Below are 57,671 nucleotides of genomic sequence, written 5' to 3'. Positions count from 1 at the left end.
AGGAAGTGGACCGGGTTAAACGTTCGGAAAGTGGTGTAATTACGAACCCTTTCTCCTTGACGGCTGATCATCTTGTCTCTGATGCGGAGACAGTTATGGGTAAATTCCGGATCTCCGGCGTACCGATTGTGGATGAGGACAATAAGCTGATTGGTATTTTGACGAACCGTGACTTGCGTTTCGTACATGATTACAGCATCAAGATCAGTGAGGTTATGACTCATGAGAATTTGGTGACTGCACCTGTTGGTACGACCCTCCAAGAGGCAGAGGTTATTCTGCAGAAACACAAAATTGAGAAGCTGCCATTAGTGGATGAGAATAATATTCTCAAAGGCCTTATTACAATTAAAGATATCGAGAAAGCGATCCAATTCCCGAACGCGGCCAAGGATTCCCAAGGCAGACTGCTGGTCGGCGCCGCTGTAGGTATCTCCAAGGATATGTTTGAACGGACTGAGGCATTGGTAAATGCCGGTGCGGACGTCATTGTGCTCGACTCTGCGCATGGTCATCATATTAATATTATTGAAGCCGTAGCTGATATTCGTAAAAAATATCCTGAGTTGACTATTATCGCAGGTAATGTGGCAACGGGGGAAGCTACTCGTGAACTGATTGAGGCAGGCGCTTCGGTCGTTAAGGTTGGTATCGGGCCAGGCTCGATCTGTACGACCCGGGTTATCGCCGGAATCGGTGTACCGCAGATCACAGCAATCTATGACTGTGCTACAGTAGCTCGTGAATATGGCATTCCGATTATCGCTGATGGCGGTATCAAATATTCGGGTGAGATCACCAAGGCCTTGGCTGCAGGTGGGCATGCCGTAATGTTGGGAAGTATGTTTGCAGGTACAGAAGAGAGCCCTGGCGAGTCTGAGATTTACCAAGGACGCCGCTACAAAGTATACAGAGGTATGGGTTCTATGGCTGCGATGAAGCAAGGCAGCAAGGACCGCTACTTCCAGGATGATGACAAGAAGTTGGTTCCAGAGGGTATTGAAGGCCGCGTAGCTTATAAAGGCCCGCTTGCTGATACGATTCATCAGTTGATTGGTGGACTTCGTTCAGGCATGGGTTACTGTGGAGCTAAGAATCTGGACGAGCTTCGTAACGATACAGAATTTGTTCGAATTACAGGCGCGGGACTTCGTGAGAGTCATCCACACGACATCCAAATTACGAAGGAAGCACCTAACTATTCTATTAGTTAATGGAAGAATAAGATTGGAGAAAAGACAGGCCAGGCGGAAATCGCTGGGCCTGTCTTTTTTTGCAGGGTGCCCTGTGATAGAATAGACTAAGCAATAATCGAGAATATGAGGGGAGCTTAAGGAACATTGAAACTCAAAAGAAAACAACGCGCAATTCCGACTTCCAAACAAACTATGAAACCGCATTTTATTCGTAAAAGTGCTGCTTCTATATTGGTTTTGAATATGTTGTGCTTCTCTCTGGTTCCAGCGATGGCGCTGGCTGAGGGTGGACAAACGCAGCAAACGACGCAAAAGGAATCGACAACAACGACGAAATCGACAACTCCTGCTAAGGGAACGGCTATACCATCTGTGGAATCTCTCGACTTGAAGGTAAGCTCGGCCATTCTGATGGATGCGGAGACAGGGCAAATTCTGCTTGATGTAAAGGGAGAAGATCCTCTGCCACCGGCGAGTATGACGAAGATGATGTCTGAATATATCGTAGCGGAATATGTGAAGCAGGGTAAGATCAGCTGGGATGATGTCGTGACCACAGGCAAAAATGCTTCTTTAACTAAGGGATCACGAATTTTTCTAGCTGAAGGGGACCAACATACTGTCAAGGATCTATATGCGGCAATGGCTATCGGCTCAGCCAATGATGCAACGGTTGCCTTGGCAGAATTTGTGGCCGGCTCCGAGCAGGAATTCGTGCAATTAATGAATGATGAAGCTAAGCGTATGGGGATGACTACAGCTCATTTCGCCAATTCAACAGGTCTTGATATAAAGGATATGCCGGAAGAGTTCCGTACTCCAGGTGATCAGGAGACAGTGATGTCGGCGAAGGATGCAGCTATTTTGGCACGATATATTGTGACTGACCATCCGGATTTTAACCAATTTACTTCACTGCAGACTTACAAATTTAGAGAGCGCGATAAGACACCGATCGTCAATTTGAACTGGATGCTTGAAGCAAATAAGGACATCACCAATTTCAAAAAATATGCTTATGAAGGTCTTGACGGCCTGAAGACAGGCCATACGCAAAATGCGGGCAACTGCTTCACGGGAACTGCTGTTCGTGATGGTCATCGTCTGATCAGCGTCGTTATGGGGACCTCCAGTGATTCGGCACGTTTTGTTGAAACACGCAAAGTTCTCGATTACGGCTTTAACAACTTCGAGACCAAACAAGTCGTTGCTCCTAATACGACGGTAACGGGATCTGAGACAGTTACGGTGAAGAAGGCGAAGAACACCGAGGTTCCGCTTGTGAGCAGCCAAGAAGTGGCTTTTGTTATTCCAAAGGGTGCGGACATCAGTAAGGTGGAGTCCAAAGTTACGATGACGCCGGAGAGCGCATCTCTGACGGCCCCGCTTCCAAAGGGAACCAAGGTTGGAACAGTGACTTACACCTTGAAGCCAGATGGTATGAATCAGACCTTGGAGAAGACAGTTGACTTGATTACTTCCCAGGATGCAGAGAAAGCAAACTGGTTCAAGCTTTTCATGCGGGCAATCGGTGATTTCTTCAGCGATTTGTTCAATGGCATTAAGAATTTGTTCTAGAACGAATAAATTCCGAGTGAATGGGTTGTATATTTTAGGCGACTGATGTAAAATATCAAGTTAGATTATTATCGGGAGGCGTGGAATTTATGGAAACTGGAACATCGAAAGTTAAAAGAGGTATGGCTGAGATGCAAAAAGGCGGCGTCATCATGGACGTTATGAACGCCGAGCAAGCAAAGATCGCCGAAGCGGCTGGTGCAACCGCAGTTATGGCTTTGGAGCGGGTTCCTTCCGATATTCGTGCAGCTGGCGGCGTAGCCCGTATGGCTGACCCAACCATCGTTGAAGAAGTTATGAAAGTAGTATCTATTCCAGTTATGGCCAAAGCACGGATCGGTCATTATGTGGAAGCTAAAGTTTTGGAATCGCTTGGGGTAGACTATCTGGATGAGAGTGAAGTTCTGACTCCGGCAGATGAGGTCTTCCATATTGATAAACGTGATTTTACAGTTCCGTTCGTATGTGGTGCGAAGGATCTGGGTGAAGCACTTCGCCGTATTAGCGAAGGCGCATCGATGATTCGTACGAAGGGTGAACCAGGAACAGGCAACATTGTTGAAGCGGTTCGTCATATGCGTCTGATCAATAGCCAAATTCGCAAAGTACAGAACATGTCGAAGGATGAATTGTATGCTGAAGCCAAGAACCTTGGCGTAGCCTATGATCTGCTGCTTGAAGTACATGAAGCTGGCAAGCTTCCAGTTGTAAACTTCGCCGCTGGTGGAGTGGCTACTCCTGCAGATGCTGCCCTGATGATGCATTTGGGTGCTGACGGTGTATTCGTTGGCTCCGGTATTTTCAAATCAGATAGCCCTGAGAAGTTCGCTCGTGCGATAGTAGAAGCGACTACCCATTATACAGATTATAAGTTGATTGCTGAAGTATCCAAGAATCTGGGTACGCCAATGAAAGGTATTGAAATCTCGAAATTGTCCGCCGCTGAGCGTATGTCCGATCGCGGTTGGTAAGATGACTCTAGGCGCGATTCATGTTTCATGAATCGCGTCTAAAGTCGATAGCTTGGATAGAGAAAGAAGGTTTGGCCATGAAGGTAGGAGTATTGGCATTGCAGGGTGCTGTAGCAGAGCATATCCGCAGCATAGAGCTAGCAGGAGCAGAAGGCGTTGCTGTGAAGCATACTGAGCAGCTTGAAGAGCTGGATGGATTGATTATTCCGGGCGGCGAGAGTACGACGATCGGTAAATTGATGCGGAAATACGAATTTATTGAAGCTATTCGGGCGTTCTCGGAGCAAGGGAAGCCGGTATTTGGCACTTGTGCCGGACTGATCGTAATGGCCAAAGAAATAGAAAGCGGAGAAGAAGCGCATCTCGGGCTGATGGATATCAAGGTCTCCCGTAATGCCTTTGGACGCCAGCGTGAGAGCTTCGAGACGAATCTTGATGTGAAGGGACTTCAGGAGCCGCTCAGAGCTGTGTTTATTCGCGCACCATTAATTACAGCAGTGGGAAATGAAGTTGATATTCTGTCGACCTACAATGATGAGATTGTAGCGGCCCGGCAAGGACATCTACTCGTTTCTTCATTCCATCCGGAGCTTACGGATGATTATTCCCTGCATACTTATTTTACAGAGATGATTAAGACTTACCAAGCGGCCGTACAATAAGTTTGAGTTCATTTGAACAACTTCTATAAAGCTGATAGTGAAGACACCTTGACTCTTACCAAGGGTCAAGGTTGTTTTTTGATTGATTCTTGTCGTTTAAGCGATCCCGGCGTCTATTGTTCAGCTTGTAATCGGCACGGCCTGCTACGGGATGATTCTAGGAGGGACTATCCATGTTAGATGTAAAAATATTAAGAAATGACTACGCTCGTGTCGAACAAGCTCTTCAGAACCGGGGTAAATCATTGGAGATGATCTCGGATTTTTTACCGCTTGATGAGAAACGTCGGGAGTTACTCCAGGAGAGTGAATCGCTGAAGAACCGTCGTAACACAGTATCTGCGGAGGTTGCCCAGCGGAAGAAGAACAAAGAGGATGCGGATGATCTAATCGCAGAGATGCGTGAGGTTGGTGACCGTATCAAGGCTCTGGACGAAGAAGTCCGTGAGCTTGAAGTGAAGATCGATAATTTAACGATGAGTATTCCGAACATACCGCATAGCAGCGTACCGATCGGCGCTTCTGAGGATGATAACGTGGAAGTGCGCCGTATTGGCGAGCCACGTTCGTTCGATTTCGAGCCGAAGGCGCACTGGGATATCGCGACGGACTTGGATATTCTCGATTTCGAAGCAGGTGCCAAAGTAACTGGCTCGCGCTTCACCTTCTATAAAGGCTTGGGAGCCCGCCTGGAGCGCGCTTTGATTAACTTTATGATGGATTTGCACAGCAACGAACATGGCTATGTAGAAATGCTGCCCCCTTATATCGTTAACCGCGACAGCTTGTACGGCACAGGACAGCTTCCGAAGTTTGAAGAGGATGTATTCAAGCTGACGGAGGAAGGCTATTACTTGATTCCGACAGCAGAGGTTCCTGTAACGAACTATCATCGGGAAGAAATTCTGAATACCGAGGATCTGCCTAAGAAATATGTGGCGTATAGTTCTTGCTTCCGTTCTGAGGCTGGCGCGGCTGGACGAGATACGCGCGGCCTGATCCGCCAGCATCAATTCAACAAGGTAGAGATGATCAAGGTTGTCCATCCCGAGTCATCCTATGACGAATTGGAGCAAATGACGGCGAATGCGGAGCGTGTACTGCAGCTTCTGAATCTGCCTTACCGCGTATTGGCCCTGTGTACGGCTGATCTTGGCTTTACAGCGGCTAAGACGTATGATCTTGAGGTATGGCTCCCACAGAGCAATATGTACCGCGAGATTTCCTCCTGCTCGAATGTAGAGGATTTCCAGGCACGTCGAGCAAATATTCGTTTCCGTCCGGAACCGAAGGCGAAGCCGGAATTTGTACACACCTTGAACGGCTCTGGATTGGCTGTAGGGCGTACCGTTGCTGCTATCCTGGAGAATTATCAACAAGAGGATGGCAGTGTGGTCATTCCTGAGGTGCTTCGTCCATATATGGGCGGTGTGGAAAAGATCACCACAAATAAATAACTTGATCATGTGAAAAATTTATAGTATAATCTGATTTGTTACGCGAATTAGATTCATACTTGGAGAGGTACCGAAGCGGTCATAACGGGGCGGTCTTGAAAACCGTTAGGGTGCAAGCCCACATGGGTTCGAATCCCATCCTCTCCGCCAGTTTACTAATAATAAGCCTTGATCAAGGTGATATCATAGAAGCGAACAGAAATGAGGATGAGAAATCCTCATTTTTTTGTTGTATAAAGCGAGTGGTTTCTTCACAAGTTACAGGGGGATATATCAACGGAATTGGAGGGAATCACGATATGACCAAGCCTAAAGGATATACGACCCCAGGAACCCAGACAGACCAGAATAACCGCCCTAGGGATGATAGGGAGCATGATGGCCCAGAGCCGCTGTCGGGCTCTAAGAAGGTCAAGAACCGTAACCATGTGAGTCATCATAATCCACAAGGCTAATGTATGAAATAAGATCGACTTGATGCTTCAGACTTCCGGCGAATTGCCGGATTTTTTTATCTTAAATTGAAATAAACAAGACATGAGACAAAGAAAATGTCATAATATAAGTAGGGCCTTGACCATGCAAGACGATCACAAGTGGGAGAGAAACTCTAAAATTATACTAAAGAAATGAAAGGAAAGTGATGCGTTTGAACTCTGTCAACCTGGATACGATCTCGAAATCCCAAACGATTAGACGGCATAAGCAGAAGTCTGTAGGGAACATCCTGATGAGATCCATCTTTATTGTTGTAGGTGCCATTATTGTCTCAGTAGCGCTGGAGCTATTCCTAGTTCCGAACAAGATTACGGATGGCGGAATCACCGGTATCTCCGTAATGTCCTCTTATTTATCCGAATTACCGCTTGGTATTTTTCTGTTCCTTTTTAACCTTCCATTCCTGATAGTTGGCTATAAGCAAATTGGCAAGACCTTTGCGATTTCTACCTTACTAGGAATCTCGGTCATGTCTCTTGGTACGACATTGCTTCACCCGGTTGACCCCTTTGTCAGCGACACGCTGCTTGCTTTTGTATTCGGTGGGATTCTGCTCGGTTTAGGGACAGGTATCGTCATTCGGTTTGGGGGATCATTGGACGGAACAGAGATTGTAGCTATTCTGATTTCACGCAGGACGCCATTTTCTGTTGGTGAGATTATTATGTTCTTCAACTTCTTCATTTTATTAAGTGCAGGGTTTGTATTCAGTTGGGAACGTGCTTTGTTCTCATTGTTAGCTTATTATATCGCTTATAAATCAATTGATATCGTAGTGGATGGTCTCAATGAATCCAAATCGGTTTGGATCATTAGTGATCAAATCGATGAGATCGGATCTGCTATATTGAGCCGCTTGGGCCGTGGCGTTACTTATTTGTCAGGTGAAGGTGGATTTTCGGGTGATCCGAAACGGGTTATATTTTGTGTAATTACTCGCTTGGAAGAAGCCAAGCTTAAAGAAATCGTAAATCATTACGATGAGAATGCTTTTTTGGCTGTAGGAAATATCCATGACGTAAAAGGCGGGCGCTTCAAGAAAAGAGCTATTCATTAGTGGCTTGAAGACGTCTTACTACGTTGGTTAATAATATGTCTAAAATAGGCTGGCCTGGAATGAATTCGGGCCAGCCTAAATATATGCGCGGGAACTTCCTCTATATGCGTTATTTATGACGCAATTGCTTGAAGAATTGCTTGAGCAGGTCTGCACACTCTTCTTTCAGTACACCTGCAGTTAATTCTGTACGGTGATTGAACCTCGGTTCCTGCAGCAGATTCATAATGGTCCCTCCACAGCCTGCTTTTGGATCTGTAGCTCCGTAGATGACATGCGGCACCCGGCATTGGACAATAGCTCCGGCGCACATTGGGCAGGGCTCCAGCGTTACATATAGACGGCAATGCAACAGTCTCCAAGCATCCAGATTTTCACTAGCCTCACGAATCGCGATCATCTCAGCATGTGCTGTTCCGTCCCGTGAACTTTCTCTTAGATTATATCCTCTTCCTATAATTTCATCCCCACGAACAATAACAGCACCGATAGGGACCTCTCCAATCGCTTCGGCCTTGCGTGCTTCAGCGATCGCTTCACGCATCCAGTAGTCGTGGGGAAATGTCGATGCAGGGGGTTCGTGTGTTAAGGGTAATGACATGACGATTCAACTCCATTCACGGTTGTTCAGATCAAGAAATTCAGTATTTTGTCCAACGAACAAATATTCGTTGTTAACATGTTGTGGATAACACTGTTCATAACTGCTTATTTATCCCCATTATTATACACATATTAGACTTTTGCGTTGTGTATATGTTCATAACTTGTGCATAACTTTTTCGGTTTCGGATGATAAAACGTAGAAAATAGATATTTTTTCTTAATTGTAGATAAAGGAAATAGGAATTTCAACGTCTTTGCAAAATCTTACAATACGGTTATGATGAGGGTAGTATCAAAGCATGATTCGACATTAACCTCAATGTCCTGCAAGAGGTGAGAAGATCATTTGTCCATTAAATTCAAATTATCTATAGTGATGTCTCTTTTTGCTCTGGCCCTATTATCGTTTAACATCGTTCTTAGTTTTCTGTCAACCCGTGACAATCTTCGCAGAGACAGTGAAGCCAATATGATGTTAATCGCTAAGCAAATTGCTCTAGCTGTGGAACAATCCCGTTCCATATATGATTACGTGAAGAGAAATGAAATCGGCCAACAAACTGGGAACAGCTCTTCATTTGGCGGAATGTTAGACATGACAAGTCCAGAGAGAATTGTAAATGAATCTCTTATGTCCAATCATCATCTTTTAGAGATTACGGGTTTCTTCCCCGATGAACTTCGTGATCATCACAGCATCCTATTTGGCACGTATAAGTATAAGAATGATGTTGATATCTTTGAGAACTCTGGAGAAGCAGCCGAGAAGGGGACAAGCCTACTCAAGGATACAATAATTAACGGCAAGCGCGTACTAGAGTGTCTTATCCCCATTCAACCGAACAATCAGCAGCCTTATATGATCCGAATTATCTCCAGTTATGAACCTATTTCAGCAGCGATCACCAAGCAGGTGATTAACGAGATTTCAATCTCCATTATTTTGTTGCAAATCGTCGTATTCTCAAGTTATATTCTTGCCGGAGAACTGATTCGACCGGTTCAAGACATTCTGTATAAGGTGAATCGGTTATCCTCAGGAGATTTCCAGGCGAAGATCGAGGTAAGGCGCCAAGATGAACTCGGCCTGCTGGGACGACAGATTAATAGGATGGCAGATTATATGGGGCACTATACGGAAGAGTTGAAGCTAAAGAATGATGAGAATCAGGTGATCAAAGAACGTCTGGAATCGATTATTAATCAGATGGCTGATGCGATTCATGTAACAGATCTAAGCGATAGGATATTGGAAGTGAATCGGGCATTCGAACAGCTGTATGGCTGGAATAGCGCTGAGATCGTCGGCACCAGGCTCGATTTTGTGCCATATTCTCATCAAGAGGAGAGAGAATCCTGGCTGAAGGAGCTCAGAGAAGGGCGTCCTTACGTCCTAGCTGAGACAACTCGTATTTGCAAGGACGGGAGATTAGTTAATGTAAGCATTAGCGTCTCTCCTATATTCGATGAAGACGGTGAGATCGTATCTCTGATCAGCATCTCAAGGGATATGACGGAGCATAATAAAATGGAGGAACTGCTCAGACGCGCGGAGAAGCTGCGGACGGTTGGGCAGCTGGCGGCTGGTGTAGCGCATGAAATACGCAATCCGCTGACTACGCTCAGAGGATTCCTGCAATTGCAGCAGCGCGCGCGTACCGTCAATGACACACATACGGATATCATGCTCTCTGAACTGGAGCGGATTAATATGATCGTGAGTGAATTTCTAATCCTAGCTAAGCCACAGGCTGTCCAGTTCGAAATCAAGGATGTCAGATATACCGTCGGCGATGTGATATCGCTGCTGGATAGTGAGGCGCATTTACATAATATTGTGTTCGAGCACCATTTCTCTACTTCTCCTCTTCTGGTACACTGTGAAGAGAATCAATTGAAGCAGGTGTTCATTAATGTGTTGAAGAATGCAATGGAGGCGATGCCTGGAGGAGGACGGATCAAGCTCCAGGTCGCTGATCATGACGAGCATCACATTGCTATTCGCTTCATTGATGAAGGAGAAGGGATATCGAAGGAGCGGCTGGATAAGCTTGGCGAACCGTTCTATACGAGCAAGGAGAAGGGGACAGGCCTCGGACTAATGATCAGTCAGCGTATCATAGAAGGCCATAAGGGCATGTTTGAAATCGATAGTGAGCTGGGTAAGGGAACGACCGTGACGATTACCCTACCTCGAATCAAGGAAGCTCAAGAGCCAGTTGCGACCACTACAGGTGAAGAAATAGCATAACGGGGTGACCATACAACGGTGAGAATTAATAAATTTATCAGTGAGACAGGGTATTGCTCTAGACGGGAGGCAGACAAGCTGGTTGAATCCGGCAAGGTAACGATTAACGGTGTAACCGCTCTGCTAGGAAGTCAGGCCGAGCCGGGAGATGATGTGAGGATTGATGGGGCTCCTCTCCAGGAGAAGCCGTCTAAGCACGTCTACATCGCTCTGAATAAGCCTGTCGGGATTACGAGTACGACAGAGCAGCATGTCAAAGGCAATATCGTCGATTTTGTTGGGCATGAAGAACGTATTTTTCCAATCGGACGCTTGGATAAGGATTCGGAAGGATTGATTTTGCTAACCAGCGATGGTGACATTGTTAATAAGATCCTGAGGTCTGAAGGCAAGCATGAGAAGGAATATATCGTTACAGTGAATCGCCCAATTACGCCTTCTTTTCTGAAGGCGATGGGGGAAGGGGTCAGGATCCTAGGCGCAATGACCTTACCCTGCCGGATTACAAGAATCTCTGATCGAACGTTCAGAATAATACTTGTCGAAGGCAAGAATCGCCAGATTCGCCGCATGTGCAGTGCTCTCGGGTATGAAGTACAGAAGCTGCAGCGGATTCGTATTATGAATATCCAGCTTGGATCATTGAAGGTTGGAACGTGGCGAGAATTGAACGAGCAGGAGAAGAGAGAGCTTGGTGGGATGTTGAATTATAAGCTCTAACAAGCTCGGTGCTGATATTAGACTTTATGAACAGCAATGGGTAAGAAAAAAGATGGAGCCAGAGTTCTGGTCTCCATCTTTTTATTTTATTCATGAGCCGTGGTTACACCTAGCTTCTGATCCGGATCGACATACTTGCGAATAATCGATACTTCGACGCGGCGGTTCTGTGCTCTGCCGACTGCTGAGTCGTTTGGAGATACTGGATGATACTCGCCGTATCCAATCGCACTGAATTTCTGTGGATCAAGCTGTGTATTCAGCATCAATATCTTCATGAAATTCAATGCCCGGGCGGAGCTAAGATCCCAGTTTGAAGGGTACTCTTTATTGGATATCGGTATATTGTCGGTATGACCCGAGACAATAACCTCATAGTCCGGGAACTGCTCCAGCATGTCCGAGATGGCCTTGGCCAGCTTCCGGGCATCCGGTTTCACCTCAGCTTCTCCGGAAGGGAACAGCGCTTTGTCGCTGATCGTAATCATTAGCTGGGACTGATTGAGCTTCGTATCAAGATCATTCGTCAGTCCATTCTGCTTAATATAGTTGTCCAATTGCTTCTTAAGCCCTTCCAGATTCTCCTGCTCCCGGCGCTTCAGCTCATTTACGCTGGCTTTTACCTCGTCCGGCTTAGGCTGTACCTTGAAGGATTGCATATCGTTGCTATTGAACGAGTTCTGATCCATAATGCCCGTTCCACCGTTAAGGACACTATTAAAGGCTTCGCTAACTTCTTTGAATTTCTGAGCATCTACCGAGCTCATACCGAACAGCACGATGAACATGGCAAGCAGAAGGGTCATAAGGTCAGAATAAGGAAGCAGCCAGCTCTCGTCAGCATGCTCCTCATGCTCTTGATTTCGTTTATTCCGTTTGCGCACCTTCACCCGCCCCCTTTTCTAGGATTTCAGCGCGTTCGGCAGGGGTTAAGAATACGGCAAGCTTCTGTTGAATTGCGATCGTAGACACCCCGGATTGAATAGATAACAGGCCTTCTACCATCATTAGTCGAATCTCTATTTCTTTTTTTGAGAGACGTTTTAGTTTATTGGCAATTGGATGCCACAATACGTAACCGGTGAAAATACCGAATACGGTTGCGATAAATGCCCCTGAGATCGCATGGGATAGAACTTCGACATTACTCATATCCGATAGGGCCGCGATAAGACCGACAACGGCACCGAGTACACCGAGCGTAGGAGCATACATTCCGGCTTGTGAGAAGATTTGCGCCCCTGCTTTGTGTCTTTCTTCGGTAGCGGCGATGTCCTCTGTCAGGACATCCTGCACGAATTCCTGATCATTGCCGTCAATGATCATCCGCATTCCGTTCCGTAAGAAATCGTCGTTGATTTCTTCTACCTTGGCTTCCAGAGCGAGCAATCCTTCACGGCGGGTAATTGTGGCCCACTCCGCAAACAGAGCAATCAGTTCACCCTTCGTAATAATTTTTGGCTTGACGACCGTCATTTTGAGCAGCTTTGGAAATTTCTTCAGCTCAGATAGCGGGAACGCCATGAACAGAGTCGCTGCGGTACCCACGAAGATAATGACAAAGGCCGCGGGGTTGGAGACCAAGCTTTCGATCGGCGCACCTTTTAGGAACATGCCCCAAATGAGTGCCACGAGTCCAAGAATAAGTCCAATAATCGTTGAGATTTCCATTGCACACCTCGTCCTTGAGATAATTATTCCATAATTCTGCCACCCGCATCCTTGCAGAACGGCATTTCTGATTTTATGGAAATGGCTTATCTTTTTTATCGACAGAATTCCCTTTTTTTTTAAGGGCGATTTTCCGGTATAATGGGACTACGACTCAATATTCGTTAGAGTGAAGGGAGAAGAATGATCGTGGGCGTGAAGCATGGCAGAGATTATGAATATATTTTGGCAGATCTCACGAAGGCGGTAGGCCAGATATCTGATAGCTATAATTTCTTTGAAATGGAGGCTTCTGAATGGGAGGCCCTATCGGAGGAGGAGAAGCTGGAAGTCCAGGAGGCGCTGGCAGAGGACTTGTTCTTTGCGCTAGGTACGGAGTCAGTCATTTCCGTTGGTAGTGCAGTGGTGATCTATGATGCAGACAACCATCGCATTAACTTCCTAATCGGAGAGGATGAACTGGATTTCGTTGCATTGATTTAATTTATATTGTGCGTGTTCAAAAAGTCAAGTTTTCAGCACCGAGAAGGTTGGATGAAGCTAGGGCCTGAGGAGCGGAGCGTACGTAGTTGGTACGTGAGTACCTGAGATGTTTCCGTAGGAAACATGACTTCGTAAGCATCTGCTTAGGCCCGGGTGAATTCAAGATTCGATGCCTTGATAGCTTTATGATTTACTTCGTGATCAAAGGTGAACTTTTTGAGCTACCTCTTATTCCCTTATTTTGTTTATACAGTAAACACTATGGTAATATATTGGATAGCATGATCGTTAAATAGAAGAATATAATGAATTAATATCTCATGTACGAATGGTATGCAAGAATGATATGGGGATATTTGAGAACGAACGGGAGGTAGAATTTAAATGCCGTTTACACCGCAGGAAATAGAAGCGCATTTAGAGAGACTGGAAGGATGGGAGCTAGAAGAAGGACGATGGATCGTTCGCAAGTATACCTTCTCTAATTATATGAAGGGAATCGCTTTTGTCGATGAGGTTGCAGCCATATCAGAAGCGTTCAATCATCACCCTTTTATAACCATTGACCATAAAACAGTGACGCTTCGGCTGACATCATGGGAGGAAGGCGGAATAACGGCCGTTGATATTAAAGAAGCACAGCAGTATAATGAGGCATTTGAGAAAGCACGTTCTGTAGGCTGATGCATCGATAGGCTCTATAGCCTGGCTGAAAGAGGAGTACTATGGATCTTTACAGCCGGCTCGTATAGAACAACGCCCACCAGGAATATCCTTGGCGGGCGTTCTTCGTGTTACGGTTATTTTTGCTCCGCAAGCCAGAGGGCTACGTTCGCAATTTCTTCGTCCTTCAGCCTATCCTGGAAGGTTGGCATTTGTCCTTTGCCTTTCTTGATGATGCCGTAGAGCTGATCCGCTGATAATGTAGCTCCGATTTTCTGCAAATTCGGACCAACTTGACCTTGCAGTTGATCGCCATGGCAACTGATACAGTTTGCCTTGATAATAGCATCGGCCTGATCAGCATTGAGTGTAATTTCAGGCATGGTTGGCTTGGCCTCTTTGGCCACTTCTTCTTTACCAGGTAAGGTAAAAATCAACACGATGGCCATAATGAATGCCACGCCGAGTAATCCGCTCATGATCCATTTCTGCACACGAATCGCCCCTTTTATGTAAGCTATCCATTCCATTATACCGGAACATCGCAGTGGATCATAGCGTTTGTGACAAAAAAAGTAATGATAATTTAGTGTTTTCTTGAAAATATATGCAAATCATCACAGACAACATTAAAGTTCGTTGTGGCCAGGCTCTTCTCCCTTAGGAAATCCGCGAAATACCATACAATAGTAAGGCTTGGAAATGCCGCCGGGCGTCATCTTCTCATATAGGTCCGTAATGACGAAGCCGGATTTCTGGTACGCTCGGATCGCTCTTTTGTTCCAGGTCAGGACCTCGAGATCCACCTCATTACTAGGCTTACGACGCAGCGCTTCCTCCACGATCGCGATGACAAATGATTTACCATAGCCGTGACCACATAAATCAGGTCTCATCCCGACCCCAATACGGGTTACTCCTTTGAGAGGGAAGTATTGGGCAAAGCCAGCGAGCTCGCCGGTCTCATCCAACAGGGAGGCGTATTGTTCGGCCCGTAGTGCAGGATTGCCGAATTCTACATCGAGCGCCTTCATCTGTTCCCAAGGGAGCCAGCTATATACGTCATAGGGAGAATCGTAGCGCCAGGTACAGATATCTGCGCCATGGTCTTCTTCCATAGGTACAATAAGAAATTTCGGAATATACTTTTCCATATTTACGCCTCCTTGCTTATTGCATGATAGGATGCCTAGATTACCTTTTTAAACTCACTCTAACGGGAATTCTATTCCTTGTAAAGGTGTTAGCGCGATTTTAGAATATTTTGCTTACCCAATACGTTGTAGAAGAGCGGAGATAAAAAAATGCAATTGATTCCGGGCTTGGAATCAACTGCATTATATAGTTATAAATGATGATAAATGAATGAATGAAAGTTAAATGGTTGAACGCTGGAGATTAAGCTTGGGCATACTGAGAATAAGTATACTGGCTAAGGATACGCTTGGCGCCGACATAACGCGCTTTGTAGTAGCTATTGCTCAAGCTGTCGATACGAACGCCCTTGGATGAGGAGGAATGTGCGAATTCTCCATTACCAACATAAATTCCTACATGGGATACGCCTTTACCGGTTGTATTGAAGAAGACGAGATCGCCAGGCTTCAACTGGCTCTTGCTTACCGCAGCGCCTTGCTTGAACTGATCTGTCGATACGCGAGGTAGGGTTACGCCCATTTTCTGATATACATATTTGGTGAAGCCTGAGCAGTCAAAGCCGCTACTGGCGCTGATTCCACCGAGTCTGTAAGGTGTACCGTATACCGAGTCAACAACATTAGTTAGTGTGGTGCTCGCAAAAGCATTGCCGCTTTGCATAGTGAAGAAGATGGCCAGGCTTGCTGCGGCTGCGATGATTGTTTTTCTCAAGATGTAAGCTCCTTCCAAGGCCTGCGAGGTTAGCTTGCGGATTCGGTTGAAGGTTCCCTATGGCAGCGTGATAGCGCCAATTCACCCCAAATGGTTCCCCCGTTTCCCGGGTGCTTAGGAATTCGGCTGTTCTTAGTTGATGCACCCCAAAAGTTACGATAGTTACAATAAAGATTACAAACTTGTTACTATTACACTGGTCATTTTACCAAACCCGCCCAGGTTTGACAAGCTTGTCGATAGATTTGATCTGGAAGTCTGTGTTTCTGTCTGAGTTCATAGGCATATAGGGCCAGAAGTGGGGGGAATGCAGGCCTTTAGGCAAATAAAAAACCCGCGGTTGTGGATTCCATTGAATCGCCGCAGGCTTAAAATTCGTTATTATTCTACATCATCGTGATCTGTAACTTCTCCAGTAGCATCTTCGTACTTGTCGGAACTCATAACGCGCTTAGCTCCAACATAACGATCTACATAATATTTCTCGCTCAATTTGCTAATTACAACGCCCTTGGAAGTGGAAGCGTGAGCAAATTTGCCTTCACCTACATAGACACCCACATGGGATATGCCTTTGCCTGAAGTGTTGAAGAACACCAGGTCGCCAGCGATTAGTTCATCCTTGGATACGGATTCGCCCATTTTATATTGCGATCCCGATTGGTGAGGAAGCTTGATACCGATCTTGGAGAATACATACATCGTAAATCCTGAGCAGTCAAACCCAGAAGTCGTTGTACCACCGGATACATACTTCGTTCCGAGCGCTCCATCAATAGCAGAGTCTAATTTGGAATCCGCGAAAGCGCTGCCAGTTCCGATGGAGAAAAGCAATGTAACACCAAGAGCTAATGTAGTTAACTGTTTCTTCAAGAAAAATACTCCTTCCGATTGCCTACGAGGTTAGCTTACGGATTCGGTTGAAGGTTCCCTATGATCCCTCTCTAGCGAGATCAATTCACCCAAAGTGGTTCCCCCGTTCCCCGTGAAGGGAATTCGGCCATGATTTCGTAAATAATTGTTATAATTACACTCGCTATTGCTATTACTTGACTTATTATGACAATAATGATTACAAAACTGTTACTGAATTTCTGCTGTTGTTATTGTAACAAAGAGAAGTATATTTTGGCAATGCCTAATTCACAAGATTCAGAGAGAAAAACAAAGAATAAGGCCTCCGATTCAGGCGGAGGCCTTGTGGTATAAGGGATTGTAATGGTAAAAGAATTTTAACTTTTTTGTGATTTTATTTTCCATAATTGATATTGAGAGGTTACTTCCCAAACTCTGAATAAACTTCGTATGAAAGGATAGCTTTGCTGCAGAATAAGAGCGAGTATTCCGGTCCATATCCACGATACTGAGCCAAAGATTAAGAACAAGATCAGTGCAAAAGCGCCAAGTAAGAGAGAGATGCCTGCTCCAGGAAGCACATATCGAATACCTATTAGAATAGACCCCCATAGCCCCTTTTTGAAAAGATAGCCAAATTGCGCAAATAGCAAGCATTGGTTAATGAGCCAGCAATAGATCATCCAAGCAAGTAGAACGGCCGACATCTTCAAGATCGGGGAGATCTGTATGGTTCCTGAGTGAAGTATGTCTGGCAGAAGTCCCTGGACGAGAGGGACAATCCATAATAGGGGCAGGCTGATTAATATAAGTTCGATAAATAGGAAGAAGAATACCGGCTTCCCAAACTCCTTCATGCCTCGGAACAGCGGAAGTCCGCTCTTTCGCTCCTCCTTGGGAATTAAGCCATACAGGATCCCTGCCTGGAGCAGGGGCGTCACTAGCAGTCGGATGAGAGCCATGCCGAGCAGAATCCCCAGATAGAGACGGATGTCTGAGCTATGCTTGAGCTCGTACTGACCTTCCAGAAGGAATAGAGCCGGGCTGAGCATATTGGGCGGGGGATCTGGGTATCTAACCAAGACCTCCGTAACTACTGAATTGACGAGCCTGTATAAAAATAGTCCCCAGAGCAGCTGATACAGAAACAGGATGATAATAGAGGGAAGCTGGTTTTTTATAAGACTCCATCCACTACGTATATAGATCATACTTTTCCCCCTCAAGTTTTGTTAAGGTAAGGCTTCGTAGAATGAGCTGCGGATAAATTTAATACGGAAGCATATACAGAGTTTTGTAAGGTCAGGTACCTACCATAATAACGAGCCGAGTACGGTCTCCAGCAATTTGACGATCGTTAAAGTAGAGCGGGTACTTACAGGCTCCTGAATCTCCGCTTTCAGGTAGTTGTTAATGTGTTTATTCTCTAGAACGAGCGCATATTCAGGATCGATTTGTACCCAATCCACAGGCTCTTTGTACTGGACCTTAATCTTCAGGGTGTCGTTATCCACATTCCAAGTCTTACGGAGAGTATGCCCGTCCTTGAACGAGAGCAATATGGCTACCTCTGGATAATTGGCGCCCTTACGACTTATATCGATGATTGATTCATAGACCGATCCGCTGCTCGAATTGGAGGGATGAATCTGAATTCGATCGACTGAGAAATCAGCCATTTTGTCGCTATATACGTATTGGTTGAAGTATTCCTTCCACGATCGACCCGTGATCTGCTCAACGGTACGCTGAAAATCTTTCGTTGTCGGATGCTTGAAGCGGTATTTGAGGCTGTAGCTGGACATGATTCGCTTCATCGTCTTGGCACCTACTTGCCTCTCAATATCAAGCAGGATCAGTTTCCCTCTATAATAAGCATTCTGGGCGTATACATCGCTATCTCCATATTTCCATGCATTCTGGGTTAGTGAAGCCGGGGAAGTGATGATCGCTGATTGGACCGGGAGTGGAAGGTTAGTTGTGAATTCCTGCTCCATCAGCTTATCTTCGGCATAGGAGGCGAATCCTTCATCCAACCAGGCTTCTTCGAACTCATTACTTGCAATCATTCCGTAGAAATACTGGTGAGCAATCTCATGGATAACTGTACGCTCCAGCTCATTGTAATCTGGGGAATCACTCTTTGCTCCGAAGGAAGTAACCAGAGTTGGATACTCCATGCCCCCTGCACCGTTCGCTTCTGCGGGCGGGACCACAATCGATAACGTAGAGTATGGGTAGCGTCCGTACCACTTGCTGAAGTTAGCCAAGGCTACCTTGGCGGCATAGAAATAACGTTCCTTTAAATCCTTATGTGCAGGATCAAGATACAACTTAATTCGCACGCCGGGAACCGTGTCGGAAGAGAAAGGCTCTTCTGCATAGACGAAGTCTGGCGAGGCTGCCCAAGCGAAATCATGCACATCGTCGGCATAGTAATGGACGAGCTTCCGTCCGTTCTGGTTGTTAGCTGCCTTGGTCGGGAAGCCGGTGGCGGCGACGGTGTAGTTGTCGGGGACATCGATCTCCACACTGTATATACTGAAATCGGAATAGAATTCTGAATTACCATGGTATTGATGCAGATTCCAACCTTCAGTGGCTCGTCCCCTTGTATCGGCAGGCTCGTACACGCTTATCTTGGGGAACCATTGCCCAGCCATAACAAAATCGCCAGCAGCACCCATGCGGGCAAAGATCTTCGGTAGCTTCACTGTGAAGTTGATCTTTAGGGTAATGCTCTCACCACTTTGGACAGAGACAGGCAGACGAACTCTAACCAGCGTTTTGTCCTTGGTATTGCCGTCATCGGGTTGGACATATTGAATCCGATGAAGCAGGGAGATCCCATCGGTTGTCCGAATTTCGGTCAGCTCCATCGATCCCCAGCCATCCTTCGGCATGGCGTCATTCCGCAGCTTGCCGCCCGATTCCTTCATAAATGTACTGTCTGCTGAGGCAAAGGCATTCGGATATAAATGAAGGTAGAGCTCGTTGACCGATTTCTTGCCAGGATGCGTCCAGGTAACCGTCTCTGAACCTGTCAGCGTATTTTCTTGTTCATCCAGCTTAACGTTGATATGATATTCCGTTACACGGTTGCTGAGCACCTCAGCGGTTGGCTGCTGGATGCTCTCGCTCTGAGGCGCGGAGGATACATGCTCTATCCCAGCTATTTGCCCAGGCTTGTTCTTATCTAAGGTGAAGGCAGCCTGATGAGTCTGGCTCTGTTGGTAGAAATATAGGGCCGTTCCGGCGACGAGGCATAGCGCGACGAAGGAAAGGCCAAAGATCAAAATTCTTCGGGTCATACAATGGATACCTCCCGTTGACAAGCATCTACAGCATGTATATGTTTGCATTTGGAAGATTATTAGCTAAAATTAAATTAAGTTGAGGAAACCGTTTCGACTACAGCTTGATGGCGTTTTTCGCTTTGAAATAAACAGAGTATGAACGAAAAGGGGAAATGGAGGATAACATGGATCAATCACAGAAGACGGGTAAGAAGATTTTCGCCCTGAATATTATTAGTAATGAAGAGAAGAGCAAGCATAAGGGCTTCGGCGCGGGCTCAATTGATCTGAACAGTATGTCGCCGGTAATTATCGATGTGGACGAGACGTATATTGATATCGGGGCCATGCATGCGAAGAGTAAAGTAGAGAAGGGTATCAAATTCTCCATGAATCGTGAGGACGTACCGAATGGACGCCAGGTATGGATCGTCTGGGTAGCGGTTGACCGGACTCCTGAGGGGCAATTTTATGGCGGGATGACAGCCTGTGAGATGCTCATTGATAAGGAAGCACGCCGTGGCTGGAAGATTCTCGCTGATCACGTGAACAAGATGGACTATGCACTGAAGCGTAAAGTAATTCTCGACGGCTTGTCGCCGGAACAGAAGGCCTCGCTTAAGCAATTGCTGGTAGACACAAATGCAGAATGGTGGGAGAATTCTCCGGAAGAGCTGAAGGCGGCGCTGGAAGCATAGGCACGGACAATTCAACATAAATATTAGAAAGCACCCCATGAGTTATGAACAGGCCATGCCCGTTTACTCTCTATGAGGTGCTTTTTTTCTGCATTTATTAGTACGACTTCAGATAGTCCGGCTTTCAGCACCGAAGCTTATGCTTCCGAGGTGCGTTTCTTCGAAACGCTTCTGTTGGATGAAGCTAGGGCCGGACTTTATTCGTCTTTACCTAATAGGACGGTAAGTCCTAGCAAGGTCACGACGATGGTAGCTCCCATATCGGACAAGACAGCGATCCAGAGGGTCAGCCACCCTGGTATCGTAAGCAAGAGAGCAATTAACTTCAAGCTAAGGGAGATGCCGATATTCCACTTGATGATTCGGCTCACCTGTCTGGCGACCTTGATTGCACCTGGCAATTTGCCAAGATGGTCCTGCATCAGTACGATATCTGCGGTCTCGACCGCACTATCGGTTCCTTTGCCCATAGCGATGCCTAGTTGCGAAGCTGCCAGTGCTGGCGCGTCATTGATGCCGTCGCCAACCATCGCGACATTCCAGCGAGTAGCCATTTTCTTCACTTGGTCAACCTTCTGTTCAGGAAGCAACCCGGCATGCCAATCAGTTACACCTGTCTTCATAGCAACCGAACGCGCCGAATAGGAGTGATCACCGGTTAGCATAACGGTGTGTTCGATGCCGTAACGATGGAGCTGGGCGATGACGTTCGGACTTTCTGCTCTGAGTTGGTCGGCGAGCCCGAACAATCCGAGTACCTGGTGTTCGGCGGCCATGATTACAACTGTTAGTCCTTCTTGCTTAAGTTGGTTCAGCTCTGTCTTTACTCGATGGCGGGTCTCTTCGCTAATTGTGATTTGCTCCAGTATTTCTTCACTGCCAGCCCAGTAGCGGGTTCCTTCAACGTCCGCAGCAAGCCCTACACCCGGCAGGGTAATCAGTCCGGAGACGGAAGGAAGCCTCGATTTGTCGATGCCTTGGTTAGTGACCTGACGGACGATAGCTTGCGCGAGCGGATGCAGTGATCCGGCTTCAAGAGCCCCAGCAATAGGGTGGAAGAGCTCGGGTTCGTATACGACCTCACGAATAACGGCAGGACGGCCTTCGGTTAAGGTTCCGGTCTTGTCAAAAGCGATAGCATTGATCTTGCCAAGCTGTTCCAGATGCACGCCGCCTTTGACGAGGACGCCATTGCGGGCACTTCTTGTCATTCCGCTAACGAGGGCAATTGGCGATGAGAGCACAAGCGCACATGGACAACCTACAATCAGAATGGCCAGTCCTTCGTAGACCCATTTCATCCATGGCTGACCTAACAGCAGTGGCGGAATCAGTACGACAAGAGCGGCGATGATCATGATAGCCGGTGTATAGTACTTAGCGAATTTATCAATGAATAATTCAGTCGGCGTCTTCGTATCTTGAGCCTCTTGTACCAGATGCATGATCTTGGCCAAGGAAGAATCCTCATAGGCTTTGCTGATCTTAATCTTCAATAAGCCTTCACTATTCACACTGCCTCCAAATACATTGGAGCCAGGCTTCTTCGTAACAGGGATCGACTCGCCGGTTATGGCCGCTTCATTCACGGCACTATGGCCTTCAGCAACAGTACCATCGGAAGGGATCTTCTCACCAGGGCGAACGAGCACGATGTCGCCAACCTGCAGACTGGCGATCGGTACGATAACTTCCTCTGTTCCACGAATCAGGACTGCTTGCTTCGGTGCTGCATCAAGCAGCGCCTCCATGGATTTCCGTGCTCGGCTCATGCCGTAGCCTTCCAGAATCTCGTTAAGTCCGAATAGGATAGCGACCAGGGTTGCTTCCTTCCATTCGCCGATAATAACGGCCCCTACTAACGCGACAGTCATCAGGGTATCCATATTGAACCGGAAACGAGTCAGGTTGCGCAAACCACGCAGGAAGGTTGGGTATCCACTGAGTACGATGGCGATCAGATACATGCCTACAAGGACACTCTTAGGAAGTACACTTCCTAATACAAAAGTTAGAATATATATAATTGCTGAAATACTGAGGAACCATTTCTCCTGCTTGCCTTCACCGTCACCATGACTATGTCCTTGACTGTGATCATGGCCATGGCTGTGGCCTTCCGCATGGTTATGGCCCTTGGAATGGCTGTGGCCGTGGGGATGAGAATGATCCTTGCCAGGATTCATAGCGACTGTCGAGTCCACAGCGGTGGACGCCTCAGCCTCGGCCCGGCTGGCCTCCGGATGAATGAGTGAGGCGCCGTCGCTCTTCAAGATTTTCTCTACCTTCTGAACATTAATCCCAGGTCGCATGAGCAGGCGTCCACTATTGTACATCAGGGCGGCATCATGCCCGTGCTCCAGCTTGCGGATTTGATCCTGCATCTCACGTGCACAGTTGGCGCAGGATAATCCTTGAACTCGATATTCAACTCTTGTGTCAGAGATGGCTGCTTGCTGACGATCGTCGGATCTACTCATGATCGTTCCTCTCCTTATGGTGTTCCAGGGTCATCGTAATCAGCGCCTGGATATGATGGTCTTTCAAGGAATAGAAGACATGCTTGCCGTCCTTGCGGGACTTCGTAATGTTCATTAGCTTCAATTGCCGCAGGTGATGGGATGCGGTAGCTACGGAGGTTCCAAGGATAACAGAGATGTCATATACACATAACTCTTGATCCTGCAGCAGGTAAGCGATTTTCATTCGATTTGAATCGGATAAGGCTTTGAAAATTTGCGTCATGCCTTCGATATCTTCTTCACATAACGTGTGCCGCAGTACCTCTGCTCTAGAGGGGTCTCCGCACACATGCTCATAAGTCTCTTCGGCTAATTGGTCGCCCATCGTATTTCCTCCATTGGAATCATGATTATAAAATTATATTCAAACATTTATTTGATTGTTTGAGTATAGTATATACCCTTTCTAAGTGATATTCAAACGAACATTTGAATGATTGGGCTTTTTCTTATTTTACTATGCAAAAAATCAAAGCCAGCCGGATTATCCGGCCGGCTTTGATTTTTTGCTGAAGCATGGATATGGTTCTTCTTGTCAATCTTGCTTCGAATTCATCCACCAGCGCTTCAGATCCTTCCACCATGATTTGCTCTCAGGTTTCTCTGAGGTAGGTATCGGCTCCGGAGGAGGCTCGTTGCTGCTATGGGCGGAGCAGAACTCTGTCGGTTCTGTGCCTTGAATAAATACTTCCAGCTTCTTATTAGGACAATCAGCCGTGGCCAGTTTGCCGGTAATGGGATCGATATAGACGCTGACGACACTGTCGGGAATCGGGAATATTTTTGGCGGGACCTTTTCTAACGCCTTCTCTGTGAACTTGGCAAAGATCGGGGCCGCCTTTCGCGATTCGGTTGTATCCAGCGTCTTGCCCTTGTCATAACCGACCCAGACTGCAGTGGATAATTCGGGCGTGAAGCCGACAAGCCAAGCGTCAGTACTCGTTGTGCCTGTCTTTCCAGCAACTGGCCGTTTAATATCAGAGGATACCCGGTTGCCGGTTCCGCCTGTCTCGAATACGCTCTCCATCAACTGGGTCAGGACGTATGCGGCGGCAGGCTCCACGATTGTCTCTTCTTTGGGCTGCGGCGCTTCATACAATACTTTTCCGTCTTCATCGGTGATTTGGAGTACGGCGATTGGCTTGACGCTCCTGCCCTGATTGCTGATAACCGCGAAGGCGGTAGCCATTTCAAATGGACTGATTGGAGAGGTGCCGAGCGCTAGGGAAGGGACGGCCTGCATCGGACTGGTGATGCCCATTTTCCGAGCCATCTCAATGACTTGATCGGCGCCGATCTTGAGTATCGTATTTACGGCATAAATATTGTCGGAAGCAGCGATAGCCTGACGCATATCAATCTCTCCCAAATATTTGCCCCCGAAATTTTTAGGACTATAGGTCTTGCGATTATCGTCGTAATGGAACAAGGTCGGCTGGCTGTTGAACTGGCTGGCGCTAGTCATCTTCCCTGAAGCCAGCGCCGACAGGTACATAATCGGCTTGAAGCTCGATCCGGGCTGACGGGTTATAGCGAATACATGGTTATATTGGCTTTTGGTGTAGTCCGTCCCACCTACGAGCGCTCTGATCTGACCATTACGTGGATCGATGGAGACAAGCGCGGCCTCCAGATCACCGGAATCGCTCAGCTCAGACTTAACCGCATTTTCTGCCGCTTGCTGGGCCCCTAGATCAAGGGTTGTGTAGATTCTAAGGCCGCCATGCTCCAACTCGTTCTCATCAAAGCCCAATTCATTAACGACGATACTCCGTACATAATCACGGAAATAGGGGGCGATGCTTAAGGCAGCGCGCTCCTGACGCGTCTGGAAGGACAACATCTCTTCATAGGCCTGGTCTGCTTGTTTCTGCGTAATATCGCCGGTAGCCACCATCGCTGAGAGCACGATCTTCTGACGGTCCTTGGCGTTCTTCATATGATTATATGGTGAATAGTAGGTAGGACCTTTTGGAACACCAGCCAGCATGGCGCTCTCTGCCAAGTCGAGGTCTTTAGCATGCTTGCCAAAGTACATTTGCGCCGCTGTCTCAATTCCATATGCCCCGTGACCATAGTAAATTTCGTTCAGATACATCTGTAGAATATCTTCTTTGCTGTACTTCATCTCCAATTGCGCCGTGTACATGGCCTCTTTGACTTTCCGAGACCAGGTGCGTTCATGGGAGAGATAGAGATTGCGGGCGAGCTGTTGTGTCAGTGTACTCGCTCCCTGCACTTTCTCCATTTCTTTTAAATTCACGAACATGGCTCGGGCCATCCCTTTGACATCAAAGCCGAAATGATCATAAAATTGCCGGTCTTCCGTAGCAAGCGTAGCCTGGATCAGCCATGGCGATATTTCCGTTAGCTTCACGCTGGCACGGTTCTTTCCTCCATCGGAGAAGACGGCGATGGTCTCGCCGTTTCGACTGAAGAGCTCGGAGCTCTGTTCGGAATAGGATAGTGGGAGATCGGTTTGATATAGGTAGATCAGCAAGATACCGGCGGCGAGTACGCCAAGTAGTCCGGTGGATATCGTGAGCTTAAGAAACAACCGCCTTTTACGCGGTGATTGGCGTCGATTGCCGCTGCGTACGAGCCTTTGCATGACTGTACGCCTCCCTCCTGTGAATGTATCAAGTATTTGCGTAAATGCCGCGAGAGGACATTAGATAGTATTAACCTTGTAATATAATGATTAATTTGCAGAGCGCTTTTCATAGCCTATAAGCACTTGCGGGCATAGTATATGTACTCTTAGTATGGGAAAGTTTGAAGGAGATATTCATAGGTAGGAACAGCAAAGCGGTGAGTTTACATTTTTACAGAATAGAGACTGTTGCAATTTTGCCTTGTTTTAATATAATCATTCTTATGTTTGGTGCAATATATTAGGAAGTGAAACTTTGCGAGTAGTCGAGAAGTGAAGCTAGAGGCCCCGATAATCCGCTCGTGGGTGCAATATAGCGGCTAGACAACTATTCTATTGGAAAAGGTAATTCAAACAGTCCATTTTTTGATCATGAAGCCGGGCCTAAGCAGATGTTTACGTAGTCATGTTTCCTTGGGAAACATCTCAGGTGCTCACGTACACACTACAAGCGAATGCTTCCGAGGTCGGTTCTACGAAAACGTATAGCTGCGCTCCTCATGCCTGCTTCATTCAACCTTCTCAGTGCTGAAGAGTGGACGCTTTGAACTTTTACTGGAAGGAATGATGTACGATGGAATTGTGGTTTACGGAGAAACAAACTCCCGTCTTTGGCATTACCGCAAAAATTAAGGAAACGTTAGTTACGGAGAAGACGGATTTTCAGGATTTGTCGATCATCGATACCGAAGAGTTCGGGCGAATGCTCGTCTTAGATGGAATGGTCATGACAACGGTTAAGGATGAGTTTGTTTATCATGAGATGGTCGCTCATCCGGCTCTCTTTACGCACCCGAATCCGAAGCATGTGTTAGTAGTAGGAGGCGGTGATGGCGGCGTGATCCGTGAGGTGCTGAAGCACCCTGAAGTGGAGATGGCGGTCCTCGTAGATATCGATGGCAAAGTTATTGAATATTCGAAGAAGTTCTTGCCGGAGATTGCCGGAGAATTGGACAACCCCCGTGTTGAGGTTCAAGTGAATGACGGGTACATGCATATTGTGGAGAGCAAGAATAAATATGATGTGATCATGGTTGATTCTACAGAGCCGGTCGGTCCCGCTGTACAATTGTTCGAACGTGGATTCTATCAAGGAATTTATGAAGCGTTAAAAGAAGATGGGATCTTCGTTGCGCAAACGGACAACCCTTGGTTCAAGGCCGACTTGATCCAGAAGGTGAATCAGGACGTGAAGGAGATCTTCCCGATCGTACGTGTATATGGAGCTAACATTCCAACATATCCAAGCGGTCTTTGGACATTTACGCTAGGCAGTAAAACCTATGATCCGCTGCAAGTCGATGAGACCAAAATACCTGAGATCGATACGAAATACTATACACCGCGCCTGCACAAGGCTGCATTCGTACTGCCTAAGTTCGTAGAAGATCTTGTAAAATAGGAGGAACCGTAAAATGAAATTAGATCAGGCTTACTCTGGTAACGTATTTATTTGTAGTTCAGAAGATTATGCTGCTTCGAAAGCAGTCATTTACGGGATGCCAATGGATTATACGGTTAGCTTCCGTCCAGGCTCTCGCTTTGGTCCGGGACGAATCCGCGAGGCCTCCGTTGGTCTAGAGGAATACAGTCCATATTTGGATAAAAGTATTTTGGACCTTGCTTATTTCGATGCTGGAGATTTGCTGCTCCCATTCGGGAATGCATCCCGTAGTCTTGAGGTGATTGGAGAATATGTACGCGGTCTGCTGGCTGACGGCAAATTCCCGATTGGTATGGGTGGGGAACATCTTGTCACTTGGCCGGTAATTCAGGCGATGTACGAGAAGTACCCTGATCTAGCCCTCATTCATATCGACGCACATGCGGATTTGCGCGAGCAGTATGAAGGGGAGGCTCTCTCCCACTCGACTCCGGTTCGTAAAGCGGCTGCACTGATGGGCGGAGATAATGTATATCAATTCGGTATCCGCTCAGGCTCCAAGGAGGAATTTCTGTTTGGACGCGAGAATACGAATTTCTACCCATTTGACGTAGCTGCTCCGCTCAAGAGCGCTCTACCTAAGCTGGGAAGCCGTCCGGTATATGTTACGATCGATATCGATGTGCTCGATCCTTCATGCGCACCAGGAACAGGAACTGCCGAAGCAGGTGGCATTACTTCTAGAGAATTGCTGGAAGCGATTCATATGATTGCTGGTTCTGATGTTCATGTTGTTGGTTGTGACTTGGTTGAAGTTGCACCGATTTATGATCCAACAGAACAGACGCCAATCGTGGCTGCCAAGCTGATTCGAGAAATGCTGCTCGGTTTTGTTAAATAATTGGACTGAAGATAAGATATAATCGAAGCCGCCGACACTTCTGCCCGGCGGTTTTTGCTTGAATTATTTTGTTAACATCCCAAGGTAAGGGAACGCTATGGCTAGTGAATGTTTGCCAATTCCGATTGAATTGCGGGAATGAACTGGATATAGTAGTACAGTGAGATACAATGTAATATTATAGAGGTTGTTCAATTATAGAATGGAGATTTGCGTTATGACCGATAAGAACGGAGCCAAAATTGTAATCAAGAGCCGTCAGGGGCAAGAGGAGACGATCCAGGAACTTACTGGCGAAGCTATGGTTCGTGGCGACGTTATCTATATTCGCTATGAAGAAGCGGAGAAAGGGCCGACCGGCGGAATAACTCGGGCGCTTGTTAAAATCTCGGGAGATGAGGTTAAGATTATGCGCCACGGAGAGGTGGAGTCTGAGCAGACCTTCCGCGCCGGACATAAATTACCCGGATTCTATTTCTCCCCATTCACGAAATTCCATTTGTCCACGGTAACACATCGGTTGGAATCCAAGCTCTCGGGTGCTTTTGGACAAGTTACCTGGGACTATGATCTATATGTCTACGATGAGCTATCAGGGAATTTTAATATTAGTCTACTTATTCAGGAGGAAGCGTAAGATGACACTCAATCCATTAGAACAGGTGAATCAGAATTTAAAAGAAGCCATATTCGAGGCGATTAGCGCGGCTGGTCTGGCAGCGGGGGAGGATATTCCGGCAGTAGTACTGGAAGTTCCGAAAGATAAGGCACATGGCGACCTGGCAACGAATGCTGCGATGCAATTAACCCGAATCGCCAAGCGGAACCCTCGCCAGATTGCCGAAGCGATTATCGAGCATTTGGATCATGACAAGGCAGGAATCGTCAAGGCAGAGATTGCGGGTCCGGGCTTTATCAATTTCACACTGAGCAAGAGCTATCTGTTCCCGATTATTGAACAGGTCTACCGTCAAGGTGAGGATTATGGTCGTACGGTTAAAGGGGCAGGGCAAAAAGTCCAAATGGAGTTTGTCAGCGCCAATCCAACAGGTAGCCTGCATCTAGGTCATGCCCGCGGAGCTGCAGTAGGCGATGCGCTCTGTAATGTACTCGATTTCGCTGGATATAAGGTAACTCGGGAATATTATATTAATGATGCCGGGAACCAGGTCGTAAATCTATGCAAATCGATCGAAGCAAGATATCTGCAGGAGCTCGGACAGGATGCAGAAATGCCAGAGGATGGCTATTACGGTGAGGATATTAAGGGCTTCGCTAAAGAACTGGTTGCCGAACAGGGCAATGCATTAATGTCGATGTCTCCAGAGGAACGTACACAGTTCTTGCGCAAATACGGCCTGAATAAAGAGCTGGACAAGATCAAGCGCGACCTGGGACGCTTCCGGGTCAGCTTCGATGAGTGGTTCAGCGAGACATCGCTCTATGCGGACGGACAGGTTGAAGCTGCACTAAATGAGCTTCGCTCCAAAGGGATGACTTATGAGCAGGAAGGTGCTACATGGCTTAAGACGACACCGTATGGCGACGATAAGGATCGCGTGCTCGTGAAGAATGACGGTACTTATACTTACCTGACTCCTGATATCGCCTACCACCGGAATAAGTATGATCGTGGCTACGACCGGATGATCAATATTTGGGGTGCCGATCACCATGGTTATATTCCGCGGGTCAAAGCGGCTATGCAGGCGCTGGGCAAGGACCCTGAGAAGCTGACGGTTCTGATTGCGCAGATGGTCAGCCTGTTCCAGGACGGCGAGAAAGTGAAGATGTCCAAGCGGACTGGCAAAGCGGTCACCATGGTTGACTTGATGGATGAAGTAGGCGTAGATGCAATACGTTACTTCTTCACCATGCGCAGTATGGATTCCCATCTCGATTTTGATATGGACTTGGCTATTTCCACCTCAAATGAGAATCCAGTGTATTATGTGCAATATGCCCATGCGAGGATTTGCAGCATTTTCCGCCAGGCTGAAGAACAGGGAATCGCCCTTCCGACACCAGATTCTGTGAATCTGAACAAGCTGACGTCGGAGCATGAGTATGATTTGCTGCGGAAGATTGGCGAATTGCCAGAGGAAATCGGGATCGCTGCCGATAATTTCGCCCCGCACCGTCTCGTTCGCTACGTGTACGAGCTGGCAGCACAGCTTCATAGCTATTATAGAGCGGAACGCGTAATTACGGAGGACAGCGAGCAGACTGCGGCACGACTTGCCCTGCTCGGCGCTGTACGGACGACGCTGGCTAATGTACTTCGTCTGATCGGTGTGTCCGCACCGGAACGGATGTAATGATAGAAGGCGATGTTGACTTCGATAGAGTCAGCATCGCCTTTTTACGAAGTCATAGCCATAATTAAATAATTAGATCTGCAACTGCAGATTGTTATTTGTGGGTGTTAACCTTGATTTACTTCGATCGGTTTTCTTCTCAAAAGCGGACTTTTTGAACTACCTCTATTAGGAAGACTTACTGCGACTCTTATTGCGAAGCAGCCGCGACGCGTTGAGCTCCCCTGCAGTGGGCTTCGTCCTTGACACAGTGGCAGGGATCGGTCGGGCTGTGCGGCGCAGCTTCCTCTTAATCTCCGACAGCTTCAGTCCGGGACGGGCCGCAAGCAGCAGGGCAACAGCCCCGCTGACGTGAGAAGTGGCCATAGAGGTTCCATTCATCTCATGATAGCCTCCGCCTAGCCAGCATGAGCTGACCTTCTCCCCAGGAGCGTAGATATCAATATAGGGACCGTGATTACTGAAGGAAGCAATACGTCCGTCCTTTCCGGTTGCTCCGACGGAGATGGTATTTGGATACCGCGCCGGGTAATCGATTTTTCGAGTTTTCTTGTCATTACCTGAAGAAGCAACGACGACGATGCCTGCTGCGTGGGCTTTGCTAATAATATTTTGTAGAGATTGACTCTTATTCTTCATTCCGAAGCTCATGTTTATAATGTGCATATGGTTTCTGATGCACCAGTCGATTCCGAGGATAATATCGGAGACGTAGGCGGAGCCGTTATGGTCGAATGCTTTCACGGGATAGACGATCGAGCGCGGGGCTACGCCCATCATTCCTCTCGAGCCGCCGGATGCGGCGATCGTGCCAGCGATGTGGGTGCCGTGTCCATTATCGTCGTAAGGAAGCATTCCTCGGTTGAACAGATTGATCCCTCTTCCCAGGCTGTATCTGAGATCAGGGTGGCTGAAGTCTGCACCTGTATCAATGACCCCGATGCGGATTTGGTTACCGGTGGAGATGGACCAGGCATCTTGCGCACCGATGCGCTTCACTCCCCAGGGCTGGAGACTTTTCTTATCTTTGTCCGTGGAAGTAGAGTGAACGCGAATTCGGGTGTCTTTTTCTAGCATCAAACCGAATCTCGTGTCGACGCTTCCGCTATTATGGGATAAAGGACAGAAAAAGGCCTGCAATAGCGGCGAGACGCGAACTCTCCGCAAGGCCGGGAATTGACGTTTGTAATCCTGCAGCTGGCGCAAGCATTCTTTATACTGCAATTTCTGGGCGAAGCGGAGAATATACCGCCCGCCTGTTCCAGAGGTGTCTAGGTGTTCGCTTAGATATCGCAGGAATTTGGAGTAGTCCATTGGTTAGCCCCTCCTGACGAAGCGTGTTGCAGTATATTATGACAACGCATCAGGACTCGAATGGGGAAGGGGCCCTGTTTCCAGGAAATGGGCAGGGGATGGGAATGAGTCAAGTTAAGATGATTTTTCTAACTTAGGCGTAGGTGCGGCGTGTCAATGCAGCAATCTGGACATAGGATAAAGTGAAGGCCCTCTGCGGCCTTCAGGGCCATCGGGGAGGAGATAAGGGTCTCCTTTTCGAACGGATACAGTCAGTTGGCAGGGTGAAAGCCCTGCCTCTTTTTATGTTTGGGTGGTCACTTTTTAAACACATTTTAAAACTTGCAATTTAATGTTAAATAAGGTTTACTATTTTGTGATATGGATAAGTTAGATTAAGAAATCGATATTTTAAGCTCGATTTTTTGGTGAACATTGCGTGAGAGGATGTGTCCGTAACGTGAGTAATTCGCTCAATTTGAAAATTGACCCGGAGAAAGCCCAGGAGATCCCAATGGTGGACCTGGCTTTTATGGTACTGAAGGTGGCTAATACGCCGTATTATTATCGTGACCTAATGAATGAAGTTGCTAAGATTCGTGGAATGTCTGAGGAGGAAATTAGCGACGTTATTGCACAACTGTATACGGAGATTAATATCGATGGCCGTTTCGCTTGTGTTGGCACCAATCTGTGGGGTCTGAAGCGCTGGTATCCGCTTGAGAAGTCTGAGGATGCAGTTAGCAGTGGCAAGCGTCCTCGTATCATTAACGACGAAGATGATGATCTGGATGACGACTTCGTTGAAGAGGAAGAAGATGGCTACAACTCCGAAGAGGAAGACGATTATGATGCAGTCGACGAGGATTCTGATGATGACTTGTTTGCAGATGAAGACGAAGAAGAAGACGTCGAGGCTGTAGAAGATGACTCGCTTCTGGATGAGGAAGATCTGGATGACGAAGAAGATGATCTAGCGGATGACGAGACTGAGGAAGAAGATTATAGCGACGAAGACTAAGAGCGCGTGATCCACAGGGGTTTTTGAACTACCTTTTAAAGAGAGAGAAACTTCAAATATTTTACCTTCCTCCTTCACTTGACAGGGGCTAAGGTAACGAGTAAACTATTGCATGGGCTTATGATTCAACCATAAATAATGTATTTTATATAAAAGTGCCCCGACGTTGTTCGGGTGTCACTTTTTTGTTTTTTTATGCCCATTTGGCTATGTTTTTACGCTAAATGGGTTACGCTATATTGATCTATAGTCGCCAGGGAATTGTGAGTAATGTTCAAAGGTTGTTCAAAGGTCATTTTCATCGTTAAACGTACCTGGTTGCTGATTTCCGTTCATCATGAATTCAGCCCGGACTTCTGATATGACTGACTTTTTGAACCCGTACAAATTTAGGAGGTTTTTGGACTGTGACAAAATATATTTTCGTGACAGGTGGGGTCGTTTCTTCATTAGGTAAAGGAATTACGGCTGCATCATTGGGAAGACTGCTCAAGAACAGAGGATTGAAAGTAACAATTCAGAAATTTGACCCTTATATCAATGTGGACCCGGGAACAATGAGCCCTTATCAGCACGGTGAGGTATTCGTTACCGATGACGGCGCTGAGACAGACCTTGATCTCGGTCATTATGAACGGTTTATTGATATTAACCTGTCGAAGAACAGCAATGTTACGACTGGTAAAATCTATTCTTCTGTTATTGGTAAGGAACGCCGCGGCGAATATTTGGGCGGTACGGTACAAGTCATCCCACACATCACGAATGAGATCAAAGAACGGGTATTCCGCGCTGGCCGTGAAGCAGGCTCGGACGTTGTCATTACCGAAATCGGGGGTACGGTAGGCGATATTGAGAGTCTGCCATTCCTAGAGGCGATTCGTCAGATTAAGAGTGAAATCGGCCGTGAGAACGTGATGTATATCCATGTTACGCTGATTCCTTATATCAAAGCTGCCGGTGAAGTGAAAACCAAACCAACTCAGCATAGTGTAAAAGAATTGCGCAGCATCGGTATTCAACCTAACGTGATCGTATGCCGTACTGAGCATGAGCTGTCCGAAGATATGAAGGCGAAGATCGCCCTGTTCTGCGATATCGATCCTAGTGCCGTTGTAGAGTGTCGCGATGCGAATACTTTGTACGAAGTGCCTTTGAATTTGCGTGAAGAAGGTCTAGATGAGATTGTAGTTAATCATCTGAAGCTGACCACTCCTGCACCGGATATGAGCGAATGGGAGCATCTGGTTGACCGCATCAGCAAGCTGGAGAAGAAGGTAGAGATCGCCATCGTAGGTAAATATGTTGCTCTGCATGATGCTTATTTGAGCGTTGTAGAATCCCTCTCCCATGCCGGATTTGATGCGAATGCTGATGTATCGATTCGTTGGGTCAATGCTGAGGAAGTTACCGAGGATAATGTTGAGCAAAAGCTGAAAGGCATAGGTGGCATCCTTGTACCAGGCGGTTTCGGCGACCGGGGAATCGAAGGCAAAATTACGACGATCCGTTATGCGCGTGAGAACAATATTCCGTTCTTTGGAATTTGCTTAGGCATGCAAGTTGCTGTTATCGAATATGCACGTGCACTTGCTGGCTTTGAAGGAGCTAACAGTTCTGAGATCAACCCGTCTACTGAATTCCCTGTGATCGATTTGCTTCCAGAGCAGAAGGATATTGAAGATCTGGGCGGCACGATGCGTCTTGGCTTGTATCCTTGCAAACTGCAGGAAGGTTCTTTGGCTATGCAATGCTATAATGATGAACTGGTCTATGAGAGACACCGCCATCGTTATGAATTTAATAATACTTACCGTGAGGCGATTGAAGCAGCTGGTCTGAAAATTTCCGGTACTTCGCCAGACGGAAGATTGGTCGAGATCGTGGAGCTTCCGAACCATCCTTGGTTCCTGGCTGTACAGTTCCATCCGGAATTCACTTCCCGTCCGAATCGTCCGCAGCCGTTGTTCCGCGAGTTCGTGAAGGCGGCAATCACTCATATATCCTAATCGAGCGTCTAGCTTAGGCAGCTCGAACCCTACGATCTATTCAAAATATTCGCCTCAAATGATTTTTATAGTATCTTTTTTCCATTTTAGAAGGGATATACAAATTTGAAGCGAATATAGTCATTCAGTATGAAATGGGTGGATCGTAGGAGGTCTGTTTTGTGGATGAGAAGAAGGTATTGATTGTTGACGATCAGAATGGTATCCGCATCTTACTGATGGAAGTATTCAGCAGTGAGGGATACATGACGTTTCAAGCACCAAATGGCAAAATTGCCTTAGAGATTGTACGTGCTGAGTCGCCGGATCTAGTTCTGCTTGACATGAAGATTCCGGGAATGGACGGACTTGAGATTCTGAAGCATATCAAGGAAGCGAATCCTGAGATCAAAGTGATCATGATGACGGCTTACGGCGAGCTGGACATGATTAAGGAAGCGACCGAGCTCGGAGCACTGATGCACTTCACCAAACCTTTCGACATCGATGAAATACGTACGGCAGTAAATATGCACTTAAAGGGCGGGGCAGTCCTTTAAGGTCAGAAGGAACCTCGGCAAGCAAAAGGCGGGGTTCCTTCTTCCGTTTAGCTGATTTCACCATTATTTACATGATATTTTGTGTATTTTGTATACAAAAGCATGAATAGTATTTTTGCTTCGATGTGGTATAATAAAACATGTGTGAATGTCGGCTAGAAATCTAGATAATCCAACATCCTTAGGAGGATTGAAACCATGCCATTAGTATCCATGACTGACATGTTGAACAAAGCGCTTGAGGGGAAATACGCCGTAGGTCAATTTAATATCAACAACCTCGAGTGGACTCAAGGAATTCTTGCGGCTGCTGAAGAAGAGAAATCCCCAGTAATTCTGGGCGTATCCGAAGGTGCAGCACGCCACATGAGCGGCTTCTATACCGTTGTTAAGATGGTAGAAGGTCTTATTCATGACATGAAAATTACGGTTCCAGTTGCGATCCATCTGGACCATGGTTCCAGCTTCGACAAATGTAAAGAAGCAATTGATGCTGGCTTTACTTCGGTTATGATTGACGGTTCCCATCATCCAATCGATGAGAACATCGAAATGACGAAGAAAGTAGTAGAATACGCTCACGCTAAAGGCGTGTCCGTTGAAGCTGAAGTAGGAACAGTAGGCGGACAAGAAGACGACGTAATCGGCGGCATTCAATATGCTGACCTTCAAGAATGCGTACGCATCGTTAATGAATCAGGTATCGATACTCTTGCTCCTGCGCTTGGTTCCGTTCATGGACCTTACCATGGTGAGCCTAACCTTGGATTCAAGGAAATGGAGGAAATTCGTGATGCAGTGAAGCTTCCGCTCGTTCTTCATGGCGGTACAGGCATCCCTACACACGATATTCAGAAGGCAATCTCCCTCGGTACTTCGAAGATCAACGTGAACACGGAGAATCAAATCTCCTTCACGAAGAAGGTTCGTGAAGTTTTGGCAGCAAAACCAAACGAATATGATCCTCGTAAATATATCGTTCCAGGCCGTGATGAGATCAAAGCTACAGTTATCGGCAAGATCCGTGAATTCGGTTCGAGCAACAAAGCGTAACTAACGTTTGAGTTAGCCTAGCTTGGTGCTGCGATTATAGATAGCCTTTGCTAACAAATAGGACAGCCTTTGACAAGAAGGCTGTCCGGTTATATATATGGAAACGATGAGTACACCGCGCTTGCCGGTGTCTTTCCATTTCCATTACTTTATTATGTGGGGCGCTTATGTCGTCCCGTCTGCAAAATACGTGGGGGGACCCTTAAACTTATGGAGAAATTAATGATTAGCGGCGGACGCCCGTTGCGCGGTACGGTTTCGATCAGCGGTGCCAAGAACAGTGCGATTGCCCTGATTCCGGCTGCGTTGTTGGCGGAGTCCGAAGTCGTGTTGGACAACTTGCCGCATTTGAGTGATGTTGCGGTCTATTCAGAAATTTTGGAGGAACTGGGTGCCCGCGTATCGTGGGAAGGCAATTATATGAAGATTGACCCTTCCAATGTAGTATCCATCCCTATGCCTAACGGACCTGTGAAGAAGCTGCGTGCTTCTTATTATTTAATGGGTGCTCTGCTAGGCCGGTTTAATGAGGCAACGATCGGTTTGCCAGGGGGCTGCAATTTCGAGCCTCGTCCAATTGACCAGCATATCAAAGGGTTTGAAGCGCTCGGCGCTACTGTAACGAATGAACACGGTTCCATACATTTATATGCCAAAGAGCTGCGGGGAGCCAAGATTTACTTGGATGTTAGCAGCGTAGGCGCAACTATTAATATTATGCTGGCGGCCACTCGGGCCAAAGGCTCCACAATTATCGAAAATGCGGCTAAAGAGCCTGAAATTATAGATGTAGCTACATTATTGAATTCCATGGGTGCGAGTATTAAGGGAGCTGGCACGGAGACGATTCGGATTGAAGGCGTGTCCAAGCTAAGAGGTTGCCGGCATTCTATCATTCCTGACCGTATTCAAGCGGGTACCTATATGATAGCCGCGGCAGCAACTCGTGGCGATGTAGTGATAGATGGCGTTATTCCTAAGCACCTTGAGGCACTTACTGCTAAATTGCTAGAAATGGGTGTGAATGTAGAGGAATTGGACGAATCCATTCGCGTCAGCGGTTCCGATAAATATGAGCATGTTGATGTCAAAGCGCTGGTATACCCGGGATTTCCAACGGATTTGCAGTCGCCTATGACTAGTCTGCTTACACAGGCCGAAGGGGTTAGTGTATTGAGTGATTTCGTGTACAGCAACCGTTTTAAGCATGTTCCGGAGCTAGTACGAATGGGAGCTAAGATCCGTGTAGAGGGCCGTTCGGCTGTAATCGAAGGCGGATTGCTCAATGCAGCTAAGGTGAAGGCATCTGATTTGCGTGCTGGCGCTGCCCTAGTCATTGCCGGATTAACGGTGAAAGAAGGAATTACCGAAGTATCTGGAGTAGAATATATTGATCGCGGATACGATAATTTGGTTACGAATCTTAGGTCCTTGGGGGCTGATGTATGGCGGCAGGTGGAATAACATCCCTGCTGCCCGCATAAGTTGCCTGAGAACAGGAGATAATATAGTATGGTGTCAACAAAAAATGCTCTCATAGATTTCAAAATTATATGATAGTAAATGATAAAATTGAATAGGTGGTTTTTACATGGATCTTCAAATTGCCGACTTGGAAGGGATGAAGCTGACGGAGCTGTACAAGCTGGCCAAACAGTATCAGATTCCATATTACGGCCAATTAAAAAAGAAAGAACTGATTTTTGCGATTTTAAGAGCTCAGGCAGAGCAGAGCGGACTTATGTTTATGGAAGGCGTTCTTGAGATCTTGCCGGAGGGTTATGGCTTCCTCAGGCCGATTAACTATTTACCTAGCACGGAGGATATTTACATCTCCGCCTCGCAGATTCGCAAGTTTGACCTTAGAACCGGAGATCTGGTCTCAGGTAAATGCAGAGCGCCGAAGGAGAATGAACGCTACTTTGGACTTCTGCAGGTAAATGCCGTTAATGGAGAGAACCCTAACATCGCTGCAGAACGTTTGCATTTCCCGGCACTTACTCCTCTTTACCCACAAGAAAAAGTCGTACTTGAAACATCCCCAACACATTTATCCACGCGAATTATGGATTTGCTAGCTCCCGTTGGACTTGGACAGCGCGGCCTGATCGTTGCGCCACCAAAAGCGGGGAAGACGCTACTGCTTAAAGAAATTGCCCACAGCATATCCACTAATTATCCAGATGTTGAGCTATTCGTATTGTTGATTGATGAACGTCCGGAAGAAGTAACGGACATGCAACGCTCCGTGAAGGGTGAAGTCATCGCTTCAACCTTTGATGAGCTGCCTGAGAATCATATCAAAGTAGCTGAACTTGTATTGCAGCGTGCATTACGTTTGGTGGAACACAAGAAGGATGTTGTTATTTTATTGGATAGTATCACCCGTCTGGCGCGAGCATATAACCTGGTTGTACCGCCATCAGGTCGGACTTTAAGCGGTGGTATTGATCCGGCGGCTTTCCATCGCCCTAAGCGATTCTTCGGCTCAGCCCGGAACGTGGAGGAAGGCGGAAGCTTAACTATTCTAGCTACTGCGCTGGTGGACACCGGTTCTCGTATGGATGATATTATTTATGAAGAATTCAAGGGCACTGGTAATATGGAGCTGCATCTTGATCGCAAATTGGCGGAGAGAAGAATTTTCCCGGCGATCGATATCCGTCGTTCAGGTACACGCCGTGAAGAAGTGCTGTTGAATAAGGAAGAACTGGATACCATTTGGGCGATCCGTAAAAATATGAATGATTCCTATGATTTTGTCGAAGGTTTCTTGAAGAAACTGCGCGACTCTAAGACGAATCAAGAGTTTCTTGCTTCATTTGATGCATCGGCATCGGCAAATAACACATCGTCTGGTGGAACCAGTGCACGCCGTTCTGTACGCAGCGGGACGCAAGCTTCTGGTTCAGGGTCCAATTCCGGGTCTTAATAAACACGGTTGCGTGATGCCCTAATCCTTGATAACTGTTCAACAAATCTGTACCAAAGTTTATGTTTATGACGTACTTTTTTATAGTGCTTTAACTGAATAAAGCTGAGAAGCGGAGCTATATGTTTTCGTTGAAAACAGCTTCGTCTCCAAGAGAGATAGTCTGAAGAGGAGAACAACATGTATTTAGTATATGCTGATGCGCATGGACAGGTTTACGATCACCCGTCATTGTATGGCTTGGCCCGCAGTGCTGATATGATCGTAGAGATCATGGAGGATGAATTGATTCCACTGCCGGAGGGGGCTACACTAGTAGGTCTTCCTTGTACACGTCCGATTGGAATGGATCCGGATACGGGTGAGATGCTTCCGCTCCAAGGTGATGTTCAAGCCGTGGGAGCGCTGCTTCCACAAGGATATACAAGGCTATGTCTTCCTGGTTACGTGAAGACAGATAAAGAATACAAGCTGCCGCTATTCGGCTATTCCGCTGTAGTATGGAGGGATGGGCAGTTCTATGTAACCGCTCGGCGATCAGATGATCCTGAGAAATGGAATCCACTGAATTGCGATCCGCTAGAGTTAAAACATAATGTGAAGGCTCTAAAAGCGAAATATCCGGATAATCGTCTCTATGAGCATCTCTCGAATTGCGCTTTAGGATATGAGTGCTTGACTGCTTCCAACACTTTTCTGAATCGTTGGGAGGGGGCAGTCCCTGTCTCGTATTCTTGCAATGCTGGTTGCTTTGGCTGCATCTCGGAGCAGCCGGATGATAGCGGATTTGTCTCCCCACAGACGCGAATGAATTTCCGTCCGCGTGTTGATGAATTGGTTGAAATTATGCTAGAGCATCTGAAGACTTCAGAATCGATTATTAGCTTCGGACAGGGCTGCGAAGGAGAACCATCCACGCAGGCTAAGTTAATTATTGAGGCAATTCGTGAAGTACGGCGCCAGACCGATATGGGCTATATTAACATTAATACGAACGCGGGGTTGTTCGACCATATTCGCGGTATTGTTGATGCTGGATTGGACTTGATGCGAGTCAGTACGATTAGCGCTCTGGATGATCATTACAATGCATACTATAAGCCGCGGGGCTACACACTAGCCAATGTAGAGAAATCACTGAAATATGCGGCAGACCAAGGTGTCTATACTTCCATCAACTATTTAATATTCCCTGGGGTAACTGACCGGGAGGAAGAGATCGAGGCGATGGTTGAACTTGCCCGCCGTACGAATTTGAAGCTGATTCAACTGCGGAATCTGAACATTGATCCGGAAAGTTATCTAGAGCTTATCCCTAAGGCACAAGGCGATATTCTCGGTATGAAGCAGGCCATTGAGATATTCCAGGCGGAGCTGCCCGATGTTGTCATCGGATCTTATACGCATGTGCCCCCAGCTGAACTGGCAAGGGCGAAGGTAAGATAGTAGTAATTCACATTTATTGTGATTGCATAGTGAACTGGAGCATGCTATAATTTTTTTTGTTGCCATTATAACTCTGTACACGCATGAGGTGCAGGGCGGAAAGAGGTGAAAGTCATGAACGAAGCAATTCAACCAAAATACCACGTGACTACGGTAACTTGCGCTTGCGGCAATACCTTTGAAACAGGTTCCGTAAAACAAGATCTGCGCGTTGAAATTTGCTCCAACTGCCATCCATTCTTCACAGGTAAGCAAAAATTTGTGGATGCTGGTGGTCGTGTGGATAAATTCAAAAAGAAATACGGCTTGTAAGAGTAAAGCTGCTTAGCAGCGAATTGCATAAATGCAAATCCCCTGTCCTATATTATGGACAGGGGATTTTTCTTGTACAAAAAATGAATAAGTGCCTGATGATGTATTCTTTACGATTTAAATTCAACTGTGTTATAAATGGTGTTCCACTCGTTCTTGTTGATAATACCGAGACGCCAAATGGCGATTCCTTTCAGATCATAACGTTTGGCGAGTCCAATCAAGGTGTTAACGGAGTTCTCATCCTCATTATCCATATTCAATCCAAGAATCAGCTTGGATTTATCGGTCTCTTTCAGAGCCAACTTAATCGCCTCGTTCACTTTATCAACCGGCTCTGGCTTCTTGGAGCTACCGCCTTCATAATTGTACGCCATAATGACGAGTTCATCCGCTAATTGACCGAGCATCTTATAATCATATCCTTTATAGGAGGAATTAAGCGGATGCAGAGCCAGCGATAATTTCAAGTTAGCCGCTTTTGTCGCTATGGCAAGTTGCTTGACGAAGGTGTTGAAGGAGGAACGAGTTAATTCCTTATCCGTTGTTAGTCCCAAACCCTCGAAATCGAGCATGATTCCTTGAAAATTGTAATCGATAGCCGCTTGAACCATGTCTGCTATCGCTTGTTCCCTGTAGGTCTGATCCTCAATGATTTTTGTTAATTCCCCTTTGACATCACTCGAGTAGACCATCAGATAAGGAGTTGTGTCTGCCTTGGCTGCATCGCTAACTAGAACTTCAGGAGTTATATCACCGGCAGCCGGAGGAATTTGAAACACGTTCCCTTTAGTAGTAAACTTCCCATCCTCATCGATCCTGCTCCACCCATAAGATACAGCGTTAAATTCAGTAACCGCGTTTACATCGGAGAATGAAGAGATTGCATAGAAGCCAAGCGTATACATCTTCTTCGGTGGTGAAGTGATTGATACTGTACGGCTTGCTTGGTTCCATCCTACTTTGGCGCCAAATTGTTGGCTGAAGAAGCTGAGCGGAATCAATGTGGTGCCATTCTGTGATATAGGGGCTACAGCCAGTTTGACGGAAGAGTCATTTACCATTGCCTCCGGGTTATTCAGTGTAAGTACAACTTGAACTGAATCATCTCCCGCACCTTTGATTGCTGTAATGGTCTTCTGTGCCTGATTCCAGGTCACCTCGATACCTAACGCTTCGGAGATCGAGCGGAAAGGTACCATAGTTGTTCCCTTGAGTACTATAGGTTCTCCAGAGAAGGACAATGGATAACCGTCAAGCAAAATTTGTACCGATGATGCCGCTTCTGCTCTTGCTGGATATGAACCTGACAGGGTAGCAGCGAATAAGGAGACCCCCAATATTAGTGTCCCAAGTTTTTTCATTTTCAAAGTGAACTTCCTCCCTCTACCAAATCCTTCGAGACTATACTCTATAAATATATCAATATTTTCCTGATATTGATAGTTTCAGAGGAATGAGAGCGGTTTATCTATTTTTAATGTACTGCTCTTAGAATTTATGCGATTGTTATGGCCCGACAGGTACAATGAATTTGTAATTGCTAACTACATGAATTAGGAGGGATTGGCTTGCTGCACATTATCATTAAGCCAAACTTATATCAAGACTCCGTAAGTCTGATGCTTATGTCCAATAAGCTGTCTGGTATTGAAGGTGTAAATCAGGTTTCTGTTATGATGGGAACCCCGGCTAACATTGACATTATGAAAAATACGGGGATGTACACGCCTGAGCTCGACAAGGCCGCACCTAGTGATCTATGCATCGCCATCGATGCTGAAAATGGAGAGATTGTCAGTACCGTTCTTGAAGAAGTAGAGCAATTTTTGAAGAATCAAGCAACTGCATCTGCTAGCAATAAAGTAGAAAAAGTTAGAACATGGGATCGTGCCGTGAAGGCTATGCCGGATGCTAATCTGGCCGTAATTTCGATCCCGGGTAAATACGCTGCTGAAGAAGCGATGAGCGCGCTAGAAAACGGGCTCCATGTCTTCATGTTCAGCGACAATGTAGCGATTGAAGATGAGAAACGTATTAAAGATTTTGCGAAGGAAAAGGGCCTGATCGTAATGGGACCGGATTGTGGTACCGCTGTTATTAGCGGAGTACCTATCGCCTTCTCTAATGTCGTAAATAAAGGAAATATCGGTGTGGTTGGTGCTTCAGGTACAGGAATTCAAGAAGTAATTACGCTGATTGACAAGATGGGTGCGGGTATCAGCCATGCGCTTGGAACTGGTGGACGCGACCTGTCTGAGGAGATTGAAGCGACTACTATGCTGGATGGAATCCGTGCTCTTGCCAACAATGCGGATACAGAAGTAGTGGTTGTTATTTCTAAACCACCAGCACCGAAAGTACGCGGACAAGTAGTTGCATTATTGGCGAATATCGGCAAGCCAGTTGTAGCCATCTTTATGGGCGAGAAGCCTGAATCGAATTTGCCGACAATTAAATTTGCTCATACGCTTGAAGAAGCGGCGATTATGGCGGTTGAATTGGCAAAAGGCTCCAAGCTGGAAGTGGCTCCTGAAGCTGCATTGCCTGCAGATCTTGGACTGGCAGCAGGTCAGACGAAGATCCGTGGTCTGTATACGGGCGGTACACTTGCCTATGAAGCAGCTACGATCATGAAAGAATCCCTTCATGCGGACAAGGACAATAAACACGACGAAGGATATTTGCTGCAATATGACGGTCATGAAGTCATTGACCTTGGTGACGATATGTATACGCAAGGCCGTCCTCACCCAATGATCGATGGAACGACTCGCTTCCAATTCATTGAGAAGGCAGCTAAGCAATCCGATGTTGCGGTTATTCTGTTTGATCTTGTGTTGGGTTATGGCTCGCATGAAGATATGGCTACTCCTCTATCCAAAGTTGTGAAGAGAGCGATCGCAGAAGCGGCGAACGAAGGCCGTAGGTTGTATTTTGTGGGCTCTATTTGCGGAACGAAGAACGATCCTCAGGGATATGATACGCAATTGAAGCTGATGCAAGAAGCTGGCGCAATTATTACAGACAGCAACTTCAGTGCTGTACGTACTGCACTTCACATTATTGGTCATGAAGTTCAAGTGGGCTCAAGAGAGCTTCCGGTTCAAGAGGTAGATCTGCCTAGCGTAACTGTTGCTGCACCATCCGAAGAATTGAAGCAATTGCTCGATTCCAAGCCTCGTGTGATCAATATTGGTCTGAGCAGCTTCGCTGACAATCTGGAGACAGAAGGCAGCCGCGTTGTCCAGTTCGATTGGAGACCCGTAGCTGGCGGCAACGAGAAGTTGAGAAAGATCTTGAGCATCCTCAATAAAATGTAAGGTTGTTCAAAATGTCCACTTTTGATCACGAAGTAAAATCAAGCAGCTATTCGACATCGAATCTTGAATTCAGCCGGGCCTTCCGGTCACGTACCCAGAACAAGCAAATGCTTCCGAGGTCGTTTTCTACGAAAACGTGTAGCTCCGCTCCTCAGGCCCTAGCTTCATCCAACTGAAGCGTTTTGAAAAAACGCACATCGGAAGCATAAGCTTCGGTGCTGAAAACTGGACTTTTTGAACACACATTGTAAGAAAAATAAAACATGGGGTGATAAGAATGTATTCAACCATTGATGAGGCCAATCAAGCGGTTATTGAGAAAATTAAAAATTCACAGCCATTCCTATTGGACGTTGTTCCGGCGAAATCGGTCATTCCTGAACTGAACGGGAAAGTCCTGCTTCATGCAGGCCCGCCAATGGAGTGGGAGAATATGACAGACCCAATGAAAGGATCGTGTGTCGGCGCTGTCTTGTTTGAAGGCTGGGCTGCTGATGAGACCGAGGCACGGAAAATGTTGGAGGGCGGAGAAGTTCAATTCATTCCTTGTCATCACGTATCTGCCGTAGGGCCGATGGGTGGGATCACGTCTGCCAATATGCCTGTATTGGTTGTTGAGAACAAAGAGCATGGCAACCGTGCTTACTGTACGATGAACGAAGGTATTGGTAAAGTGCTTCGTTTCGGCGCTTATAGCGAAGAAGTTATCAACCGTTTGAACTGGATGAGAGACGTACTCGCTCCAACGTTGTCCAAGGTTCTGAAATTGATGGATGGCGGATTGAACGTGAACGTTATTATCGGTAAGGCAATTACGATGGGTGACGAATTCCACCAACGTAATATTGCTGCATCGCTAGTCTTCCTTAAAGAGGTCGCCCCTTACCTGACGATCGCCAATTTGGATGAGAAGACGAAGCATGATGTTATGAAGTTCCTTGCTGATACGGACCAGTTCTTCTTGAACATTATGATGGCTTCAGCAAAAGCGGCTATGGATGCTTCCCGTACTATTGAATACGGCACGATCGTGACCGCGATGACTCGTAATGGTCATGAGTTCGGAATCCGTGTGGCGGGGCTTGGTGACCAATGGTTCACAGCGCCTGTTAATACACCGGAAGGTCTGTTCTTTACTGGCTATACTCAAGATGACGCGAACCCGGATATGGGTGACTCCGCAATCACTGAGACATTTGGTGTCGGCGCTATGGCGATGGTAGCAGCTCCTGGGGTAACCCGTTTTGTGGGTGCAGGCGGATTTGATGACGCACTGGCAATCAGCAATGAGATGAGCGAAATTTGTATTGCTTACAACTCCAACTATGCGATTCCTACATGGAACTTCCAAGGCACTTGTCTGGGAATCGACATCCGCAAAGTCGTAGAGACAGGAATTACACCGATCATTAATACCGGCATTGCGCATAAACAAGCAGGCGTAGGCCAGGTTGGCGCAGGTACGGTTCGTGTTCCATTCGGTTGTTTCGAGAAGGCGTTGATCGCCTATGCGGAGAAAATGGGAATTGAAGTTTAATGCTCTATCCAGCTACGTTCATATCTAGAGGGCGGTATAGCGCATCGGTGTTTTTTCTGAGCCAGACGAGGAGCTTTGGAGTTGTTCAGAGCATATTTACCAATGGACTTAATATAGCCTTCGGTAAATATCTTGTCTTTGTAGGAACGGAATATGGCAATGGAGTACCATTCGGCATCCACATCGAGTCGTATTTATACGATCGTCTGCTTGCTGAGACATTCATCGGCGAGGAGGTTGTGTGGAACCGCGAGCAGCAGCAGCTCTCATTTACGAACTGCAATGTTCACATTCACATCTCATTGATGGATTCCTTCGATTGTTCTTTGAAGCTGCGGGCACAGCCGGACCTTCGGTTATCTGAATGGGCTCCGAAGATGCGTGATTTAGCCACAAGCATGAACAAAGAGCTGGGACTAGGTTTGACCTTAAATGATGCGTTGGCACTGCTTGAGACCCGGGAAGCAAATTCGGAGTTGGAGCGCCGTTTATTAACTTTATCACAGGCCATCAAAGAACCGGGTCATGAGATAAACATCGACTTGATCAAATATTTTATCGGTCGGGGGCAAGGGTTGACACCAAGCGGCGATGACTTCCTCGTTGGTATTATGGCCATCGAGCGAATACTCGGCAAAGCAGACTCCGGGGTATCCTGGGCGATAAGCAGAATCATCGGGAAGCTACCCAGCTTAACGACACAGGTTAGTGCCAACTATTATTACAGCGCATGCGAGGGCTATTTCAGCACAGTAATTCTGGATATACTTGCCGCGCTGCTGAATGAACCGGATTATGATTTTGAAGAATGTGCAACAGCTTTATTAAATGTAGGCAGTAGTTCTGGGATGGATACGTATTTCGGACTTTTATTTGCCGTCATGTCATGTGGATTGTTATAGATTTGTAATGTACCTAAGGGGCGGGTTACGGGAGAGAGTCGTTCAGCTATGAATTCAGAATTCTCATAACTCGCCCTAAATATTGTTCCTGTGCTCCCTTCATTCACATTAAGGTAATGTGGTCGTTTTATAACAACTTTTGTTATGTTTATTTTATTTTTTTGAAGCTGAATAGCCGGTTATTTTAATGAACTTTTGATTAGATTTAAGGAATTTTCGTACGTATGATTATGGTATAGATAGCTATCTTATTTAGTTTCAATATGGAGAGGTTATTATGAGTAAAATGCTTATTGCAATTGGTGGAAACGCCATCATCCAAGAGGGTCAAAAAGGTACGATTGCCGAGCAGAAAGTGAATATATTAACAAGTTGTGAACCCATTGTTGATATGATCGCACAAGGACATCAAGTTGTTGTCACACATGGCAATGGACCGCAGGTAGGTAATTCATTAGTTAAGGCGAAATTGTCCGCCGATGTTATTCCAATGTTTCCTCTCGATGTATATGGGGCTGAATCGCAAGGGAATTTAGGTTATTTAATTCAGCAAACGATTACAAATATGCTGGCTAGCCGCGGATTGGACAAGAAGGCTGTATCGGTAGTAACGCAAGTGCAAGTTGATGCGAACGATCCAGCATTCCATAACCCAACCAAGCCAATCGGTCCTTTCTATACGAAGGAAAGTTTGGATCAGGCTTTTGCTGAAGGGGGAGCTTTCCCTTACGTTGAGGACAGCGGCCGGGGTTACAGACATGTTGTTCCATCACCGATTCCTTCCAAGATTGTTGAGAAGGAAGCCGTTGAAGCACTGCTATCCAAGGACTTGACGGTTATTACTGTGGGCGGGGGAGGAATCCCTGTCGTAGAGGAGAACGGACAGCTTAAAGGTGTGGAAGCGGTCGTGGACAAGGACTTTGCCAGCGCCTTGCTCGCTGCAGAGATCGGAGCTGATTATTTGTTCATTCTGACTGGTGTTGCTCAAGTTGCAATTAACTTCGGTAAACCGGACCAGAAGAACCTGGATCGTATTACGCTGGATGAGGCTACCCGCTACCTGAATGAGGGGCAGTTCCCGAAAGGCAGCATGGGTCCTAAGATCGAAGCGGCGATTCTATTCTTGAAGAGCGGCGGTAAAAATGTCATCATTACTTCAATTGATAAATTGCAAGATGCACTGGAAGGCAAATCAGGTACTTGGTTAGTTCCAAATGCAGATTCAATGAATCACAAACTCGCATAGAAAGGTGCATACCATGAAGACGAAAAAATACTTTTTAACGTCATTATTTACTTTGGCAATGTTCTTGCTCATGCTACCTATGCAAGCCTTCGCGGCAGATTCTATTGGTGCTGATGTACCGACTCCTACCGGATGGTACGCGCTTTTAACGATTCTGCCCCTGATTGTCATTCTGGTCCTGCTGTTCATGAAGGTTGATATGATCGCAGCTGGTCTGGTCGGCGGCGTGATGGCGATGATCATCGGCGGCATATCCTTGACTGAGGCCAACCAGGCCTTCCTGGATTCGATTCCAGGTATGCTCTCGATTACCGTGCCGATCATTAACTCGGCAGTAGCGATGGCTGTGTTTAAATCAGGTGGTTATACCTCGGCCTTGACCCTGGTTCGTAGAGGGATTAAGGGACGTGTAGAAATCTTCGCTGCATTTATCGTTCTGCTGCAAGCTGCAGCAACTTATATGTCAGGTATCGGCGGCGGAAGCGCGATGGTTATCGCACCACTAGCGATGGCGGCATTGGGCGCTATTCCAGAAGTTATTGCTGCGATGTCTATCGTATCTGCAGTCAGCTTCACAACATCTCCTGCATCGCTGGAGTCTGGAATCGTCTCGAAGTTGTCCGGCATTCCAGTAGCCGACTATGTAGCTGAAATGCGTCTGTTCACTTTGGGCTTCGTTATCCTTGGTATTGCTATCGCATTCTGGGGGGCTAAGCGAAGAAAGGCACTCTTCGTAGGTGAAGAGAGCAGCGAATTTGCCGGAATGAACAACAAGCAATTGTTCAAAATGACAATCCCGGCAATCTTCTTGCTCGGATCGGTTATTCTCGGACCAATCATTAATAAAGCAATTAGCTATAGCTTGTTTACACCGCTCGTGTACACCATGTTGACCGTGTTCTTGATTTTCCTTTGCACGAAATTCACACTAAACAAATCGCTTGAGGCGATGGTTGATGGTTCAACTTATATTTTGACACGTCTGTTCAGCGTAGGTATCTTCCTGGCGTTCATTAATATGATCGGTCAGACCGGTGCTTTTGCAGCGATCTCGAACGTAGCAAGTCAGGCTCCTACAGCTATCGTTGTTCCTGTAGCCGTACTGGCAGGTATATTGGTTGGTATTCCAGCCGGAGCATATGTTGGTTCCATTCTGACCTTGGTACTGCCGATTGCTGTAACACTCGGATTCTCGCCTGTTGCCTTTGGTTTTGTAGCTATGGGTGTAGGTCTTGGAAGTCAACTCAGCTTCGTTAACATTACCATGCAAGCTCTTTCGTCCGGGTTCCAGATTCCAATTCTGCAAGTCGTTAAAGGCAATGCGAAGTGGGTAGGACTCTCGATGGCCATCTTGTTGGTACTTTCGTTAATCTTCGGATAAGTCACAGTCGTTCGGATTTACTCAATTAATTATTCAACCGGGAGGAACAAACAATGGATATCTTGATTAAGAAGGCAAGAATTGCTGAGGGCGCGGAGCTCCGTGATATTGCGATCGACAACGGGAAAATCGTTGGAATAGAAGCGAATATCGAGGCAGAAGCAGGACGTGTTATCGAAGCGAACGGTAAGGTGTTAATCCCAGGCCTAGTTGAGAGCCATCTTCATTTGGATAAAGCGCTCATCGCAGACCGTCTGCCGAACAAATCAGGTACATTGCAGGAGGCCATTCGTGTTACAGGCCAATTGAAGCCGACGTTTACGAAGCAGGATATTCGCGATCGTGCCAGCAGAACTTTAGACATGTTGGTTAAGAACGGTACGACTCATTTGCGGACTCATTCTGAATTCGATCCATCCCAGGGCTTCACAGGACTTGAAGTGATTCTTGAGCTCCGTGAAGAGTATAAGAACCTGATCGACATTCAAGTTGTTGCCTTCCCTCAAGAGGGAATCTTCAAAGCTCCAGGTACAGATAAAATGATGTACGAGGCTATGGAGATGGGCTGCGATATCGTTGGTGGGGTTCCATACAATGACATCTCAGCTAAAGAGCATATCGACTTTGTATTCGAGCTTGCTAAGAAATACAATAAGCCTATCGACCTTCATCAGGACTTCAAGGATGACGCAGAAGGTACTACGATTGACTATGTTGCTGAGAAGACTATCGCTGAAGGCTTCGTAGGCAGAGTATCGGTAGGTCACTTGACTAGTATCGCCGCTATGCCTCGTGAGCAATTGCTGCCAATCATCGAGAAGATGAATGAAGCGCAAATCAGCGTTATGAGCCTTCCATGCACAGACCTGCATCTTGGAGCGCGTAATGATGCTTATAACGTTCGCCGGACAGTTACTCCTATCCGTGCACTTCGCGATGGCGGTGTAAATATGTGTATTGCGACGAATAATATTCGTAACGCATTCACACCATATGGTAACGGCGACTTGATGCTGACGGCTATGATCGCTATCCCTGTAGGCCATTTGGGCGGTGCAGATGACTTGCATACGGTTCTGCCGATGATTACTACGAATCCAGCTAAGGCTCTCGACTTGAAGGGCTATGGTATTGCTGTGGGTAATAATGCGGACCTCGTATTGCTCGACTCTGAATCAATTACGAATGCTATCATTGATGTACCGACCAGATTGTTCGTCATCAAGAGCGGTAAAGTAACGGTTGAAACGGTACGCACAGTTAAAGTCAACGCATAGTTTTTCGATACGGATACAATAGGATTACTCCATATTCTTCGCCGAGAATATGGAGTTTTTCCATTTCTGTTGCTCTTCACAGAATTCCGCCTGAGTTATAATATTTAATTAGAATGACAACAACAGTCTTAAAGAATGGAGATCGACGAATGACTCAGAAGAAGACGGCGAGCGAAGAATTTGATACGGATGATCGATTTAATCCAAATGCGCAGATTGTTGGGAAGGAGTTCTTCTTGAAAGAATGCCTGAAGGAGTTTCAGAACTTAACAAATTATCAAGTAAGCTGCTGGTTCCCAAATTATTCGATTACCGCTAGCGGTGCTGTCCATCAAGGGGAGGAGTGGGAGGATTTCCTTCGTGAACGAATCCCGAACCCGAACCCAATTGTTCATTCGATTCAAATTCATGAGGTTGAGAACGGTAAGATCGTATTTGATGACGGAGGTAATGAGGAAGCGAAGAATGAACCGTCGGAGCGCTTAATCACTCTTTCCAACCTATTCAGTTCCTTATACCAAGCGAAGTTGAATTCGGATCTATACAGAGACTGGCTGTATAAATTGGACAACTTGCTAAAGAGTATGTCAGACGGGATTGTTCTGTTGAATTTGCAGAGGAATGTGATTCATCAGAATGATGCTTTCGTTCAATTTATTAAGACATATAATGATGGTAAAATGATTATTAATGAGAACCAGCTCATTAAGATGTTCATACAGATTAACGAACTCGAATCGGTCGATATTGAGGAGTTCGCATCCCAGAATGAAGCTTCGATCCGAATCAAGGCGCAGCTTCCTGGAAAGATTCGTTACTTTGAAATTAAGAAATTTGCAGTGTATGAGAATAGTGAGCCCTTGGGTAATGTGTATAGTATTCGGGATATTACGAAGGAATATGAGGTTGACCAGATCAAGAGCAACTTGATCTCGATCGCCAGCCATGAATTCAAGACTCCGCTAACCAATATCAGGGGAAGTGTGGAGACTCTCTTGAGAGGGGCATCCAATAAATGGGACGAGTCCTTCTCTCATGATCTACTGTTAGGAATCCATGAGGACGTGCTTCATTTACAGGAGCTGATTGACGTCTGGATGGATGTGAAGAAGATTGAGACAGGCACCTTGCTGTTGCATCAGGATTTCTTCCCGCTGTTCCAACTGATCAAGGGAACGTTGAATCAACTTCCGGAGAAGGTAATGAGCCAAGGCGAGATCGTGTTCAATTATGATACGACGTCCAACTTCCCGTTATTATACGGGGATGAAGCTCGTGTAAGGCAGGTTCTGATCAATCTGATTATTAATGGACTTACTTATAATGATGCCAAGGAAAAGAAGATTGTCGTCGATATTTATCATGATGACCAGTTTATTTATATAGAAGTAACAGATAATGGAATCGGCATATCTGAGAAAAATCAGAAGAAAATATTTGAGCGTTTCTATAGAGCTGATATTTCAGCGGCACGAAAGAGCGGGGGATCCGGTCTTGGTCTGTCGATCAGTGAGGGATTGATCCGCGAGCATGGCGGCGAAATTTATGTGAAGAGCCAACTAAATGAAGGAAGCACCTTTACCGTTAAACTGCCGATTATTCAAGTTCCATAGGAGGTAAAGATGAAGAATAACTATAAAATAGCAATCGTGGACGATGAACCGAAGATCGTACGATTCATTAAAGCGAATTTGCTGTCTTTTAACTATCAAGTCTGTACATTCTCCAATGGCGAACAGTTCCTGGAGCAATTCGACTTGCATGAGCCTGACCTGGTTTTGCTTGATGTGATGATGCCCGATATGGATGGCTTTACGGTATTGAAGCAGCTCCGCAAATTCAGCAAGGTCCCGGTAATCTTCTTGACGGCGCGCAGCGCATCCGACGATATGCTTCAAGCCTTCGACCTGGAGGCTGATGACTACTTGACGAAGCCATTCTCTCTGGACGAACTGTTCGCCAGGGTCAAGGCAGTATTGCGCCGTACGAAGGTGAATTACGAACTCAGTCGTGAGGAGAGCCGGATTACGACGTATAATCTCGAGATCAACATCGCCCAGAAGCGTGTCTATGTCAAAGGGAATGAAGTGAAGCTGACGAATATTGAATATTTGATTCTGGAGCTTCTAGGGATGCATATGGACAAGATTATTAGTCATGAGCAGATATTGACGACCGTATGGGGACCGGACTATAGCAACGAAATCGAGTATCTCAGAGTAGCGGTGGCTCGTATCCGCAAGAAGCTGAAGCAGGCTGGCTGTGACCACTATCAGGAAGTGATTAAGACCTACTCGGGTATAGGTTATTCACTGATATCCAGTAAGGGTGATTATGAATCGGAGAAGAAGCCAGCTAGCGAAGAGAACCAACCATTAGAAGAATAGATTTACTGCCAGAATTGGTTGTGCAGCCAAGTTTATCCCCTAGGTTGCAATTTGGATAGGCATGAGATATACTTAATTTCACCGTGCTAGATGGGGAGGTAGCGGTGCCCTGTAACTCGCAATCCGCTATAGCGAGGTTGAATTCCTGTTAGAGGTCTTGTCGATGTGAGGTCCGGTCTTTATGGCAGACGTTGACGGATGGGTCCTCCGCAATGAGTAACTGTGAACCTGGTCAGGTCCGGAAGGAAGCAGCCATAAGCAGTCCCACTCATGTGCCGGAGGAGTGCCTGTCCCGAGTTGAGCCATAAGGGTGCCGCTCGGATCGCAATGATCAATAACAGGTGCACGGCTACATATTGGATAAGAATACATCTTTGTCTTGGGACAGAGATGTTTTTTTATGGAAATGTGGCTACTCTGGCAGATACTTCTTCTTAGATAACTGATGGGTAACATATAGTGCGTGTTCAAAAAAGGCCGGTTTTCAGCACCGAAGCTTATGCTTCCGATGTGTCGCTCCTCCTTGAATGGCTTCGATCAGGTTTTCTTATCAAAAGCGGACTTTTTGAACAACCTCTTATAGAAGTTTTTCTGTTCACGTGAGTATAGTATAATAAGAGGGCGGCGACTGAGCCGCCCTAGGGATAGAAAGAAGGTGCCGCAATGGAGCATATTGCGTTGTACCGTGCTTGGCGGCCGCAGTCGTTTCAAGACATGGTAGGACAACAGCATATTATCCGTACACTGCAGAATGCGATTCGTGAGCAGCGCCTATCGCATGCTTATTTATTTAGCGGACCGCGCGGGACGGGGAAGACGACAACTGCCAAGGTCCTGGCCAAAGCAGTTAACTGTGAGAAGGGTCCTGCAGCAGAGCCTTGCAATGAGTGCGAAGCATGCCGGAGGATTACCGCAGGCGCTGTGATGGATGTGCTTGAAATTGACGCCGCTTCCAACCGGGGGGTCGAGGAAATCCGCGATCTTCGCGAGAAGGTGAAGTACGCCCCTACAGAAGTGCGGCAAAAGGTTTATATTATCGATGAAGTTCATATGTTAACAACTGAAGCTTTCAATGCGCTACTCAAGACGCTTGAGGAGCCGCCTCCACACGTGATGTTCATTCTGGCTACAACTGAGCCGCATCGGCTTCCGGCGACGGTAATCTCGCGCTGTCAGCGCTTTGACTTCCGTCGTGTCTCATTGGAAGAGCAGGCTGGTCGTCTGAAGATGATATGCGAGCAAGAAGGGATCACCGCCGAAGAAGATGCTATTCAGTATATTTGCAGGTTGTCTGATGGGGGAATGCGGGATGCCCTTAGCATTTTGGATCAGATCGCTTCATTTACGGATGGACATGTCTCTTACGAGCAAGTGATGAGCTTGACTGGTGGGATTCCGTCTAAGCAGTTCGCTCAGCTCGCTCAGACCCTAATTGAAGGTGATGTCGGCGGCATGATGCAGATCATTGAACAGCTCATGCAGGAAGGTAAGAGCGCCGATAAGTGCATGGAGAACTTGATGTATTATTTCCGCGATCTGCTGATGATCAAGACAGTTCCTCAGGCGGACAAGCTGACCGAGCGTGTGCTTGATCCAGAGGATTACAGGGAGATGGCGCATGCTTTCTCACGGCCACAGTTGTTCCGGATTATTGAGACATTGAATCACTATCAGACGGAGATGAAGTATTCTCAGCAGCCGCAGATGCTGTTCGAAGTCGCTTTATTGAAGCTCTGTAGTATTCCACAGCAGGAATCCGTGTCGGGAGATGGGGCGGGAAGCACTGCTCACGTAGTCGAAGCCTCGGAGATTAAGCAACTCAAGCAGCAGATGGTCGAGCTGGAGAAGAAGCTCGAGAAGGCGCTGCAGGGAGGTCTGGCTGCGGCTGGTGGAGGTGGAGCACAGGCTTCTAGCCAAGCAAGCTCAGCCCGATCGTCCAGAAGTGTATCGCCACGTGTCTCCTCAGCAGCCAAAATACCGTCCGGCATGGATCGGTACGTCGCTCAGAAAGATGGTTCGGATACCTCAATGGTTCAGAGCAAATGGCACCAGGTGCTGCAGGCCGTTAAGGATGAGAAGGTGACGATACACGCCTGGTTCATGAATGGAGAGCCTGTCTCTGTACTGGAGGATTCTATTCTGGTTGCATTTAAGAATGAGATTCACCGGGAGACAACAGAGAAGCCAGCCCATAAAGGAGTTATCGAGCAGGTACTGGAACGCCAATTCGGTAAGCCGTACCGTCTAGTGACGATGATGCTTAAGGACTGGAGTGAAGCGATTCAGAGTGGAGCGGCTGCTCCGGCGCAGCCTCTGGAGCTTGAGCATGAGGAAGAGCAGGGCGGGAGCAAGGAACCTTGGGTCGATGAGGCTCTAGAGATGTTCGGCGAAGATCTCGTCGTGATTAAAGAGTAACTTTTTGGTATGATTAACAACACATAATTAAATCACTTATTGAATTGAAGGAGATGTGGCTTACGTGAACAATATGAACCAAATGATGAAGCAAGTGAAGAAAATGCAAGAGCAAATGCTGAAGGCGCAAGAGGAACTTGCCACTAAGACAGTGGATGGTAGTGCAGGTGGCGGCGTTGTAACTGTACAAGTGAACGGACATAAGAAGGTGTTGTCCGTTAACATCAAGCCAGAAGCGGTCGATCCGGATGATGTGGAAATGCTACAGGATCTTATCCTTGCCGCGGTAAATGATGCTCTTGGCAAAGCCGAAGAACTCGCTAACCAGGATATGGGCAAATTTACAGGCGGAATGAAAATTCCAGGTCTATTTTAATCCAGATTGAAGGAGAACACTCCCATTGTATTATCCCGAACCGATCGCGAAGCTGATCGATGCTTTTACACATTTGCCAGGTATCGGTCCGAAGACCGCGGCTAGGCTGGCTTTTCATGTGCTGCGTATGGAAGAAGATGACGTCATAGATTTCGCCAAAGCCCTCGTCAGCGTGAAGAGAAATCTTCATTACTGTTCCGTCTGCTGCAATATTACGGATACGGATCCGTGTCGGATCTGTCAGGATAAGACTCGTGATCCTTCTGTGATCTGCGTTGTTCAGGAATCGAAGGATCTGGTAGCGATGGAGAGAACGAAGGAATTTGACGGCTACTATCACGTGCTTCAAGGGGCGATATCCCCAATGGAAGGTCTTGGCCCGGATGATATCCGTCTGAAGGAACTGCTAACTCGTCTAAGTGATGAACGGGTCAAGGAACTGATCCTTGCTACTAATCCAAATATTGAAGGCGAGGCCACTGCTATGTATATTTCGCGGCTGGTGAAGCCTTTTGATATTCGGGTTACACGGATTGCCCATGGACTGCCGGTTGGCGGTGACCTTGAGTACGCGGATGAGGTAACTTTGTCCAAGGCGCTTGAGGGCCGAAGAGAACTCAGTTGATTTATACCGTTTATGGAGAACCTTAATCCAGAAGTATAACCTCTTCTTTTGGATTAAGGTTCTTTTGTTTTTGGTTCTAAGTTTGTCCCTCGCCCGATACATATGGAATAAACCGGAATGAAGGGGTGAACGGCCATGAGACAGAAGAATGCTGAGAGCAAGGAGCTACTGTCCGTAACGTTGGAGCCGGGTCAGGAGGAAGAGTATAAGAGGATGCTCTACCATGAGGTCAATAAGGCTCGTAAGGAGTGGGAGTGGGCCTATATGGCATTCCAGGAGGCGGTGGGTCAGGATAATATTGATGTGGCCATCTATACGCTGGAGGCCGCAGAGAGAAGGTATCAAATTGAGCTTAAACGGGCTAAGCATGCTAATGTTAGATGGGATGCCTTCCAATATGGTTCCTATTTTGAGTAAAGTGAGTGTTCAAAAAGATCGGTTTTCAGCACAGAAGCTTATGCTTCCGATGTGAGTTTTTTAAAACGCTTCAGTTGAATGAAGCTAGGGCATGAGGAGCGGAGCGTACGTAGTTGGTACGTGAGCACCTGAGAAGTTTCCGGAGGAAACATGACTTCGTAAGCATCCGCTTAGGCCCGGGTGAATTCAAGATTCGATGGCGAATAAGCTCTCAGTGTTACTTCGTGTTATATAGAATTTATTCGTTATCAGCGTGCTGATGAAATTCTATATCGCAAGAAAACCTACCTTTGAATCGCGGTCGCTCCTCCTTGAATGACTTCGATCGGTTTTCTTATCAAAAGTGGGTTTGTTGAACAACCTTTTAAGGAAAGGATGGGACGAGACGGTGAGAATTATTTTAATAGGTGTTTTAGCTGTTTCTTTGCTCTTGCTGCTGTATGTCGTCTTTTCACGTAAGCTAGGCCTAGCATGGTTAACCCGGGTGGGGCTACATATTGTCCTGGCTGCGCTAGGGATCTATATCGTGAATTTCTCCGGATTGTTGACCGAGGCATACATCCCTCTGAACCCGATTACAATTAGTACGGCGTTTGTGCTCGGATTGCCAGGGGTGGCTCTTCTATTAGGGTTAAAATTAACTATGATTTGACTGTTGACGAGCAATCCGTTCTGTGGTACATTATTAATCGCTTCTCTAAGAGGTCAAGCTGTTCTGATAACTTCAAAAACATAAAGTTAAAAAAACTTCTTGACATAAACGAGGCGAACATGATATATTATAAAGGTCGCTGCTGAGAACGAAAGCGACGCTGAAAACGAAGTTGATCTTTGAAAACTGAACAACGAGTGAGCGGGTTTCACATCAAGT

General features: G+C 46.7%; 51 protein-coding genes, 1 tRNA gene, 1 other RNA gene and 2 riboswitches (1 of these 55 running past the window's edge). Of the genes, 39 read left to right on the top strand and 14 right to left on the bottom strand.

The genetic code is table 11. The annotated features are described in order from the left end of the window. The 8 genes from guaB to ABD014_RS21280 form a co-directional block, all read left to right on the top strand. Positions 1-1,214, top strand: the 3' portion of a protein-coding gene (guaB, locus tag ABD014_RS21315; protein ID WP_343864660.1) for an IMP dehydrogenase. Its footprint begins 247 nt before the window's first position; 1,214 of the gene's 1,461 nt are visible here — the last part of the coding sequence; its start codon lies beyond the left edge, outside the window; it ends in the stop codon at positions 1,212-1,214. 174 nt (positions 1,215-1,388) lie between these two features. Beyond that, positions 1,389-2,774, top strand: a complete 1,386-nt coding sequence (locus ABD014_RS21310; protein WP_343864670.1) for a D-alanyl-D-alanine carboxypeptidase family protein — start codon at positions 1,389-1,391, stop codon at positions 2,772-2,774. A gap of 89 nt (positions 2,775-2,863) precedes the next feature. After that, positions 2,864-3,745, top strand: coding sequence for a pyridoxal 5'-phosphate synthase lyase subunit PdxS (gene pdxS / locus ABD014_RS21305; RefSeq protein ID WP_343864658.1), 882 nt, complete (start codon positions 2,864-2,866; stop codon positions 3,743-3,745). A 77-nt stretch (positions 3,746-3,822) separates the two neighbouring features. Beyond that, positions 3,823-4,407 carry a pyridoxal 5'-phosphate synthase glutaminase subunit PdxT gene (gene pdxT, locus ABD014_RS21300; protein WP_343864655.1) on the top strand — a complete coding sequence of 195 codons (585 nt, stop codon included), beginning with the start codon at positions 3,823-3,825 and terminating at the stop codon, positions 4,405-4,407. 173 nt (positions 4,408-4,580) lie between these two features. Next, positions 4,581-5,864 carry a serine--tRNA ligase gene (serS, locus tag ABD014_RS21295; protein ID WP_343864653.1) on the top strand — a complete coding sequence of 428 codons (1,284 nt, stop codon included), beginning with the start codon at positions 4,581-4,583 and terminating at the stop codon, positions 5,862-5,864. Positions 5,865-5,925: 61 nt separating this feature from the next. Continuing rightward, positions 5,926-6,014 (top strand) — tRNA-Ser (locus ABD014_RS21290). A gap of 149 nt (positions 6,015-6,163) precedes the next feature. Beyond that, positions 6,164-6,319, top strand: coding sequence for a small acid-soluble spore protein P (locus ABD014_RS21285; RefSeq protein WP_126994475.1), 156 nt, complete (start codon positions 6,164-6,166; stop codon positions 6,317-6,319). Positions 6,320-6,594: 275 nt separating this feature from the next. Continuing rightward, positions 6,595-7,419: a YitT family protein gene (locus ABD014_RS21280; protein WP_343864668.1), complete on the top strand. Its 825-nt coding sequence runs from the start codon at positions 6,595-6,597 to the stop codon at positions 7,417-7,419. A 109-nt stretch (positions 7,420-7,528) separates the two neighbouring features. Here ABD014_RS21280 and tadA read toward each other — a convergent pair whose 3' ends face one another. Beyond that, positions 7,529-8,020, bottom strand: a complete 492-nt coding sequence (gene tadA / locus ABD014_RS21275) for a tRNA adenosine(34) deaminase TadA (protein WP_343864649.1) — start codon at positions 8,018-8,020, stop codon at positions 7,529-7,531. Positions 8,021-8,371: 351 nt separating this feature from the next. On the opposite strand from tadA, the gene ABD014_RS21270 reads away from it, so the two are divergent. Together ABD014_RS21270 and ABD014_RS21265 are read left to right on the top strand one after the other, a co-directional pair. Continuing rightward, the gene (locus tag ABD014_RS21270; RefSeq protein ID WP_343864647.1) at positions 8,372-10,276 is read left to right on the top strand and encodes an ATP-binding protein; all 1,905 of its coding nucleotides are present in this window, start codon (positions 8,372-8,374) and stop codon (positions 10,274-10,276) included. A gap of 18 nt (positions 10,277-10,294) precedes the next feature. After that, positions 10,295-10,996, top strand: a complete 702-nt coding sequence (locus ABD014_RS21265; protein ID WP_343864645.1) for a pseudouridine synthase — start codon at positions 10,295-10,297, stop codon at positions 10,994-10,996. 86 nt (positions 10,997-11,082) lie between these two features. On the opposite strand, the gene motB is transcribed toward ABD014_RS21265, so the two are convergent. Both motB and motA read right to left on the bottom strand, forming a co-directional pair. Beyond that, positions 11,083-11,880: a flagellar motor protein MotB gene (gene motB, locus ABD014_RS21260; RefSeq protein WP_343864643.1), complete on the bottom strand. Its 798-nt coding sequence runs from the start codon at positions 11,878-11,880 to the stop codon at positions 11,083-11,085. Continuing rightward, positions 11,864-12,667 carry a flagellar motor stator protein MotA gene (gene motA / locus ABD014_RS21255; protein WP_343864641.1) on the bottom strand — a complete coding sequence of 268 codons (804 nt, stop codon included), beginning with the start codon at positions 12,665-12,667 and terminating at the stop codon, positions 11,864-11,866. Before motA ends, motB begins: the two co-directional genes overlap by 17 nt. A gap of 189 nt (positions 12,668-12,856) precedes the next feature. Between motA and ABD014_RS21250 the strand changes: the two genes are divergently transcribed. Beyond that, a complete protein-coding gene (locus tag ABD014_RS21250) occupies positions 12,857-13,150 on the top strand; it encodes a hypothetical protein (protein ID WP_343864639.1) in 294 nt (97 codons plus the stop codon). A gap of 384 nt (positions 13,151-13,534) precedes the next feature. After that, positions 13,535-13,834, top strand: a complete 300-nt coding sequence (locus tag ABD014_RS21245) for a 4a-hydroxytetrahydrobiopterin dehydratase (RefSeq protein ID WP_068778064.1) — start codon at positions 13,535-13,537, stop codon at positions 13,832-13,834. A 116-nt stretch (positions 13,835-13,950) separates the two neighbouring features. Here the strand turns inward: ABD014_RS21245 and ABD014_RS21240 are convergent, their stop codons facing one another. The 6 genes from ABD014_RS21240 to ABD014_RS21215 all read right to left on the bottom strand — a co-directional run bounded on the left by ABD014_RS21240 (position 13,951) and on the right by ABD014_RS21215 (position 19,848). Continuing rightward, positions 13,951-14,307 (bottom strand): c-type cytochrome, encoded by a 357-nt coding sequence (locus tag ABD014_RS21240; protein ID WP_343864636.1) that lies wholly within the window; start codon positions 14,305-14,307, stop codon positions 13,951-13,953. A 135-nt stretch (positions 14,308-14,442) separates the two neighbouring features. Beyond that, complete coding sequence (locus ABD014_RS21235; protein ID WP_343864634.1) at positions 14,443-14,967, bottom strand: GNAT family N-acetyltransferase; 525 nt, start codon at positions 14,965-14,967, stop codon at positions 14,443-14,445. 244 nt (positions 14,968-15,211) lie between these two features. Next, positions 15,212-15,682, bottom strand: a complete 471-nt coding sequence (locus ABD014_RS21230) for a C40 family peptidase (protein WP_343864632.1) — start codon at positions 15,680-15,682, stop codon at positions 15,212-15,214. 3 nt (positions 15,683-15,685) lie between these two features. After that, positions 15,686-15,820, bottom strand: a riboswitch (cyclic di-AMP (ydaO/yuaA leader). A gap of 243 nt (positions 15,821-16,063) precedes the next feature. Next, positions 16,064-16,555 (bottom strand): C40 family peptidase, encoded by a 492-nt coding sequence (locus ABD014_RS21225; protein ID WP_343864630.1) that lies wholly within the window; start codon positions 16,553-16,555, stop codon positions 16,064-16,066. A 3-nt stretch (positions 16,556-16,558) separates the two neighbouring features. After that, a riboswitch (cyclic di-AMP (ydaO/yuaA leader) is annotated at positions 16,559-16,694 on the bottom strand. 220 nt (positions 16,695-16,914) lie between these two features. Beyond that, the gene (locus ABD014_RS21220; RefSeq protein WP_343864628.1) at positions 16,915-17,748 is read right to left on the bottom strand and encodes a hypothetical protein; all 834 of its coding nucleotides are present in this window, start codon (positions 17,746-17,748) and stop codon (positions 16,915-16,917) included. Between the two features lie 99 nt (positions 17,749-17,847). Beyond that, complete coding sequence (locus tag ABD014_RS21215; protein ID WP_343864626.1) at positions 17,848-19,848, bottom strand: M1 family metallopeptidase; 2,001 nt, start codon at positions 19,846-19,848, stop codon at positions 17,848-17,850. A 170-nt stretch (positions 19,849-20,018) separates the two neighbouring features. Here ABD014_RS21215 and ABD014_RS21210 point away from each other — a divergent pair, with 170 nt between their 5' ends. Beyond that, on the top strand, positions 20,019-20,531 hold the full coding sequence (locus tag ABD014_RS21210; protein ID WP_343864624.1) for a YwhD family protein: 513 nt from the start codon (positions 20,019-20,021) through the stop codon (positions 20,529-20,531). A gap of 197 nt (positions 20,532-20,728) precedes the next feature. Here ABD014_RS21210 and ABD014_RS21205 read toward each other — a convergent pair whose 3' ends face one another. The 3 genes from ABD014_RS21205 to ABD014_RS21195 all read right to left on the bottom strand — a co-directional run bounded on the left by ABD014_RS21205 (position 20,729) and on the right by ABD014_RS21195 (position 25,664). After that, the gene (locus ABD014_RS21205; RefSeq protein WP_343864622.1) at positions 20,729-23,011 is read right to left on the bottom strand and encodes a heavy metal translocating P-type ATPase; all 2,283 of its coding nucleotides are present in this window, start codon (positions 23,009-23,011) and stop codon (positions 20,729-20,731) included. Beyond that, positions 23,004-23,378 (bottom strand): ArsR/SmtB family transcription factor, encoded by a 375-nt coding sequence (locus ABD014_RS21200; protein WP_343864620.1) that lies wholly within the window; start codon positions 23,376-23,378, stop codon positions 23,004-23,006. Before ABD014_RS21200 ends, ABD014_RS21205 begins: the two co-directional genes overlap by 8 nt. Before the next feature lie 210 nt (positions 23,379-23,588). Then, the gene (locus ABD014_RS21195; protein WP_343864618.1) at positions 23,589-25,664 is read right to left on the bottom strand and encodes a transglycosylase domain-containing protein; all 2,076 of its coding nucleotides are present in this window, start codon (positions 25,662-25,664) and stop codon (positions 23,589-23,591) included. 616 nt (positions 25,665-26,280) lie between these two features. Between ABD014_RS21195 and speE the strand changes: the two genes are divergently transcribed. The 4 genes from speE (at position 26,281) to argS (ending at position 30,309) form a co-directional block, all read left to right on the top strand. After that, positions 26,281-27,108, top strand: a complete 828-nt coding sequence (gene speE / locus ABD014_RS21190; RefSeq protein WP_343864616.1) for a polyamine aminopropyltransferase — start codon at positions 26,281-26,283, stop codon at positions 27,106-27,108. Positions 27,109-27,121: 13 nt separating this feature from the next. After that, entirely contained in the window at positions 27,122-27,991 is an 870-nt protein-coding gene (speB, locus tag ABD014_RS21185; protein WP_343864614.1) for an agmatinase, read from the top strand. 217 nt (positions 27,992-28,208) lie between these two features. Further along, a complete protein-coding gene (locus tag ABD014_RS21180) occupies positions 28,209-28,628 on the top strand; it encodes a YwiB family protein (protein ID WP_343864612.1) in 420 nt (139 codons plus the stop codon). Position 28,629: 1 nt separating this feature from the next. Further along, on the top strand, positions 28,630-30,309 hold the full coding sequence (gene argS / locus ABD014_RS21175; protein ID WP_343864610.1) for an arginine--tRNA ligase: 1,680 nt from the start codon (positions 28,630-28,632) through the stop codon (positions 30,307-30,309). 168 nt (positions 30,310-30,477) lie between these two features. On the opposite strand, the gene ABD014_RS21170 is transcribed toward argS, so the two are convergent. Then, positions 30,478-31,623: a S8 family peptidase gene (locus ABD014_RS21170; protein WP_343864608.1), complete on the bottom strand. Its 1,146-nt coding sequence runs from the start codon at positions 31,621-31,623 to the stop codon at positions 30,478-30,480. A gap of 439 nt (positions 31,624-32,062) precedes the next feature. Here ABD014_RS21170 and rpoE point away from each other — a divergent pair, with 439 nt between their 5' ends. From rpoE to rpmE, 8 genes are all read left to right on the top strand, one after another. Continuing rightward, positions 32,063-32,623, top strand: coding sequence for a DNA-directed RNA polymerase subunit delta (rpoE, locus tag ABD014_RS21165; RefSeq protein ID WP_343864606.1), 561 nt, complete (start codon positions 32,063-32,065; stop codon positions 32,621-32,623). Positions 32,624-33,030: 407 nt separating this feature from the next. Then, the gene (gene pyrG / locus ABD014_RS21160; protein WP_343864604.1) at positions 33,031-34,632 is read left to right on the top strand and encodes a CTP synthase; all 1,602 of its coding nucleotides are present in this window, start codon (positions 33,031-33,033) and stop codon (positions 34,630-34,632) included. A 161-nt stretch (positions 34,633-34,793) separates the two neighbouring features. Continuing rightward, entirely contained in the window at positions 34,794-35,171 is a 378-nt protein-coding gene (locus ABD014_RS21155; protein WP_126994525.1) for a response regulator, read from the top strand. A gap of 198 nt (positions 35,172-35,369) precedes the next feature. Then, positions 35,370-36,224 (top strand): class II fructose-1,6-bisphosphate aldolase, encoded by an 855-nt coding sequence (gene fba, locus ABD014_RS21150; protein ID WP_343864600.1) that lies wholly within the window; start codon positions 35,370-35,372, stop codon positions 36,222-36,224. 210 nt (positions 36,225-36,434) lie between these two features. Beyond that, a complete protein-coding gene (locus ABD014_RS21145) occupies positions 36,435-37,688 on the top strand; it encodes a UDP-N-acetylglucosamine 1-carboxyvinyltransferase (RefSeq protein ID WP_343864597.1) in 1,254 nt (417 codons plus the stop codon). 127 nt (positions 37,689-37,815) lie between these two features. Then, positions 37,816-39,156 (top strand): transcription termination factor Rho, encoded by a 1,341-nt coding sequence (gene rho / locus ABD014_RS21140; protein ID WP_343864594.1) that lies wholly within the window; start codon positions 37,816-37,818, stop codon positions 39,154-39,156. A gap of 180 nt (positions 39,157-39,336) precedes the next feature. Then, complete coding sequence (locus ABD014_RS21135) at positions 39,337-40,602, top strand: radical SAM family protein (RefSeq protein ID WP_343864592.1); 1,266 nt, start codon at positions 39,337-39,339, stop codon at positions 40,600-40,602. Positions 40,603-40,716: 114 nt separating this feature from the next. Further along, entirely contained in the window at positions 40,717-40,914 is a 198-nt protein-coding gene (gene rpmE / locus ABD014_RS21130; RefSeq protein ID WP_068778087.1) for a 50S ribosomal protein L31, read from the top strand. 110 nt (positions 40,915-41,024) lie between these two features. Here rpmE and ABD014_RS21125 read toward each other — a convergent pair whose 3' ends face one another. Next, a complete protein-coding gene (locus tag ABD014_RS21125) occupies positions 41,025-42,278 on the bottom strand; it encodes a stalk domain-containing protein (protein ID WP_343864666.1) in 1,254 nt (417 codons plus the stop codon). Positions 42,279-42,485: 207 nt separating this feature from the next. On the opposite strand from ABD014_RS21125, the gene fdrA reads away from it, so the two are divergent. The 14 genes from fdrA (at position 42,486) to ABD014_RS21055 (ending at position 57,452) form a co-directional block, all read left to right on the top strand. Next, a complete protein-coding gene (gene fdrA, locus ABD014_RS21120) occupies positions 42,486-44,237 on the top strand; it encodes an acyl-CoA synthetase FdrA (protein ID WP_343864589.1) in 1,752 nt (583 codons plus the stop codon). 277 nt (positions 44,238-44,514) lie between these two features. Next, a complete protein-coding gene (locus ABD014_RS21115; protein WP_343864587.1) occupies positions 44,515-45,774 on the top strand; it encodes a YlbE family protein in 1,260 nt (419 codons plus the stop codon). Continuing rightward, complete coding sequence (locus ABD014_RS21110) at positions 45,774-46,676, top strand: oxamate carbamoyltransferase subunit AllH family protein (RefSeq protein ID WP_343864585.1); 903 nt, start codon at positions 45,774-45,776, stop codon at positions 46,674-46,676. The genes ABD014_RS21115 and ABD014_RS21110 overlap by 1 nt, the downstream gene beginning before the upstream one ends. Before the next feature lie 277 nt (positions 46,677-46,953). Beyond that, entirely contained in the window at positions 46,954-47,922 is a 969-nt protein-coding gene (arcC, locus tag ABD014_RS21105; RefSeq protein ID WP_343864583.1) for a carbamate kinase, read from the top strand. Between the two features lie 13 nt (positions 47,923-47,935). After that, complete coding sequence (locus tag ABD014_RS21100; RefSeq protein ID WP_343864581.1) at positions 47,936-49,303, top strand: citrate transporter; 1,368 nt, start codon at positions 47,936-47,938, stop codon at positions 49,301-49,303. Positions 49,304-49,356: 53 nt separating this feature from the next. After that, a complete protein-coding gene (locus tag ABD014_RS21095; protein ID WP_343864578.1) occupies positions 49,357-50,580 on the top strand; it encodes an amidohydrolase family protein in 1,224 nt (407 codons plus the stop codon). 149 nt (positions 50,581-50,729) lie between these two features. Next, complete coding sequence (locus ABD014_RS21090) at positions 50,730-52,193, top strand: sensor histidine kinase (protein ID WP_343864576.1); 1,464 nt, start codon at positions 50,730-50,732, stop codon at positions 52,191-52,193. A 9-nt stretch (positions 52,194-52,202) separates the two neighbouring features. After that, entirely contained in the window at positions 52,203-52,967 is a 765-nt protein-coding gene (locus tag ABD014_RS21085) for a response regulator transcription factor (protein WP_343864574.1), read from the top strand. A gap of 81 nt (positions 52,968-53,048) precedes the next feature. After that, an RNA gene (gene ffs / locus ABD014_RS21080) (signal recognition particle sRNA large type) lies at positions 53,049-53,316 on the top strand. 314 nt (positions 53,317-53,630) lie between these two features. Next, entirely contained in the window at positions 53,631-55,382 is a 1,752-nt protein-coding gene (dnaX, locus tag ABD014_RS21075) for a DNA polymerase III subunit gamma/tau (protein WP_343864571.1), read from the top strand. A 64-nt stretch (positions 55,383-55,446) separates the two neighbouring features. Continuing rightward, positions 55,447-55,758 (top strand): YbaB/EbfC family nucleoid-associated protein, encoded by a 312-nt coding sequence (locus ABD014_RS21070; RefSeq protein ID WP_251418183.1) that lies wholly within the window; start codon positions 55,447-55,449, stop codon positions 55,756-55,758. Between the two features lie 25 nt (positions 55,759-55,783). Continuing rightward, positions 55,784-56,383, top strand: coding sequence for a recombination mediator RecR (gene recR, locus ABD014_RS21065; protein ID WP_068778097.1), 600 nt, complete (start codon positions 55,784-55,786; stop codon positions 56,381-56,383). 135 nt (positions 56,384-56,518) lie between these two features. Next, positions 56,519-56,800, top strand: coding sequence for a DUF2508 family protein (locus tag ABD014_RS21060; protein WP_343864566.1), 282 nt, complete (start codon positions 56,519-56,521; stop codon positions 56,798-56,800). 388 nt (positions 56,801-57,188) lie between these two features. Then, positions 57,189-57,452, top strand: coding sequence for a pro-sigmaK processing inhibitor BofA family protein (locus ABD014_RS21055; protein WP_343864564.1), 264 nt, complete (start codon positions 57,189-57,191; stop codon positions 57,450-57,452). Positions 57,453-57,671: the final 219 nt, after the last annotated feature.

This window comes from Paenibacillus motobuensis, assembly GCF_039521865.1.
Taxonomy (GTDB): Bacteria; Bacillota; Bacilli; order Paenibacillales; family Paenibacillaceae; genus Fontibacillus; species Fontibacillus motobuensis.
This window is presented reverse-complemented; position numbering and strand designations above follow the sequence as displayed.

What these genes read in the sequence shown, in the direction of transcription:
- ABD014_RS21220 (WP_343864628.1), bottom strand. Translation starts at nt 17,748, where the DNA reads ATGATCTATATACGTAGTGGATGGAGTCTTATAAAAAACCAGCTTCCC.
- argS (WP_343864610.1), top strand. Translation starts at nt 28,630, where the DNA reads ATGACACTCAATCCATTAGAACAGGTGAATCAGAATTTAAAAGAAGCC.
- ABD014_RS21280 (WP_343864668.1), top strand. Translation starts at nt 6,595, where the DNA reads ATGAGATCCATCTTTATTGTTGTAGGTGCCATTATTGTCTCAGTAGCG.
- ABD014_RS21135 (WP_343864592.1), top strand. Translation starts at nt 39,337, where the DNA reads ATGTATTTAGTATATGCTGATGCGCATGGACAGGTTTACGATCACCCG.
- ABD014_RS21145 (WP_343864597.1), top strand. Translation starts at nt 36,435, where the DNA reads ATGGAGAAATTAATGATTAGCGGCGGACGCCCGTTGCGCGGTACGGTT.
- pdxT (WP_343864655.1), top strand. Translation starts at nt 3,823, where the DNA reads ATGAAGGTAGGAGTATTGGCATTGCAGGGTGCTGTAGCAGAGCATATC.
- ABD014_RS21310 (WP_343864670.1), top strand. Translation starts at nt 1,389, where the DNA reads ATGAAACCGCATTTTATTCGTAAAAGTGCTGCTTCTATATTGGTTTTG.
- arcC (WP_343864583.1), top strand. Translation starts at nt 46,954, where the DNA reads ATGAGTAAAATGCTTATTGCAATTGGTGGAAACGCCATCATCCAAGAG.
- pdxS (WP_343864658.1), top strand. Translation starts at nt 2,864, where the DNA reads ATGGAAACTGGAACATCGAAAGTTAAAAGAGGTATGGCTGAGATGCAA.
- ABD014_RS21110 (WP_343864585.1), top strand. Translation starts at nt 45,774, where the DNA reads ATGCTCTATCCAGCTACGTTCATATCTAGAGGGCGGTATAGCGCATCG.
- speB (WP_343864614.1), top strand. Translation starts at nt 27,122, where the DNA reads ATGAAATTAGATCAGGCTTACTCTGGTAACGTATTTATTTGTAGTTCA.
- ABD014_RS21235 (WP_343864634.1), bottom strand. Translation starts at nt 14,967, where the DNA reads ATGGAAAAGTATATTCCGAAATTTCTTATTGTACCTATGGAAGAAGAC.
- fba (WP_343864600.1), top strand. Translation starts at nt 35,370, where the DNA reads ATGCCATTAGTATCCATGACTGACATGTTGAACAAAGCGCTTGAGGGG.
- ABD014_RS21125 (WP_343864666.1), bottom strand. Translation starts at nt 42,278, where the DNA reads ATGAAAAAACTTGGGACACTAATATTGGGGGTCTCCTTATTCGCTGCT.
- ABD014_RS21200 (WP_343864620.1), bottom strand. Translation starts at nt 23,378, where the DNA reads ATGGGCGACCAATTAGCCGAAGAGACTTATGAGCATGTGTGCGGAGAC.
- ABD014_RS21060 (WP_343864566.1), top strand. Translation starts at nt 56,519, where the DNA reads ATGAGACAGAAGAATGCTGAGAGCAAGGAGCTACTGTCCGTAACGTTG.
- dnaX (WP_343864571.1), top strand. Translation starts at nt 53,631, where the DNA reads ATGGAGCATATTGCGTTGTACCGTGCTTGGCGGCCGCAGTCGTTTCAA.
- ABD014_RS21090 (WP_343864576.1), top strand. Translation starts at nt 50,730, where the DNA reads ATGACTCAGAAGAAGACGGCGAGCGAAGAATTTGATACGGATGATCGA.
- speE (WP_343864616.1), top strand. Translation starts at nt 26,281, where the DNA reads ATGGAATTGTGGTTTACGGAGAAACAAACTCCCGTCTTTGGCATTACC.
- ABD014_RS21285 (WP_126994475.1), top strand. Translation starts at nt 6,164, where the DNA reads ATGACCAAGCCTAAAGGATATACGACCCCAGGAACCCAGACAGACCAG.
- ABD014_RS21170 (WP_343864608.1), bottom strand. Translation starts at nt 31,623, where the DNA reads ATGGACTACTCCAAATTCCTGCGATATCTAAGCGAACACCTAGACACC.
- ABD014_RS21180 (WP_343864612.1), top strand. Translation starts at nt 28,209, where the DNA reads ATGACCGATAAGAACGGAGCCAAAATTGTAATCAAGAGCCGTCAGGGG.
- ABD014_RS21095 (WP_343864578.1), top strand. Translation starts at nt 49,357, where the DNA reads ATGGATATCTTGATTAAGAAGGCAAGAATTGCTGAGGGCGCGGAGCTC.
- serS (WP_343864653.1), top strand. Translation starts at nt 4,581, where the DNA reads ATGTTAGATGTAAAAATATTAAGAAATGACTACGCTCGTGTCGAACAA.
- motA (WP_343864641.1), bottom strand. Translation starts at nt 12,667, where the DNA reads ATGGAAATCTCAACGATTATTGGACTTATTCTTGGACTCGTGGCACTC.
- ABD014_RS21215 (WP_343864626.1), bottom strand. Translation starts at nt 19,848, where the DNA reads ATGACCCGAAGAATTTTGATCTTTGGCCTTTCCTTCGTCGCGCTATGC.
- tadA (WP_343864649.1), bottom strand. Translation starts at nt 8,020, where the DNA reads ATGTCATTACCCTTAACACACGAACCCCCTGCATCGACATTTCCCCAC.
- ABD014_RS21195 (WP_343864618.1), bottom strand. Translation starts at nt 25,664, where the DNA reads ATGCAAAGGCTCGTACGCAGCGGCAATCGACGCCAATCACCGCGTAAA.
- ABD014_RS21205 (WP_343864622.1), bottom strand. Translation starts at nt 23,011, where the DNA reads ATGAGTAGATCCGACGATCGTCAGCAAGCAGCCATCTCTGACACAAGA.
- ABD014_RS21210 (WP_343864624.1), top strand. Translation starts at nt 20,019, where the DNA reads ATGGATCAATCACAGAAGACGGGTAAGAAGATTTTCGCCCTGAATATT.
- ABD014_RS21100 (WP_343864581.1), top strand. Translation starts at nt 47,936, where the DNA reads ATGAAGACGAAAAAATACTTTTTAACGTCATTATTTACTTTGGCAATG.
- rpmE (WP_068778087.1), top strand. Translation starts at nt 40,717, where the DNA reads ATGAACGAAGCAATTCAACCAAAATACCACGTGACTACGGTAACTTGC.
- ABD014_RS21245 (WP_068778064.1), top strand. Translation starts at nt 13,535, where the DNA reads ATGCCGTTTACACCGCAGGAAATAGAAGCGCATTTAGAGAGACTGGAA.
- ABD014_RS21085 (WP_343864574.1), top strand. Translation starts at nt 52,203, where the DNA reads ATGAAGAATAACTATAAAATAGCAATCGTGGACGATGAACCGAAGATC.
- ABD014_RS21115 (WP_343864587.1), top strand. Translation starts at nt 44,515, where the DNA reads ATGTATTCAACCATTGATGAGGCCAATCAAGCGGTTATTGAGAAAATT.
- rho (WP_343864594.1), top strand. Translation starts at nt 37,816, where the DNA reads ATGGATCTTCAAATTGCCGACTTGGAAGGGATGAAGCTGACGGAGCTG.